The organism is Pseudomonas sp. GM55 (assembly GCF_000282395.1).
Classification (GTDB): Bacteria; Pseudomonadota; Gammaproteobacteria; order Pseudomonadales; family Pseudomonadaceae; genus Aquipseudomonas; species Aquipseudomonas fluorescens_CC.
Map to the genome: position 1 here is coordinate 1 of NZ_AKJJ01000046.1, position 51791 is coordinate 51791.

Genomic DNA, 51791 nt, shown 5'->3' on the forward strand with positions numbered 1-51791 from the left:
CGCCCAGCCGTATCGGCTCGGTTATGCGCTGGGTAACGAGTTCTCTGACCACGTCATGGAGCGGCGCAACTACCTGTACCTCGCCCATTCGAAGCTGCGCTGCTGCTCCTATGGCCCGGAGCTGCGCGTCGGTGAGCTGCCCAGGCATCTGGTCGGCACCAGCCGCATCAAACGCGACGGCCAGACGATCTGGGAAAAAGAGTTTCTCAGTGGCGAAGACAACATGTGCCACAGCCTGGCCAATCTCGAATTTCATCACTTCAAGTACGCGCAGTTTTTGCGTCCCGGCGATGTGCACGTGCATTACTTCGGCACCGCCACGCTGTCGTTTGCCGACGGGGTGAAAACCCAGCCGGGGGATCGCTTCCATCTCAGTCTCGATGAGTTTGGTGCGCCCCTGGTCAACGGCATCGGCGAAAGCGCCCAGCCGCTGGGCATCGGTCAGGTGCGCACGCTTTAAACCTTCAATCTCCGGCGTTGCTGGCCGGACAAGGAAACCTCAATGACGTTGCCACTAGGACACAACTACATCGGCGGTCGTCGCAGCGCCAACGGCACGCTGCAACTGCAAAGCCTCGACGCCACCACGGGTGAGCCGCTCCCCGGAATCTTCTTCCAGGCCAGCGAAGCCGAAGTGGACGCAGCCGCCAAAGCGGCGGCTGCGGCGTACCCGATCTACCGCAACCTGAGTGCGGAAAAACGTGCCCGGTTTCTCGATGCCATTGCCGATGAAATCGACGGGCTGGGCGATGAGTTCGTGGCCACCGTGTGTCGCGAAACGGCGTTGCCGGCCGGGCGTATCCAAGGTGAGCGTGCACGCACCAGCGGTCAGTTGCGCCTGTTCGCCAAGGTACTGCGTCGCGGCGATTTCCTTGGTGCGCGCATCGACCGCGCATTACCGGATCGTCAGCCGTTGCCACGCCCGGATCTGCGTCAGTACCGCATCGCCCTGGGGCCAGTCGCGGTGTTCGGTGCCAGCAACTTCCCCTTGGCATTCTCTACGGCCGGCGGCGATACCGCCTCGGCACTGGCCGCCGGTTGCCCGGTGGTGTTCAAGGCCCACAGCGGGCACATGGCAACCGCCGAGTGGGTGGCGGATGCGATCATCCGCGCCGCGGAAAAAACCGCGATGCCGGCCGGTGTATTCAACATGATCTATGGCGGTGGGGTCGGCGAATGGCTGGTCAAGCATCCGGCGATTCAGGCGGTGGGCTTCACCGGCTCGCTCAAGGGGGGCAATGCCCTGAGCCACATGGCCGCGAACCGACCGCAGCCGATCCCGGTGTTCGCCGAGATGTCGAGCATCAACCCGGTGTTCCTGCTGCCAGACGCGCTCAAGGTGCGCGGTGAGCAGATCGCAGCGCAACTAGCCGGTTCGGTGACCCAGGGTTGCGGGCAGTTCTGTACCAATCCCGGCCTGGTCATTGGTTTGCGCTCGCCGCAGTTCAGCCAGTTTCTGCAGCAGTTCTGCGCCAACATGAACGAGCAGCCGGCGCAAACCATGCTCAATGCCGGCACGCTGGCCAGTTACAGCCGGGGCCTTGACGAACTGTACGAACATCCGGGCCTGACCCATCTGGCAGGCCGGCCGCAACAGGGCAATCAGGCGCAGCCACAGGTGTTCAAGGCCGATTTCAGCCTGTTGCTCAAGGGCGATCAATTGCTGCAGGAGGAAGTGTTCGGGCCAACCACCATCGTCATCGAGGTCGAGGATCGGCCGCAGTTGGCGGCGGCGCTGCAGGGACTGCGCGGGCAACTGACGGCGACGCTGATTGGTGAGGCAGATGAACTGCTGGAGTACCGCTGGCTGGGTGAATTGCTGCAAGAAAAGGTCGGACGGATCTTGCTCAACGGCTATCCGACCGGGGTCGAAGTGTGCGAGGCCATGGTGCATGGCGGGCCGTATCCGGCGACATCCGACTCGCGGGGCACCTCGGTCGGCACCCTGGCGATCGATCGTTTCCTGCGGCCGGTGTGTTTTCAGAATTATCCGGATGCGCTGCTGCCCGAGGCGTTGCAGAACGCCAATCCGCTGGGGATTCGGCGGTTGGTGGATGGGGAGGTGAGCCAGTCAGCCTTGTAGTGCCAGAGCGATCGCCATCGCTGGCAAGCCAGCTCCCACAGGTTTTGGAGTCGTACACGGTTTTGTGTATGTCATCAATAACTGTGGGAGCTGGCTGGCCAGCGATGGCGTCATAAACAACACCCAATGACTACCGGGCATTCACCTCGGCAACCTTCACCGCCGCCGGCTTCAACACCAGCCACAACGCCACTGCAATCAACACCCCGCCATAAACATGCGCCATCGACAGTGGCTCATCGAGGAACAACCCTCCCCACAACACCCCGAACAGCGGAATCAGGAAGGTCGTGGTCATCGATTTCACCGGACCAATCGAGCTCAGCAGCCGGAAATAAATAATGTAGGCAAACGCCGTGCAGCCCAGCCCCAGGCCCAGCAACGACAGCCACACGTTCCAGCCGCCCCAGCTCGCCGGTGGCTGGCTGATCACGCTGTAACCGAACAGCGGCAGCAGGAACAACGTCGCGCCGAGCATGCTGCCCAGTGCCGACAAACGGCTGTCCAGGCCACCGGCCTGATCGAGCCAGCGCCGGGCCAGGAATCCGGCAAAACCGTAGCACGTGGTGGCGAGCAGGCAGGCGACGGCACCCATCAACAACCCGATATCGAACGCCACCGGGCCCGCGCGGGTCAGCACGCCGACCCCGAACAGCCCGAGAAAAACTCCGCCGAGCTTGGCGGCGGTGAGCCTTTCATGGAAAAACAGGCCACCGATCAGCACGCCCATCAGCGGTGTGGTGGCGTTGAAAATCGACGAGTAACCGGCAGGCAGCACCTGCGCTGCAACGGAGTACAGGGTCGCCGGGATGCCGGAGTTGATCACCCCGAGCAGCATCACCGTTTTGAGTTTGCCCTTGAAATCCCAACTGATGCGCATCAGCCCAAGAATCACCAGCAGTCCGGCAGCGGCTATCGATACACGGAAAAAAGCGGTAGGAATGCTGCCGATCACCGGGGCGATGATGCGCATGAACAGAAAACTCGCACCCCAAATGGCCGCCAGGGACAGTAAACGGAAAATATCGACGGGGTTCACAGTGCGTTCCTTCCTTGAGGGAGGGGCGAAAGTGTTGCTGAGTGCGGGATCGATGGCAACCGAAAACCGGACGTTGAACTCTTCAGGGCGTCGATGACGCGGCGGCGGGAAAATTACGCTTCTCCTGCACCCGGTTCACTGGCTAAGCTCAAGCCTTCCGAATTCCCGCAGAGGTCTCAACATGCCGCAGCAATGGCCAGCCGCCGACATCGCCCGCTTGATCCTCGATGGCTTTGACGATTACCGCGAGCATTTTCGCCAGATCACCGACGGCGCCCGGGCCCGTTTCGAGCAGGCCCTGTGGCAAGAGACGCAATCGGCGTCGGCGGCACGCATCAATCTGTACGAAGACAAAGTCGGTGAAACGGTGGAGCGACTGCGCACCGCGTTTGACGCCGACACGCTGGACGTCAGCTGCTGGCCGCTGGTCAAAAGCGCCTACATCAGCCTGATCGACCTGCGCTTCGACGATGAACTGTCCGAGACCTGGTACAACTCGATCTTCTGCGGGCTGTTCAGCCATGACCTGATCAGCGACGGCTGCATGTTCATCCACACCACCCGGCCGAGCCTGCGCCGTGCCCGGGCCGCGCAAACCCGCACCTACAAGCCGCAAGGCCAATTGTCGGCCATGCTCGCCAGCATTTTCGCCGACTACCGCTTCAGCGAAGAATACGCCGACCTGCCAGGGGACCTGCGCCGCCTCGAAGCGCAACTGCGCGAGAACCTGCCGGATTGGGTGTGCAAGGACCCGGAATTGAGCGTCGAGCTGTTTTCCTCGGTGCTGTACCGCAATAAAGGCGCGTACCTGGTGGGGCGCATCTACACCGCCGACGAGCAATGGCCGCTGGCAATTCCATTGCTGCACCTCGAAGGGCGCGGCATCCAGATCGATGCGCTGATCACCGACGAGGCGGACGTGTCGATCATTTTCTCCTTTACCCGCTCGTATTTCATGGTGGACGTGCCGGTGCCGGCGGAGTTTATCGGCTTCCTGCGGCGGATCCTGCCGGGCAAGCACATAGCCGAGCTGTACACCTCGATTGGCTTCTACAAGCATGGCAAGTCGGAGTTCTACCGGGCCCTGATCAATCACCTGGCCAACACCGACGACCAGTTCATCATGGCCCCCGGTGTGCGCGGCATGGTCATGAGCGTGTTCACCCTGCCGGGTTTCAACACCGTGTTCAAAATCATCAAGGACCGTTTCTCGCCGTCGAAAAACGTCGACCGCGCTACGGTGATCGAAAAGTACCGTTTGGTGAAGAGCGTCGACCGGGTCGGACGCATGGCCGATACCCAGGAGTTCGCCGACTTCCGTTTCCCGCTGAGCAAGTTCGACCCGGCGTGCCTGGAGGAGCTGCTGGAAGTCGCACCGTCCACGGTATCGGTGGAAGACGACACGGTGCTTATCCGTCACTGCTGGACCGAGCGCCGCATGACCCCGCTGAACCTCTACCTGGAAAACGCCAACGAGGCGCAGGTGCGCGAGGCCCTGGAAGACTACGGGCTGGCGATCAAGCAACTGGCGGCGGCGAACATCTTTCCCGGCGACATGCTGTTGAAGAACTTCGGGGTGACCCGTCACGGCCGGGTGGTGTTCTACGACTATGACGAGATCTGCTTCCTCACCGAGGCCAATTTTCGCCACATCCCGGCACCGCGCACCCCCGAGGACGAAATGGCCTCCGAGCCGTGGTATTCGATCGGGCCGCTGGACGTGTTTCCGGAAGAGTTTCCGCCGTTCCTGTTTGCCGATTCGGGGCAGCGCCGGTTGTTCGACCAGCTGCATGGCGAGTTGTACAACGCCGATTACTGGAAGAGCCTGCAAGAGGCGATTCGGGCGGGGAAGGTGATTGATGTGTTTCCGTATCGGCGCAAGGGCCTGGACAGCGAATAGCCCTCCATCCGATACGCCCCCTGTAGGAGCCGGCTTGCCGGCGAAGGCAATCTTGAGCGTTGCATCGCCAGCCCGGACGCCTTCGCCGGCAAGCCGGCTCCTACAAGGGATCTCGCTCAACCTTTAAATCTGCGACAATCCGCACCCTGCGCCACTAGACGACCGAATTGCGTACCCGATGACCGACGAATCGCCCTCCATCGACAAACTGCTGAAAAACCTCGATCACGCCATGCTCGCCGACCGCCACCGGCTGCGGCGGCAGTTGCTTGAGCTGCGCAAGAAACCCGACGAGGCCAAGCTGGCCCAGTGGGTGGCGCGCCTGCAGGCGTCCTCTGATCAGGTGCTGGCGCGCAAGGCCAGCCTGCCGGTGATTCGTTACGACGACAGCCTGCCGATCGCCGCCAAGCGCGACGAAATCAAGAAAGCGCTGGAAAAGCACCAGGTGCTGATCATCGCCGGCGAAACCGGTTCGGGTAAAACCACCCAGTTGCCGAAGATCTGCCTGGAAATCGGTCGCGGCCAGCACGGCTTGATCGGGCACACCCAGCCGCGCCGGATCGCTGCGCGCAGCGTCGCCAGCCGGGTGGCCGAAGAACTCGGCACGCCGCTGGGCGCACTGGTCGGCTATCAGGTGCGCTTCGAGGATCAGAGCGATTCCAACACCCTGATCAAGCTGATGACCGACGGCATCCTGCTGGCGGAAACCCAGAACGACCGCTATCTGGAACGCTACGACACGATCATCGTCGACGAAGCCCACGAACGCAGCCTCAACATCGACTTCCTGCTCGGCTACCTGAAAACCCTGCTGCCACGCCGTCCGGACCTGAAGGTCATCATCACTTCGGCGACCATCGACCTGGAACGGTTCTCCAAACATTTCGACGATGCGCCGATTGTCGAAGTGTCCGGCCGTACTTTCCCGGTGGACACCTGGTATCGACCGCTGACCCTGGAGCAGGACGAAGAGGGCAACCGCGTCGAGGACGACCTGACGGTGGACCAGGCGATCCTCGCCACCCTCGACGAAATCGCCGCTTATGAGCGCAGCGAGCGCCGCAGCCCCGGTGACGTGCTGGTGTTCCTGCCGGGGGAGCGCGAAATTCGCGACGCCGCCGACATGCTGCGCAAGGCCCAGCTCAAGCACACCGAAATCCTGCCGTTGTATGCACGGCTGTCGCCGGCCGAGCAACAGCGAATTTTCCAGTCGCACCCGGGGCGCCGTGTGGTGCTGGCGACCAACGTCGCGGAAACCTCGCTGACCGTGCCAGGTATCCGTTACGTGATCGACAGCGGCACCGCGCGCATCAGCCGTTACAGCTACCGGGCCAAGGTTCAGCGCCTGCCGATCGAGGCCATTTCCCAGGCCAGTGCCAACCAGCGCAAGGGCCGTTGCGGGCGGGTCGAGCCGGGCATTTGCGTGCGCCTGTACAGCGAAGAGGATTTCCTCGGTCGCCCGGAATTCACCGATCCGGAAATCCTGCGGACCAACCTCGCGGCGGTCATCCTGCAGATGTTGCATCTGCGCCTCGGCGAGATCACCGCGTTCCCGTTCATCGAGCCGCCGGATGGCAAGGCCATCAGCGACGGTTTCAACCTGCTGCAAGAACTCTCGGCGGTGGATCGCAACAGTCAATTGACGCCGCTCGGTCGTCAACTGGCACGGCTGCCGGTGGACCCGCGCATGGGCCGCATGTTGCTCGAAGCGGCGAAGCTCGGCAGCTTGCAGGAAGTGCTGATCGTCGCCAGCGCCATGTCGATCCAGGACCCGCGTGAGCGCCCGCCGGAGCGTCAGCAAGCGGCGGATCAGGCCCACGCCCAGTGGAAAGACGCCGACTCGGACTTTGCCGGACTGGTCAATCTGTGGCGCGGTTTCGAGGAGCAGCGCCAGGCACTGGGCGCCAACCCGCTGCGCAACTGGTGCCGCAAGAACTTCCTGAATTACCTGCGCCTGCGCGAATGGCGCGACTCCCATCGCCAGCTGAGCCTGATCTGCCGCGACATGCAGTTGAGCCTCAATAAAGAGCCGGCGGACTATCCGAAACTGCACAAAGCAGTGCTGGTGGGGTTGCTGAGCCAGATCGGCCAGAAAACCGAAGAGGGCGATTACCTCGGCGCACGTCAGCGGCGGTTCTGGATTCATCCGTCCTCGGGTATCGGCAAGAAGCGCCCTCAGTGGCTGATGACCGCCGAACTGGTGGAAACCACCAAGCTCTACGCGCGCATGGTGGCGAAGATCGACGCCGACTGGATCGAGCCGCTGGCCGGGCACCTGATCAAGAAAAACCACTTCGAACCCCACTGGGAGAAGAAGCGTGGCCAGGTCGTGGCGTTCGAGCAGATCACCCTGTTCGGGTTGATCGTGGTCGGCCGTCGGCCGGTGCACTACGGCCCGGTCGACCCGGTGGTGTCTCGCGAATTGTTCATCCGCGAAGCACTGGTGCGCGGCGAGATCCAGTCGAAAGCCAAGTGCCTGACCGCCAACAAACAGTTGCTGGAACAACTCGACGAACTGGAAGCCAAGGCCCGTCGTCGCGACATCCTCGCCGACGAAGAAACCCTGTTCGCCTTCTACGACGCGCGACTGCCGGCGGAGATCCATCAGACGGCGACCTTCGACAGCTGGTATCGGATCAACAGCCAGAAAGACCCGCAGCTGCTGATCATGCGCGAAGAGGACGTGCTGGCTCGCGAAGCCAGTGAAGTCACCGCCCAGCACTACCCGGATACGCTGCACATCGGCGATCTGGAATTGGCGCTCGGCTACCACTTCGAACCCAACCATCCAAGGGACGGCGTGACCCTGCGGGTGCCGGCACCGCTGTTGCCGATGCTGCCACCGGAACGCCTGGAATGGCTGGTGCCGGGTGTCATCGAAGCCAAGTGCATTGCGCTGGTGCGCAACTTGCCCAAGGCCTTGCGCAAGAACTTCGTGCCGGTGCCGGACTTCGTCAAGGCGGCCTTGCAGCGCATGACCTTTGCCGAGGGTTCGCTGCCCCAGGCCCTGGGGCGCGAGCTGCTGCGCATGACCGGAGCGCGGGTTAGTGATGAAGCCTGGACCGAGGCGGCGCAGCAGGTCGAAAGCCATCTGCGGATGAACCTGGAAATCGTCGACGGTCAGGGCAAGTTCCTCGGTGAAGGTCGCGATCTGGCTGAGCTGACTGCGCGTTTCGCCGAAGCCAGCCAGGCGGCGTTGGCCGTCCCGCAATCCGCGAAAAGCCAGCAACCGGTGGAGCCGAAAGTGTTCGCCGCCGTCGCCGAGAAAACCCAGCAGAAGATCGCCGGGCTGTCGATGACGGTGTATCCGGCGCTGGTGGAAGAGGCGGGCACGGTCAAGGAAGGACGTTTCTCGACGCCGGCCGAAGCCGAGTTCCAGCATCGCCGTGCGCTGCAGCGCCTGCTGATGCAGCAACTGGCCGAATCGGCGAAGTTCCTGCGCGGCAAGTTGCCGGGCCTGACCGAATTGGGTCTGTTGTATCGCGACATGGGGCGTGTCGATGCATTGGTGGAAGACATTCTGCTGGCCAGCCTCGACAGCTGCATTCTTGAGGGCGAAGACCCGCTGCCTCGTGACGGTGCGGGTCTGGCGTCCCTGGCAGAACGCAAGCGTGGCGCCTGGACCGAGCACGCCGAGCGTGTGGCGAAGCTGACCCTGGAAATCCTCAAGCTCTGGCACGGCTTGCAAAAGCGCTTCAAGGGCAAGATCGATCTGGCGCAAGCCGTGGCCCTGAACGATATCAAGCAGCAGCTCAGTCACCTGGTCTATCCGGGGTTTGTCCGGGAAACGCCGATGCAGTGGCTCAAGGAGTTGCCGCGTTACCTCAAGGCCATTGAGCAGCGCTTCGAAAAAATCGGTGCCCAGGTGCAGCGCGACCGGGTCTGGAGCGGCGAACTGAGCGGCCTGTGGACGCAATACCAGACCCGCGCCAGCAAACACGCCCAGGAAGGCAAGCGCGATCCGCAGCTGGAGTTGTATCGCTGGTGGCTGGAGGAATACCGGGTTTCGCTGTTTGCCCAGCAACTGGGGACCAAGGTGCCGATCTCCGACAAGCGGCTGAACAAGCAGTGGTCGCAAGTAGAGCCTTGACCCGCCCCCTGTAGGAGCGAGCTTGCTCGCGATGGTCGTCAACGATAATGCTGGGAGCCTGACAGCCCGCGGCGTTCTCTAGTTCATCGCGAGCGAGCTCGCTCCTACAAGGTATGTTGTCGCTCTTGCAAAAGGGGCGAAAACTCAAGGTTTATGGCAAACTTCGCGCCTATAAACGCCGGCCCCGCGGTTTTGAGCCTTCACGGTCGTCGGCAGGTCGGAATAAAGCGATGCCAGGTTTGCGTCCCCCGGATGGGAATTGACCCTTTGTGTATTGGTACGACGGTGCCAATACTTTCTGCCTGAACAGATTAGAGACACGACCATGCATAACGTCGTCATCAGTGGCACCGGCCTGTACACCCCGGCCAACAGCATTTCCAACGAAGAGCTGGTCCAGTCTTTCAACACTTATGTCGCGCAATTCAATGCCGACAACGCCGATGCCATCGCCCGCGGTGAAGTGCAAGCGTTGACTGAATCCAGCGCCGCATTCATCGAGAAAGCCTCCGGTATCAAGAGCCGCTTTGTCATGGACAAGGACGGAATCCTCGACCCGCAACGCATGGCCCCACGCCTGCCGGAGCGTTCCAACGACGAGTGGTCGGTGCTTTGCCAGATGGCCATCGGCGCGGCGGAACAAGCCTTGCAGCGCGCCGGCAAGACCGCAGCGGACATCGACGGCGTGATCGTTGCCTGCTCCAACCTGCAACGTGCTTACCCGGCCATTGCCATCGAAGTTCAGGAAGCGCTGGGCATCCAGGGTTTCGGTTTCGACATGAACGTGGCGTGCTCTTCGGCGACCTTCGGTATCCAGGCCGCCGCCAACAGCGTGCAACTGGGTCAGGCCCGGGCAATCCTGATGGTCAACCCGGAAGTCTGCACCGGCCACCTGAACTTCCGTGACCGTGACAGCCACTTCATCTTCGGCGATGCCGCCACCGCGGTGATCATCGAGCGTGCCGACCTGGCGACGTCCAAATACCAGTTCGACATTGTCAGCACCAAGCTGCTGACCAAGTTCTCCAATAACATCCGCAACAACTTCGGCTTCCTCAACCGCGCGGCGGAAGAGGGCATCGGCGCCAAGGACAAACTGTTCGTGCAGGAAGGCCGCAAGGTGTTCAAGGAAGTCTGCCCGATGGTGGCCGAGCTGATCAGTGAGCATCTGCAGGAGAACCAGCTCAACGTCAGCGATGTGAAGCGCTTCTGGCTGCACCAGGCCAACCTCAGCATGAACCACCTGATCGTCAAGAAACTGCTGGGCCGCGACGCCACCGAACAGGAAGCCCCGGTGATTCTCGACACCTACGCCAACACCAGTTCCGCAGGTTCCGTGATTGCGTTCCACAAGAATCAGGACGATCTGCCCGCCGGCTCGCTGGCCGTGCTCAGTTCGTTCGGTGCCGGTTATTCAATTGGTAGCGTGTTGCTGCGCAAGCGCTGAAATTGTTCGCGGTAAAAAAAATCGCAGCCAATGGCTGCGATTTTTTTTGCGCAAGTACAACGAGAAAATAGAAAAAGCCTGGCGTTGTTATATCGGAGGATGATGGGGACCGAGATAACAACGACAGGCTGTAAAGGCGTCCCGGGCTTCCTTGCCCGAGTCGTGTAGCGGGGTGAATCAGAACTTCGCTTCGGCATCCAGTTGCAGGGTGTTGATGTCCGAATCTTTCTTGTTGATGTTGGCGTTGGTCTGGTCCGAGGTCGCCATGAAGTAGGTCGCGCCCAGGGCGAAGTTCTTGTCCAGGTCGTAGCTCACTTTCAGCTTGCTGCCACGCGAACCGGTGAAGCCGTTGGCGAAGTCGGAGTCGGTGAAGGCACCCACTACAGCGTTACGCTGCACGTCGCGGTAGTTGTAGTCCAGGTTGAAGCCGTAGACCTTGGACTTCACACCGGCCAGCCAGCCAGTGTCCTGGTCGTTGCTGGCATCGGTGTTGTTGACGTACTGACCGTAGATCGACAACGGAACCGGCAGGTTGCTGAAGTCCAACTGGCCAAAGCCTTCGTACAGTTTGAAGGTTTCGCCCGGGCTGTTGCCGTTGACGGCCAAGGCGCACGGCGTGGTAACGGTGCCGGAAGTAGGGCAGGCACTGCTGCTGTCGTTGTCGTAGGAGTAGAGACTGCCACCCAGCGTCATTTTCATGCTGTCGGTGATGGCGAAGCGCGCGCCCAACTGGCCAGCGTACAGACGCAGGTCGTGCTTGAACTGCACGCCTTCACCGTCGACGTTGTCCTTGAGGGTGTAGTGACCCGCACTACCGAACAGCTCGGTGCTGCCGCTCAGCGGGTACTTGTAGGTGACGGCCAGACCTTCCGGGTTGATGTCGCTATCCCAGATGATGTCGCCCATGCTCACCCATTGTTGCGGCATTTTGCCGCCAACCAGGTGCAGGTTCTTGATCGCGTCCGGGTGGTAGTCGATGTAGCCCAGGTCCAGCCAGATCTGCTTCTTGTCGAAGTAGTTGTTCAGGTCCTGGTTGGTCGAGCGAGCGTCGTCGTTGCTGCCGGTAGCGATGCGGATACCGGTGTCGACTTGCGGGTTGATTTCGCTGTAGGCACCCAGGCGGGCACGAATGCGCTGACGGTCCTGGTCCTTGTTGTTTGGCACGCCATCGTTGTGCACGGTTTCTTCACGGAAACGTACGTCACCCTTGAACTGGGTCTTGGCGGCCCAGGCCAGTTTCTGGTCGAAGGCGCTCAGTGTGTCGGTTTTCTTCGCGGTGGCCGCGATTTGCTCGTTGGTCTCTTGCTGAGCCTGACGGGCGATCTGCTGGTCTTTCTGATCTCTGGCCAGCTCGGCTTGCAGTTCGCTGTACTGCGCGTTGGTGATCGAGCCGTTAGCCTTGAGCATGTCGAGCAGTTTGGCGTCGACTGCGGCACTGGCCGGAACACTCATGGCCAGCAACAGGCCACCGCACAAGGCCGCCGCAGTTTTCGTGGAAGCAAGACGCATATCAATCTCCGAAGATGAGAGGGGATGACAGAGCCATCCGGGACACAACCGACCGTAAGGGGCGGAAAACAGTGGCCGGGTATAACCCGGCGCTCTAAAAACAGGCGCCAGTATCGCGATGGTTTATGACAGAGCGGTGGCGATGTGATGTCATGTCGATGACGATACAAAGTCGCCGTGAACTATTGAGTTAGAGCACTGTCGTCGTTTTGCCCGTGTGCATTGCGCAGCGATGGGCGATACTCGCGGGGCTTTCACGCCATGAAGAGTGAGGACGGTGATGCCGTTGCAACGCCTGCAAAGACTGTCAGAAATCGCCCCGCAGACCTGGGACGCCCTGGTTCCGGAAAGTCAGCCTTTTCTGCGTCACGCTTTTTTGAGCGCGCTGGAGGACAGCGGCAGCGTCGGACCCCATTCCGGCTGGCAGCCCGAGCATTTGCTGCACATTGAAGGTGAGCGCCTGATCGCCGCGCTGCCCAGTTATCGCAAGTGGCATTCCTACGGCGAATACGTGTTCGATCACGCCTGGGCCGACGCCTGTGCACGCGCCGGCATCGATTACTACCCCAAACTGTTGAGCGCGGTGCCGTTCAGTCCTGTCAGCGGGCCGCGGCTGTTGGCGGCCACGGTAGAAGACGGCTTTGAATTATTGAACAGCCTGCCGGGCTACCTTGAGATAGAACAACTCTCCAGCGCCCACATCAACTTCACCGATCCGTTCACCGACGCGGCACTGAGCGAGCAGCCCGGCTGGTTGCAGCGCGTTGGCTGTCAGTACCACTGGCAGAATCGTGGCTATCGGGACTTTCAGGACTTTCTCGACGTGCTGAGTTCACGCAAGCGCAAACAGATGCGCAAGGAGCGCGAGCAGGTGGCCGGGCAGGGCTTTGAGTTCGAATGGCTGGAGGGGCGGGAGCTGAGTCAGGCGCAATGGGATTTCGTCTATGCCTGCTACGCCAATACGTACGCGGTGCGCCGACAAGCGCCGTATCTGACGCGGGCGTTTTTCAGCCTGTTGGCCGAACGCATGCCGGAGTCGATTCGCGTGGTGCTGGCCAAACAGGGTTCACGGCCGGTGGCGATGGCGTTCAGCCTGGTGGGGGGCGACAGCTTTTATGGGCGTTACTGGGGATGCCTGGCGGAGTTCGATCGCCTGCATTTCGAGACCTGTTTCTACCAGGGCATGGACTATGCCATCGCCAACGGTTTCCAGCGTTTCGATGCCGGGGCACAGGGCGAACACAAACTGATTCGTGGATTCGAGCCAGTCATTACGCATTCCTGGCACTACCTGCGGCATCCGGGGTTGAAAGCGGCGGTGAAAGACTTTCTGGAGCAGGAGCGGCTGGGGGTGATGGCTTATGCAGAGGATGCGAAGTCAGCCTTGCCATATCGACAAGGCTGATCTTCTCCTTATAGCGCGTCAGTTGTCTTCCTTACCCAGCCAGCGATACAGCACGCCGCCGACGACTGCACCGAGTAGCGGCGCGACCCAGAACATCCACAGTTGTTGAATCGCCCAGCCGCCGACGATCAGCGCCGGGCCGGTGCTGCGCGCCGGGTTGACCGAGGTGTTGGTGACCGGGATCGAGATCAGGTGGATGAGCGTCAGCCCCAGGCCGATGGCGATCGGTGCCAGTCCGGCCGGTGCACGTTTATCGGTGGCGCCGAGGATGATCAGGATGAACATCGCGGTCATCACCAGTTCACAGACGAAGCCTGCCGCCATCGAGTAGCCGCCAGGCGAGTGTTCGCCGTAGCCGTTGGACGCCAGGCCTCCCGCCAGTTCGAAACCGGGTTTGCCGCTGGCTATGAAGTACAGCAGGGCGGCTGCAATCACGCCGCCAATGACCTGGGCAACGATGTAGGCCGGCAATTCATTGGCCGGAAACCGTCCACCTACCACCAGGCCGAGGGACACCGCAGGGTTGAGATGACAGCCGGAAATATGGCCGATGGCGAAAGCCATGGTCAGCACTGTCAGGCCAAACGCAAAGGACACTCCGAGCAGGCCGATTCCCACCTGCGGAAAAGCCGCCGCCAATACCGCACTGCCGCAACCACCCAACACCAGCCAGAACGTACCTACCAACTCGGTCGCCGAACGTTTTAACAGAGACATGAGAGAGTTCCCTTTCGAGATTATGCTGCCTTGTGCATCCAGCCGATGGACAGCAGAACCACCTCCAGAAGGTTGAAGTGAGTACAGCACGGTTTTTTCAGAATTCCAGCAGGCATGAAAAACCGCCAGGGCCCGTTGTTGGCGGGCCCAGGCGGTTTTCTATAATCTTTCGGCTTCACTTGCCCCCCCTGTAGGAGCGAGCTTGCTCGCGATGGTCGTCAACGATAATGCCGGGAGCCTGACAGCCCGCGGCGTTCTCTGGTTCATCGCGAGCAAGCTCGCTCCTACAGGTACGGTGACCATCTTCAGGATCAATCGATCCCGACAAATCCACCGGTCTGGTGTTGCCACAACCGTGCATACAAACCGCCATGGGCGAGCAGCTCGGCGTGGGTTCCGGTTTCGGCGATCTTGCCGTTTTCCAGCACCACCAGCCGGTCCATCCGGGCGATGGTCGAGAGCCGGTGGGCGATGGCGATCACGGTCTTGCCCTGCATCAGGGTTTCGAGGCTTTCCTGGATCGCCGCCTCGACTTCCGAATCCAGTGCCGATGTGGCCTCGTCCATGATCAGGATCGGCGCGTCCTTGAGCAACACGCGGGCAATGGCGATGCGCTGGCGCTGGCCGCCGGAGAGTTTCACTCCGCGTTCACCGACGTGGGCATCGAAACCGCTGCGGCCTTCGGCGTCCGAGAGTGAAGGAATGAAACCGTCAGCCCGGGCCTTGTGCACCGCTTCCCAGAGTTGCGCGTCGGTGGCGTCGGGTTTGCCATACAGCAGGTTGTCACGGATCGAGCGGTGCAGCAGCGACGTGTCCTGGGTGATCATGCCGATGCGTTCGCGCAGGCTTTCCTGGCTGACGTCGGCGATGTTCTGGCCGTCGATCAGGATGCGTCCGCCTTCGACGTCGTACAGGCGCAGCAGCAGGTTCACCAAGGTCGATTTGCCGGCACCGGACGGGCCGATCAGGCCGATTTTTTCACCGGCCTTGATGGTCAGGCTGAGGTCGCCGATGATCCCGCTCTGCTTGCCGTAGTGGAAGTCCACCTGTTCGAAGCGCACTTCGCCACGGGCCACTGCCAAGGGTTTGGCCTGGTCGCGGTCGGTGACGGAAACCGGTTGCGAGATGGTCTGCAGACCGTCCTGCACCATGCCGATGTTTTCGAAGATGCCGGTCACCACCCACATGATCCAGCCGGACATGTTGACGATACGGATCACCAGACCGGTGGCCAAGGCAATCGCCCCCACGCTGATCAGCGACTGCGTCCACAACCACAGGGCCAGGCCGGTGGTGCAGACGATCAGCAAGCCGTTCATACTGGTGATGACCACGTCCATGCTGGTGACCACACGGCCAGCCAATTGCGCCTTTTCGGTTTGTTCCTTGATCGCTTCGCGGGCGTATTGCTGTTCGAAGTGGGTGTGGGCGAACAGCTTCAGGGTAGTGATGTTGGTGTAGCCGTCGACAATCCGCCCCATGAGTTTGGAGCGCGCATCAGACGCCACCACCGAGCGATCCTTGACCCGTGGCACGAAGTGATAGAGGGCACCGATGAAGGCGAAGATCCATGTCAGCAGCGGGATCATCAGGCGCCAGTCGGCTTCGGCGAACAGCACCAGTGAACTGATGGCGTAGATCAGCACATGCCACAACGCATCCACGGCTTGCACGGCGGAATCGCGCAGTGAGTTGCCGGTTTGCATGATGCGTTGGGCGATGCGCCCGGCGAAGTCGTTCTGGAAGAAATTCAGGCTCTGCTTGAGCACGTAGCTGTGGTTCTGCCAGCGGATCATGCTGGTCATGCTGGGGCTCAGGGTCTGGTGCACCAGCAGGTCATGCAAGCCCACGAATATAGGGCGCAGCACCAGCGCGACCACCACCATCCAGGTCAGTTCGAGGGCGTGTTCCCGGAACAGATTGGCGTTCGGCGTGCCTTGGGCCAGGTCGATGATGCGGCTCAGGTAGCTGAACAACGCTACCTCGATCAATGCGCCAATCAGGCCGACGATCAACAGGACGGCGAAGCTCGGCCAGACCTGCTTGAGGTAATAAGTGTAGAAAGGGAAGACCCGGTCCGGCGGAGACGCCGTCGGCGCTTCACGGAAAACATCGATCAGTTTTTCAAAACGGCGATAAAGCATCGGTTGTTCGCCCGCGAACGGGCTCTCCTTTTAACGGTTTGAGCGTTGCCGGCAAACACCGGCAACGGCTCGGACATCCTTGTCCAGCTTAGTCTCAGTCGATGCGCTTGGCCGACTTGATGAGCACCGGGTCGATAGGCACATTCTGCATGCCTTGCTTGGTGGTGGTTTGGGAGTTGACGATGATGTCCACTACATCCATGCCTTTGACCACTTTGGCGAATACGGCATAACCGGCGTCACGGCCCGGATCGAGGAAGTCGTTGTCCTTGACGTTGATGAAGAACTGGCTGGTGGCCGAATCCGGATCGGAAGTGCGCGCCATCGACAGCGTGCCACGCACGTTATGCAGGCCGTTGCTGGCTTCGTTCTTGATCGGATCCTTGGTCGGTTTTTGCTGCATTTGCTGGGTGAAACCACCGCCCTGGGCCATGAATCCCGGGATCACCCGGTGGAAAATCGTGTTGTTGTAGAAGCCGCTGTCGACGTACGCAAGAAAGTTCTTGGTACTGATCGGGGCCTTGACCGGGTCCAGTTCGATTTCGATCTGGCCGTTGGTGGTGTCCAGCAGCACATGCGGGGCTTTTTCCGGCGTCGCGGCCATCAGGTTGGCGGCAAACAGGACGGAGCCTGCGGCGAGGGCGATTTTTTTCAGCATGGGTCAGTGATCCTGAGTGGTGGTGTCGACTGCGGTCAGAAACTCCAGCAGCGTCTGGTTGAAGTGTTCCGGCTGGTCCAGCGGCGTGGCGTGGCGTGAATCGGCGATCACCACCAGCCGCGCGTCGGGCAGCAGTTTTACGTAGTTTTCCTTCAGTGCCACCGGTGTGTAGTCACGGTCGGCACTGACGATGAGGGTTGGACAGGTGACCTTCGAAAGTCGTTCCTGAACCCCCCAGCCCACAATGGCATTGAAGCTGGCGAGATAAGCATGTTTGTCGTTTTTTGCCCAGCGCTCGGCCATCTTTTGTCGCAAGTCGGCCTGCCCGGGCTTCGGGAACAACTTGTCGCCCAGCGCCTTGCCGATGGTGCCAAGGCTGAGTGCGCGCATCAGGCTCCAGCGCTTGAACCACTGCCAGTAGTCATCGCGGCTGCGCAGTTTGACCTCGGGCGCGCTGTTGACGATGCACAGGCTCTTGAGCAGTTGCGGCTGATCCACAGCCAGCTGGAAGCCGATCATGCCACCCATCGACAGGCCGACATAGTGTGTCGGCCCGAGATTGAGGTGTTCGACCAGTGCAATCAGGTCAGCGCTGAACCCGGCAATGCTGTAGCGCTCCCGGGGTTTGTCCGAACGGCCGTGACCGCGCACATCCGGGACGATCACCCGGTAGCGGGTGGCCAGTGCCGGGATCTGCTTTTCCCAGTCCAGCGTGCTGGAGCCCAGACCGTGGACCAGCAGCAGCGGCGTGCCGTGACCATATTCCTCATAGTGCAGGTTGCAACCTTCGTGTTCGAAATAGGCCATGCATACACTCCGTGTCAGGCTTGTTCGGGGGCGGCGAACGGTGCGTCCAGTGGTGCGGTGTCAAACGTACGCAGCAGTTCGATCAGAATCTGCGTGGCCGGCCCGAGCGGTTTGTCCTTGTTCGAATACAGGTAAAAACTCGGGTTACGACTGCCGCCCTGGTCCAACGGTAGCAGCTTGAGCGTACCTTCCTTGAGTTCCCGTTCGATCATGTGCCGGGGCAGCCAGGCAAACCCCAAACCACTGCTGACAAACGTTGCGGCGGTGGCCAGGCTGCCGACGGTCCAGCGCTGTTCGGCACCGAGCCAGCCGACGTCCCGTGGTTGCTGGCGGCCCGAGTCGCGGATCACCACTTGCATCTGGCTTTCCAGGTCCTGGAAGCTCAGTTCGCGGTTGAGGCGGTGCAGGGGATGCTCCGGGTGGGCGACCGCGACGAACTCGACGTCGCTCAGTTCCGCGCCCAGGTAACCGGGAATGCTGAACCCGGTGATGGCCAGGTCGGCCACGCCTTCGAGCAGCACTTCCTCCACACCCGACAGCACTTCCTCACGCAGGCGCACCCGGCAGCCGCGGCTTTGCGGCATGAACGCGGTCAAGGCGCGGACGAGGCGGGCACTCGGGTAAGCGGCATCGACCACCAGGCGCACTTCGGCTTCCCAGCCCTGCTCCATGTGATGGGCCAGGTCTTCGAGTTGACTGGCCTGTTTCACCAGTTGCCGGGAGCGGCGCAACAGCACGCCGCCGGCTTCGGTCAGCACGGCTTTGCGTCCGTCGATGCGCAGCAAGGGTACGCCGAGCTGATCCTGCATGCGTGCCACGGTATAGCTGACTGACGATTGCGAGCGATGCAGCGCCTCGGCGGCCTGGGCGAAACCACCGTGATCGACCACGGCTTGCAGTGTTCGCCATTGATCAAGGGTCACGCGGGGCGCTTTCATGTTGAGCTCCTCTTGTCCTAAGCTGGCAGCCCTTATTGGAGGCTGCTGAATGAAAAAATTCTGTTGTGTGCTGCTGGCGCTGCTACCGCTGACAGCGATGGCTTACCCGATCGATGTGAAAAAAGACCTCAATGGCATGAAGATCGATTACCAGACCTACGACACGGATAACGACATCGGCTCCATTCAGGTGGCCAACTACGGCGACGTCGATGCGAGCTGCAAGGCCGTTTTCATCAATGGCCCGGAAGCGCCGCGTTCCCGCAAGATCGACGTACCAGCCGGCAAGCACAAAAATGCCACGGCCAAATTCACCCGCAGCATCATCAAGCTGCGCATCGAGCTGACCTGCACCCCGAAATGACAGCAATCTCCTGTGGGAGCGGGCTTGCCCGCGAAGGCGGTGTGTCATTCAACGTTGATGTCGACTGACACGACCTATTCGTCGGAACGCCGCCCGGAGCAAGCCCGCTCCCACAGAGTATGTTGAGCTTATAAACGAATTTATTGATGGGTTATAGCAGTTATTTGCGCTTTTTCATCGATATGACTCTGTTTAACCTTCACTCCATCGACTTACAGCATTCCCAGATGGAGGCTACATCCCATGTCCCGCGTTCTGATCATCGAAAGCAGTGCCCGTCAGCAAGACTCGGTTTCCCGCCAGTTGACCCAGACATTCATCAGCCAGTGGAAAACCGCTCACCCGAATGACCAGATCACCGTCCGGGACCTGGCCGTCAACCCGGTGCCGCACCTGGATATCAATCTGCTGGGTGGCTGGATGAAACCCGCCGAGCAGCGCAGCGACATCGAACAGGCGTCCCTGGAGCGCTCCAACCAGTTGACCGATGAATTGCTCGCCGCCGATGTGCTGGTCATGGCCGCACCCATGTACAACTTTGCGATCCCCAGCACCCTGAAAGCCTGGCTCGACCATGTACTGCGTGCCGGTGTGACCTTCAAGTACACCGAAACCGGTCCGCAGGGCCTGCTCAGCGGCAAGCGCGCCTTTGTGTTGACGGCTCGCGGCGGCATCTATGCCGGCAGCACTGCCGATCACCAGGAACCGTACCTGCGTCAGGTCATGGGCTTCATCGGCATCCACGACGTGACGTTCATCCACGCCGAAGGCATGAACCTGGGCGGTGACTTCCAGGAGAAAGGCCTGAATCAGGCGAACGCCAGGCTGTCGCAAGTGGCCTGACCCGTTAATCGCCAGATAATCGCTGGATGGTCTAGTGACCTGGCGCAACCCCTTAAGCCTGTACGCGCATCGAACCTCCCTTCGCACTTGTTGCTCCTGAGTGCTCTGGCCCGACTGAACGCTTTAGCGAGATCGGGCTTTTTTTTGCCTGCGATTTGACGAACACCTACAAAACCCTGTAGGAGCGGGCTTGCTCGCGAAGGGGGACTGTCAGTCGACATAAATGTTGGATGACATACCGCTTTCGCGAGCAAGTCGAATCGCCGCACCGCCGCTCCCACAAGGTTTTGCGTCATGGCTACTGTCGCGATTCAAAGCAAAACCCGCTATCGTCGCCGCCATTCGAAATGAGGCGAGCATGGGCTATCTACTTATTGTCACGCTGATCCAGGCGTTTTCCTTCAGTTTGATCGGCGAATACCTGGCCGGTCATGTCGACAGTTACTTCGCCGTGCTGGTGCGCGTGCTGCTGGCCGGGCTGGTGTTCCTGCCACTGACCCGCTGGCGCTCGGTGGAACCGGCGTTCATGCGTGGCATGCTGTTGATCGGCGCGTTGCAGTTCGGCGTGACGTACGTCTGCCTGTACTTGAGCTTTCGCGTACTGACGGTGCCGGAGGTGCTGCTGTTCACCATCCTCACGCCGCTGCACGTGACCCTGATCGAAGATGCTCTGAATCGTCGCTTCAATCCCTGGGCCTTGATCGCGGCACTGGTGGCGGTGGCGGGGGCGGCGGTGATCCGCTTTGACCGGATCAACCCGGACTTCTTCATGGGGTTCCTGTTGCTGCAACTGGCCAACTTCACCTACGCCGCCGGGCAGGTGCTGTACAAACACCTGGTCGCGCGCCATCCGAGCGATCTGCCGCATTACCGACGTTTCGGCTTCTTCTACCTCGGCGCACTGGCGGTGGCGTTGCCGGCGTTTCTGTTGTTCGGCAAACAGAACTTCCTGCCCGAAGCGCCGTTGCAATGGGGCGTGCTGCTGTTCCTCGGCCTGGTCTCGACCGCTTTGGGGCTGTACTGGTGGAACAAAGGCGCGTGCCTGGTCAACGGCGGGACCCTGGCGGTGATGAACAACCTGCATGTGCCGGTGGGGTTGCTGATCAACCTGCTGATCTGGAACCAGCACGAAGAACTGGGGCGGTTGTTGCTCGGTGGTTCGGTGATTTTGCTGGCGGTGTGGATCAGTCGGTTGGGTATACGCAAACCTTTGACCGTTCACTAAACCCTGTGGGGCGCCCAAAAAATCATTTGGGCGCCAACTGATCCACCAGAAACCCGATAAACGCCCGGGTCTTCTGCGGCACCCGCCGTGCCGACGAATACACCGCGTTGATGGTGATCGCCGGGGCCTGCCATTCGCACAGCACCGGCACCAGCCGCCCTGCAGCCAATGCATCCTCGACGATGAAGTCGGGCAGCAGGGCGATGCCCATGCCGGCTTCGGCGGCCTGGGCGAGCAAGTCGCCGTTGTTGGCGTGCAACGGGCCGGTGACGTTCACTCGCTGGGTTTCCTTGCCATTGCACAGTTGCAGGCTGACACCGCTCTGCAGATACCCGTAGTTCAGGCATTGATGGGCGCGCAGATCCTGCGGAGTCTGCGGAACGCCCGCGCGCTCGAGATAAGCAGGAGATGCCACCATGATGCGCGGTGCAGGCGCCAGTTGCCGGGCGATCATCGTCGAGTCCGGCATGCTGGCGATGCGGATGGTTACGTCAAACCCACCTCGAACCGGGTCGACTTGCTGGTCGCTGAGCACCAGTTGCAGCTCGATGTTCGGGTGCAATTCATGAAACAGCGGAATCAACGGCCCCAATCGCCGAAGACCGAACGACATCGGCGCATTGACCCGCAACACACCGCGTAACTCGCCGATGCCGTCACGGGCGCGTTGCTCGGCCTCGTCCAGCGCCGCCAACACTTCCCGTGCCGCTTCGAAATACTCGGCTCCGGCTTCCGTCAGGTGCAGGCTGCGGGTGGTGCGTTGCAGCAATTGCACGCCGATGGCTTCTTCCAGTGCCTGAATCTGTTTACTGACTTTCGAGCGCGGCACATCCATGGCCCTGGCGGCTGCGGCGAAGCCGTTCTCGCCGACCGTGACGACGAAGGCACGCATGCATTCGATGCGATCCATATTGTCCCTATTTTGGAATCAATGATTCTCGATTTTAGGTAATTGTCCCTTTTATAGCTAGCCCCTAAAGTGACATCCAAGCCGACAGCAAAGCCTCTTGCGGCAACGTCGACCAACCCTGAATTCATTCGAAAGCATCGACATCAAAAGGAACGCGCCATGTCTATTCGTGAACTGCTCAACCCAACCAACTCCGCCTTGATCCTGATCGACCACCAGCCGCAAATGGCATTCGGCGTTCAGTCCATCGACCGTCAGACCTTGAAGAACAACACCGTCGGCCTGGCCAAGGCGGCGAAGATCTTCAACGTACCGACCATCTACACCTCGGTCGAAACCGAAAGTTTCAGCGGTTACATCTGGCCCGAATTGTTGGCTGTGCACCCGGATCAAAAACCGATCGAACGCACTTCGATGAACTCCTGGGAAGACAAGGCACTGGTTGACGCGGTGAAAGCCACGGGGCGCAAAAAACTGATCATCGCGGCGCTGTGGACTGAGGTCTGCCTGACGTTCCCGGCATTGGAAGCCCTGGCTGAAGGCTACGAGGTCTACATCGTCACCGACGCTTCCGGTGGCACCAGCAAAGAGGCCCACGACATGTCGGTGCAACGGATGATTCAGGCCGGCGCGGTACCGGTGACCTGGCAGCAAGTGTTGCTCGAATACCAGCGTGACTGGGCGCACAAGGACACTTACGAGGCGGTCATGGAACTGGTGCTGGAACACAGCGGCGCGTATGGCATGGGTGTGGATTACGCCTACACCATGGTGCACAAGGCACCGCAGCGGCAGGTCAAGTGACCCGCAAACGCTGAAATGGATGTACCCCTGCCCCTGTAGGAGCGAGCTTGCTCGCGAAAAACGTCTGAACAGCGCGATCAATCAGACAGCACGCGTTATCGTTGACGTCCATCGTCGGAACGCCGCCCGGAGCAAGCTCGCTCCTACAGGTTTTTTGTGGTGTTACATCCTGCGTTTTTCGGCTTCGGGAATGTGGCCTGCACCCAGCACTGCCGGCAGCAGCCCGGCCCGTAAATCCGTACCGCTCGGCTGCTGGTACAGGCTCAAGCCAAACTCCGGCAGCACCGCCAGCAGGTAGTCGAAAATATCCCCCTGGATCCGCTCGTAATCGGCCCACGCCGTGGTGCGGGTAAAACAGTAGATTTCCAGCGGAATACCCTGGGCCGTGGTCTGCATCTGGCGGACCATGCAGGTCATGTTCGGCTGGATCTCCGGGTGACTCTTCAGATAGGCCAGCGCATAGGCGCGCAAAGTGCCGATATTGGTCATCCGCCGGCGGTTGGCCGACATGGCCGCGACGTTGCCCTGGGCTTCGTTCCAGGCCTTGAGTTCAGCCTGTTTGCGGGTCATGTAGTCGGTGAGCAAGTGCACCTGGGACAGCTTCAGCTCTTCGTCGTCACGCAGAAAGCGTACGCCGCTGGCGTCGATGAACAGGCTGCGTTTGATTCGGCGGCCACCGGAAGCCTGCATGCCGCGCCAGTTCTTGAACGACTCGGACATCAGGCGCCAGGTCGGGATCGAGACGATGGTCTTGTCAAAATTCTGCACCTTGACCGTGTGCAAGGTGATGTCCACCACATCGCCGTCGGCGCCCACCTGGGGCATCTCGATCCAGTCGCCGACCCGCAGCATGTCGTTGCTGGTCAACTGCACGCTGGCGACGAACGACAGCAGCGTGTCCTTGTAGACCAAAAGAATCACCGCCGACATGGCACCCAGACCCGACAGCAGCAACAGCGGCGAGCGGTCGATCAGCGTGGCGACGATGATGATCGCGCCAAACACGTACAAGACCATTTTCGCCAGTTGCACATAGCCTTTGATCGAGCGGGTGCGGGCGTGCTCGGTGCGGGCGTAGATGTCCAGCAGGGCATTGAGCAGGGCGCTGACCGCCAGCAGCAGAAACAGCAAGGTGAAGGAAAGCGCGACGTTGCCGAGGAATTTCAGACTGGTTTTGCTCAGGTCCGGCACCAGATTGAGCCCGAACTGGATCACCAGCGAAGGCGTGATCTGCGCCAGGCGATGGAACACCTTGTTCTGCAGGAAATCATTGACCCAGTGCAAGGCCGGCTGGCGGCCGAGCATTTTGGTCGCGTGCAAAATGAGGTAACGCGCCACCCGTCCGAGGAACAGCGCCAGCGCCAAAAGCAACAGCAGCGACAGGCTGGAGTGCACGAGCGGGTGCTGGTCGAGGGCACCCCAAAGGTCTTGGACGTTGATCCAGAGCTGTTTGATATCCATGGTTGAAACGATTCTTCTGTAGAGCGCGAGGGGGCGATTAGAGCATTTAAGACGCTTTGTATTACGTTTGGGGCAAAATAAGGCAACAAAAAACCAACTGTTTACCGCCATTTGTATAAAGAAACTCGGCCTGAGCGCTCGAAACCGTTACCCTATGCAGCTGTTTTTTTGCATTTCTTCGAGGTAGCACCCGTGTTTTCCCAATTCGCCCTGCACGAACGCCTGCTCAAAGCCGTGGCCGAGCTGAAATTTGTCGAGCCAACGCCTGTGCAAGCCGCGGCCATTCCGCTGGCGCTCCAGGGGCGTGACCTGCGGGTGACGGCGCAAACCGGTAGCGGCAAAACCGCTGCATTCGTTTTGCCCATCCTCAACCGTCTGATCGGCCCGGCGAAAATCCGCGTCAGCATCAAGACCCTGATCCTGCTGCCGACCCGCGAACTGGCCCAGCAGACGCTGAAGGAAGTTGAGCGCTTCTCGCAGTTCACCTTCATCAAGTCCGGCCTGATCACTGGCGGCGAAGACTTCAAGGTCCAAGCCGCGATGCTGCGCAAGGTGCCGGACATCCTGATCGGTACGCCGGGCCGGATGATCGAGCAACTGAACGCCGGCAACCTCGACCTCAAGGAAGTCGAAGTCCTGGTGCTCGACGAAGCCGACCGCATGCTCGACATGGGCTTTGCCGAAGACGTGCAGCGTCTGGTGGACGAATGCCCGAATCGTCAGCAGACCATGCTGTTCTCCGCCACCACTGGCGGTTCCGGCCTGCGCGAGATGATTGCCAAGGTCCTGAACAACCCTGAGCACCTGCAACTCAACGCGGTCAGCCAGCTGAACGACACCACTCGCCAGCAAATCATCACCGCTGACCACAACCAGCACAAAGAACAGATCGTCAATTGGCTGCTGGCCAATGAGACCTACCAGAAGGCCATCGTCTTCACCAACACCCGGGCCATGGCCGACCGCATCTACGGCCGCCTGGTGGCGCAGGAATACAAAGCGTTCGTGCTGCACGGCGAGAAGGACCAGAAGGATCGCAAACTGGCGATCGACCGCCTGAAGCAGGGCGGCGTGAAAATCCTCGTGGCCACCGACGTCGCCGCTCGCGGCCTGGACGTGGACGGTCTGGACCTGGTGATCAACTTCGACATGCCACGCAGCGGCGACGAATACGTGCACCGCATCGGTCGTACCGGCCGCGCCGGTAACGATGGCCTGGCGATCTCGTTGATCTGCCACGGCGACTGGAACCTGATGTCGAGCATCGAGCGCTACCTCAAGCAGAGCTTCGAGCGTCGTACCATCAAGGAAGTCAAAGGCACCTACGGCGGACCGAAAAAGGTCAAGGCTTCGGGTAAAGCCGTCGGCGTGAAGAAGAAAAAGACCGACGCCAAGGGCGACAAGAAGAAAACTGCCGCCAAGACCCCGACCAAGCGCAAGAGCGCCAACCGGCCCAAGAGCGACTCCCTGGTCAGCAAGGACGGCATGGCCCCGCTCAAGCGCCGCAAGCCGGAAGCGCCAGCGGCTGAGTAAGTCGTTGCAGGTGACTTAAGAAAAACCCGGACAGTGTCCGGGTTTTTTGTGTCTGATGATTATCCGCCGTGGCAGCAGCTCGACTTCTCGTGTTCCTCATATTTGTCATGATGCCGCACCCACTCCATGATTTCGTCCTCGTTGCGGCCCTTGGGCGTCAGGTCGAGGTAGTTGTAGGCGCCGACCAGCAAGTCCAGGCCCCGGGCATAGGTGGAGTAGGTATGGAATATTTCTCCGGCGTCATTGCGATAAAACACGCTGAGGCCGGGGAGTTCTTCCTCGGAGCCGTCGGTTTTTTCGTAGTTGTATGTAGCCTTTCCGGCGGCGACCTCTTCGGCTCGGGCACAGACGCCAAAGTCGTAGTTGAAGTCGCATCCTGCTGACGACACCCAATCGAACCTCCAGCCCATGCGCCGTTTGAACGCCTGGAATTCAGCGAACGGTGCGTGGGAAACCGCCACCACTGCAATATCGTGGTGGGCCAAATGCTGGTTGGCGCCGTCGATGTGGTCGCTAAGGAATGAGCAACCGGGGCAGCCCTCGTCCCAGCCCTCGGCGAACATGAAGTGATAGATGACCAACTGACTGCGGCCGCCAAACAGGTCCGCCAGTTTCAGTTCGCCGTTGGGCCCCTGGAAGCGGTAGTCCTTGTCGATTTTCACCCAGGGCAGGGCGCGACGTTCGGCGCTGAGTCTGTCCCTTTCCTTGGTGAAGGCTTTTTCGTGGGCAAGGTGCTGTTTGCGGGCGACGAGCCATTCTTCCCGCGACACGACGGGATGATTCTGAGTGTTCATGTTGTTTTCTCCTGCGTGGAGCGGGGAGGGGACTTACACAGCCTAGTCGTTTGGATGGCGTGGAATTCGACATACCGCCGGTCGGTCTTCAGCAAAAGCTCGGCTGATCGACAGCGGTGTTTCCGGTAATGATCACCCGCGGGCAGGGGCTGGACGAGCAGGACGATGCATCCTGTGGGGTTTGGTGGCGCTTAGCTTTGTTTAACCGCTTTCAAGCACTTCAGATCACTGAAGTCCTTCCTCACACCCTCGATTTTCTTCAGCAAACGTTCGCGCTGGTTTGGCGTGCTTTCAGCCATCAGATCCACGAACAGCGAACGCGCCTGGGCCTCGGTGTTGGCAAAGGCCTGACGATAGGCGGGTGTCCACAAACTCTCACGATTGACCAGAAGTATCTCGATGCGTTGTGGGAATTGTGGACTCTGGCGTTGGGCAACAGCTGCACTGAATTGCTTCTGCCAATGGACCCGGTTGGCAAGCCACTGGGTGTTCTGCTCGCCCAGGGCGCTGGACCATGTGGCTACCCGCTGTTGCTGGGTGGTGCTCAGTGGCCCGAGCCAGTCGTTCAGGCGCTTTTCCATGCGTTCGCCACGCTCCTTGATCTGCTGCTCGAGGGAGGGCTTGAGGTATTCCTCCTGGCGCTTTCGCTGGTCCTTGGCGAAGGCTTCATTCATCTCGGCGACTTGCTTGTCATCCAGCCCCTGCAGCAACTCGATGGCCGACGGGGTGATTTCCCGCGCGGTCTCGGCGATCGCCTGTTCGGCTTCGTGGGCGCGGGCCTGCAAGGCGGCATCGGTGACCTGGTTGGTCGCGATCATGGTTTGCAGGCGGTCCAGCCAGTCGAGGTAGCCGGGCAATTGGGTGGTGCAGTGCCAGCTCAGGTGTTCCTTCAGGCGTACGTTCAGCCAGCTTTTTTGCTCGCCGTTCATGTCCAGATAATCGCTGAGCGTCCACGGGATGATCACGTCGAGGTTGCGGTAGGCCAGGCCTATGCGGCTGCACGCGCAGAGGGCGAGGGTCAGCACGATGGCGATGTGTTTGAACCAGCGGGACATGGGCGAATCCTTGCGATAGCCAGTCTTCGGGGTCTGATTCTCATGTGAACCCAGAATGGGCCTGGCAGTTCAGCCGGGCAACTGCTGTCGCTCGTGGATTTTCACAGGATTTGGTGGAGTGTCGGCGGGGAGAAACGAGGTTCCAGTCCAAGCGCTTCGAAGCTCAAAGCGCTTTGGGACCAGGTGAAGCAGGGGGGATTACTTTTTGCCCAGGGTGATCTGCTTGGACGGGCCGAATGTCTGGCCGCTGACGCCTTTGGCTATTTGCTGGATTTCACCGCCGGACTTGAGGAACGCAGCGATCTGGCTGTTGATCGATTCGCTGGTTTCGACGGCTGGAGCTGGCTTTGCTTTGCTGGTGGATGCTTTTACGCGCATGGCGGCCATTAACCTGTAGAAAATTAACTTGGCCAGGCATCGTACAGGAATCACCTGGTAATTGCTTGGCAAATATCCCCTCGCAATAATCATGAGATCGGGGTAATCAATCATCGGCCAATATTCGAAATAGGCGTCTAAGCCGCTGTTTTAACTAAGAACATTGCCTGGAAAAATACCGCGTTACGCTTGCCTGGGCATGGCGTAAATGCCCGGATCGGTCTGACGAGCGGCCAGGTGTGCGATGAAAACCCGGGAAAATCAGGGCCTCCAGAGGATTTTCGCGTGCCACCGGGCCGGCTGCCGAACGCAGTGCTCAAAACCGGGTAGAATGCCGCCCACGCAAAGAGGGTATTGGACATGGCTTTAGTCGGGCGTTACAACAGTTTGCAAGTGGTTAAACACACTAACTTCGGTTTATATCTGGACGGTGGCGCGGATGGCGAAATTCTTCTGCCTAATCGTTATATTCCAAAAGATATTCCTACCGAAGATGAAGACTGGCTCAACGTTTTTGTTTATCTGGACAGTGATGACAAACTCATCGCAACTACTGAAAAGCCGAAAGTTCAAGTCGGTGAATTCGCCAGTTTGAAAGTTGTTGAAGTCAACAGCATCGGCGTATTCCTGGACTGGGGTTTGCCGAAAGACCTGTTGCTGCCGTTCTCCGAAGAGAAGCGTCAGATGACGGCGGGCGAGTATGTGGTGGTGCACGTCTACCTCGACAAGCACACCCGTCGCATCACCGCGACCGCGCGTCTGGACCGCTACCTGGACAAGACCCCGGCCAACTACACAGCGGGTCAGGAAGTGGATTTGCTGGTGGCCGAAGCCACGGACATGGGCTTCAAGGCCATCATCAACAACAAGCATTGGGGCCTGATCCACAAGAACGAAATCTTCAAGTTCATGCGCGCCGGTAAAGAGGAAAAGGGTTTCATCAAGGAAGTGCGCGCCGACGGCAAGATCAGCCTGAGCCTGCAGCCGGTCGGCCAGGAAGCGGCCACCAGCCTGAACTCGAAGATCCTCGCAAAACTGCGCGAAAACAACGGCTCCCTGGCGGTCAGCGACAAGAGCGATCCGGCGTTGATCAGCAGCCTGTTTGGCGTCAGCAAGGGCAACTTCAAGAAGGCCATTGGTGCGTTGTACAAGAATGGCCAGATTGTCATTCATGCCGATCGCATCGAACTCAGTTGATGTTCTGACAATACAGAGAGCCAGGGTGGCGCAGGCAGAGAAGTAGAGGTCTCTGACAGGCGGCATTTTCTGGCCTTCTGGTTAATAATCGACAACATGATTTTTCGCCCCGGTGTTTTCTTTTCCAACGAGAAGGCCGGGGTTTTGCTTTTACTGCCGAGTCTTTGCCATGGATTGTGTCTTCGAGGTGTTCCGGTGAGCGCCACCCGGCGCAGCGCCGACGGGTTTGCCCTGCAAGTGATGGTCGGGTTGTGCCTGGTCTGGGGCGTTCAACAGGTGATGATCAAGTGGGCGGCGGCCGATATCGCGCCGGTGATGCAGGCGGCCGGGCGTTCCGGTATGTCGGCGTTGCTGGTCGGGTTGCTGATCTGCTGGAAGGGCGGCTGGAATCAGGTGGGTACAACCTGGCGCGGTGGCCTGTTGGCCGGTGCCTTGTTCGGCCTGGAGTTCTTCTTCATTTCCGAAGGTCTGCAACTGACTACGGCGGCGCACATGTCAGTGTTTCTCTACACCGCGCCGATCTTCACCGCATTGGGTGTGCACTGGTTGCTGCCCAGTGAGCGTCTGCGACCCTTGCAATGGCTGGGGATTGTCCTGGCCTTTATCGGGATTGCCATCGCGTTTGCTGGCGGAGTGTCCTGGGACAACCTTGATTACCGCATGTTGATGGGCGATGCCTTGGGTGTGCTGGCGGGCGCGGCCTGGGGCGCGACCACTGTGGTGGTGCGCGCCTCGCGCCTGTCGGAAGCGCCGGTGACCCTGACGCTGTTCTATCAGTTGATCGTCGGTTTCTTCGGGTTGTTGTTGATCGCGCTGCTCAGCGGCCAGGTCACCCACGTCAGCCTGACCACCGTTGCAGTCACCAGTGTGCTGTTTCAGGGCGTGGTCGTGTCGTTCTTCAGTTACCTGGTCTGGTTCTGGCTGCTGCGTCGTTACCTGGCAGCGAACCTCGCGGTGTTTTCGTTCATGACGCCGTTGTTCGGCGTCACGTTCGGTGTGGTGCTGCTGGGCGAGGCGCTGAGCCTGAACTTCATCATCGGTGCAGTGCTTGTATTGGCGGGCATCACGTTTGTCAGCGCTGAGCAGTGGTTGCGCCGTCGTTTGCGCAAAGCCCTGGGGCAGAACTGACCGGCGCGAGCGACAGACCGCCGGCGATCAGCAAGCCGCAGCCGGCGACCACCAGTGCCGGCTGCAAACCGCCACTGAAATGACTGCTCAGCGCCGCCAGCAATGGCCCGCTGAGCTGGCCCAAGGCAAAGCAGGCCGTCAGCAGGCCGGCATTGCGCTGGGTGGCGTGGGGCGCCAGCTCCCGGGACCGTTGCATCACCAGTTGCATGCAGGCCAGGAACGGCGTGCCGCACAGGATCACACCCAACGCCAGGCCGGGCCCGTTGCCCAGCAGGCAGGCGAACACGCCAGCGGCTTGCAGGCATAACGTCGCCATCAACCAGTGACGCGTGGCGTCGGGCTTCTGCCGACGCAAACTCACCAGCACCACACCGGTTGCCGCCGCCAGGCCAAAGCACGGCCAGAACAGGTCGGCCTGCCATTGGCCATGGAACTGCGCGTTGGCCATTTGCGACAAAAAGGTCGCCGGGATGATGTAACCCAATCCGTACAAGGCATAGATCAAGCCCAGGCGACCGATGCCTTGAGTGGGCGACGGGCTGGCGCTAGGTGCAGCAGTCGCGGTGGCGGCCGGTTGTGGCAGGAACGGCAGGATCCCCAGCAGCATGGCCAGCCCCACAGCGGCGTACACCAGCCACAAGGTGGCGGATGTCTGGCCCAGCAGATTCGAGCCCAGGGCCAACAAACCGGTCAGAAAAATCCCCAGGCCCGGTCCGGCGAAGACCAGGGCGCCGAGCCGAGGACGACCGGCCGCTGCCGCGAGCGGTTGGCTCAGGGCGGTGATCATCACCAGCACCCAGGCGCTGGCTACACCGGTGCCGAAGCGCAGCAGCAGGTGCGGCCAGAAACCATTGGCCCAGAACGAAGCCAGGGTCAGCAGCACGCACAGCCACAGTCCGCCGAGCAAGCGCCGGCGCACTTGCGCGGGACGCCGGGAAAACATGGCATCCACCGCGCCGATGAAATAACCGAGGTAGTTGGCGGCGGCAATCAGTCCGGCGGCGGTCAGGTCGATCTGACCTTCGCTGAGCAGATGCGGCAGTTGCGGTGTCAGGGCAAAACGGCCGATGCCCATGGCCATCATCAGGGCAACGAAACAGGCGGATAAGCGAATCAGGGGGGACATGGTCGGGATTCCGTTCAGAGGATCAATGACCGTCAGGCTAGGACTGATTGACTTTCTTTAAAAATGAATAATATTGAGTAACTTGTTCTGTTTTGGAGAGTGTCGTGGAGTTCAGCCAATTGCGCATCTTCCAGGCGGTGGCGGAAGAGGGGTCGATAACCCGAGCCGCCGAACGGCTGCATCGAGTACCGTCGAACCTGTCGACCCGGCTCAAACAGCTGGAAGAGCAACTCGGCGTCGAACTGTTCCTGCGCGAGCGTCAGCGTTTGCAGCTATCACCTGCGGGAAAAGTCTTGCTGGACTACACCGCCAAGCTGTTTGCCTTGCACGATGAGGCCAGCGCTGCGGTGCAGGGCGGGCAACCGGCGGGGGACTTCGTGCTCGGCACCATGTACAGCACCGCCGCGATTCACCTTCCAGGGCTATTGGCGCGCTACCACCGTTTGTATCCGGCGGTGAACCTGCAAGTGCAATCCGGCCCCAGCGGGGAATTGCTCGAAGGCCTGCTTACCGGCCGACTCGATGCGGCGCTGGTGGATGGCCCTCTGGAACTGGCCGGGCTCGACGGTGTGCCCTTGTGCGACGAGCGTCTGGTGCTGATCAGCGAGGCTGATCATCCGCCGGTGCGCAGTGCGCTGGATGTGGAAGGGCGCGCGGTGTTTACCTTTCGCCAGGGCTGTTCCTACCGCATGCGCCTGGAAGCCTGGTTCGCCCATGACCACGCGGCCATGGGGCGGGCGATGGAGATCGAATCCTATCCGGGGATGCTGGCGTGTGTGATTGCCGGTTCCGGCGTGGCGCTGATGTCGGAGTCGATGCTCGCCAGTTTGCCGGGCCGTGAGAGTGTGGCGGTGCATCCGTTGGCCGAGCCGTTCGCCAGCGCTACCACCTGGCTGATGTGGCGCAAGGGCATGGTCGGGGCCAACCTTAATGCCTGGATCGAGCAGCAACAGGAGGTTTTTCCACCGGCACCGGCACTGGTGCAGGAAATTGCCTGAACACAGGCTGATTGTGATGGATTCAGTAACAGATCATTGCGACTTTGCACGAGCATTGCGTAGGACTTCGGACTATTATCAGTGCGAACGGGCTTCAGAATTTTGGCCGCTCGGCACTACCCTGAAGGGGGCACCATGAAAGAGAAAATCCAAAACTGGCTGCATGACCTGGGCGTCGCTCTCGGGTTGATCGAGCCGCCACTGCAACCCGTGCCTATTCGTACTGATGACGAACAGCGCCGACGCCAGCAACGTCGCCGGTAAAGCAGACTCCCGATCGCTAGTGAGGGTGGGCTTGTTCCAACAAGCCCCCTCGCACAGAACAGCGTGCTGCCATTCAATCCTGATGGTCAGAGACTGCGCATTTGGCAACCCATCTCAATACCGCCCGATCTCCAGCAAAAACCGGCTCAAATCATTCGCCGTCCTGGCGGATTTCAGCATCCGGTCTTCCTCGGCGGTAAATGCCGTTACACCCAGCTCATCTTCCAGATGGAAGATCAGTTCTTCGATATCTTCCTTATCCAGCCCCAACTGCGTCAGGCTGGCATTGTCGTCGAAGTCATCCCGGCTTTCCAGCAGGCGGCTGATGTAGCGATGCACGACAGAGCGAACGGCAGCTTTTTTCATGGGCGTTTCTCCAAGGGAGGGGGCTCTCGGTGCCGGTGCAATTCCTGCCGTTGAGTACAGCAGGCTTCAGCCGTGTGAGCGCTGCCATTCGTCAATCATGCTGCGCAAATATGCCCCGGAAAAACTGCCGAAATGTCCACCATGCACCGTTCGGATCGGTAGCGCGTGCAAGCGTTGCAGGCTGTGGGCGTAGTCGTCGAGATTGGAGTGGTAGGCGTCTTCGATCAGTGGGCCGTCGTAGATGATGTCGCCGCTGAACAAGGTCTCGGTGGCGGCTTCGTACAGGCAGATGCCCCCCGGCGAGTGTCCCGGCGTGTGCACGACCTGCAACACCCGGTTGCCAAGGTCCAGCACATCTCCATCTTCGATAAACCCCGTGGCCGGTGCGGCTTTGACCCGGTATTCGGCGTAGCACAGCGGGCAATCCGGGTGCGCCTCGAACATGTCGTCGCCGACAAAGGCCTTGCTCAAGTCGTTGTCGCCATCCGGTGCGGCCAGAATGTCCGCTTCGGCCGGATGCACCAGACGTTCAGCGAATTCGTGATGACCGGCGATGTGATCGAAATGGCAGTGGCTGGCCACCGCTACCAGCGGCCGCTCGGTGATCCACGGCAATTGCTCGCGCAGGCTGACCAGGCCCGAGCCGCTGTCCAGCAGCAGGTCTTTGTCGCGGCCCTGGATGTGCCAGAGGTTGCAGCGGTAGAAGGGGCGGATGTACGGCTCGTGGATCAGGCGGATGCCGTCACTGAGATGTTTGACTTCAAACCACTGATCGCGGCTGACGATCTTCATAAGCAGTTTCCTTCAGACGAAAAAAAACGGGTGTGGCAACCGACGCCACACCCGTCGAAGAAAGCATCAAGTCGTTATGTTCAGCTTAGGCCGCGCTGGCCACTGCTACCGGGCGACGGGACATCAAACTTACCACCACGAAACTCACCAGGCCTACAGCGAGGCTGTAGTAGATCGGGGTGTTGGCGTCCAGACCGTCCTTGAACATGAACAGCAGCGCAGTGGCGAAGCCCATGCCCATGCTGGCGATGGCGCCGGCGGTGGTGGCGCGTTTCCAGAAGATGGCGCCCATCAGCGGGATCAGCATGCCGCCCACCAACAGGTTGTAGGCCAGGGTCAGGGCACTGATCACGTCGTTCACGACCAGGGCAATGGCCAGCACCACACAGCCGGTCAACAGGGTGAACAGGCGGTTGATCGCCAGGCTCGACTGTTTACCGCCACGCAGTTTCGGCAGCAGGTCTTCGGTCAGGGTGGTGGCAGCGGCCAGCAGGCCGGCGCTGGCGGTGGACATCATGGCGGCCAGTGCGGCAGCGATCACCAGGCCACGGATACCGTCCGGCAGGGACAGTTTGACGATGGCGGCGAAGGCGTTGTTGACGTTGTCCAGATCCGGGATCAGTACATGTGCAGCCATGCCGATCAGGGCGCAGGCCAGGCCGTAGAGAATGCAGTAGATACCAGCAGCGGTACCGGCAACCTGAGCCACTTTGGCGGTCTTGACGGTGAACACCCGTTGCCAGATGTCCTGACCGATCAGGATGCCGAAGAAGTAGATCATGAAGTAGGTGATGATGGTGTCCCAGCCGATGGTGGTGAAGCTGAAGCTCGCCGCCGGCAGTTTCATCACCAACTCATCCCAGCCGCCGACGCGGTACATGCAGATTGGCAACAGGATGAACATCAGGCCTACGGTCTTGATGATGAACTGGACGATGTCGGTCAGGGTCAGGGACCACATGCCGCCAATGGCCGAGTAGATCACCACGACGCCGCCGCCAAGCAGTACCGAGATCCAGAACGGCAGGCCGAACAGCACTTGCAGAACGGTGCCGATTGCCAGGATCGAGGTCACGCCGATCATCAGCGCGTAGGCCAGCATGATCACCGCGCTCGCGGAGCGGGCCATCGGGTTGTAGCGTTTTTCCAGCACCTGGGTAACGGTGTAGATCTTCAGTTTCAGCAGCGGTTTGGCGAGGAACAGGTTCAGCGCGACGATCCCGCAACCCAGTGCGGCACACAGCCAGAAACCGGAGATGCCATGTACGTAGCCCAGACGCACGGTGCCCACGGTGGACGCGCCGCCCAGAACGGTGGCAGCCATGGTGCCCATGTACAGGCTTGGGCCGAGGTTGCGACCGGCGACCAAAAAGTCTTCGTTGGTCTTGGCCTTGCGCATGCCGTAGTAGCCGAGAAGCAGCATCGCAGCGGCATAGATGAGTACAACGAATAAATCCAAAGCCATTATGGCGTGTCTCCGATTGTCTTTTTTATGTGAGGCTGAAAATCAATCCCTGTGGGAGCGTGGCTTGCCCGCGATGGGGACACCGCGGTCTGTCAGGCTGACCGCGTCATCGTTCATCGCGGGCAAGCCCGCTCCCACAGGTAGTGCATTTAATGCGTTTATCAGGCGACTTGTCGCATCGCCGGATTAGCGAGCGAATCCGTGCGCTTGTTGCGAAGGTCGTTCGGGCCGTACACAGCGCTGGCTTCCGGGAACACCTTGAGCAGGACCAGGTAAACCACCGAGGCCAGGCCCAGGGTCACCGGCAGGCTGATGTCGATACCACCGGCCATTTCGCCCAGGGGGCCGACAAATTGCCCCGGCAGGTTCACAAAGCACAGGCCGACCGCGGCACTCGGGATCCAGGCCCCCATGCCACGCCAGTTCCAGCCGTGGGTGAACCAGTAGCGGCCACCTTTCTCGCCACGGGTGAACACTTGCAGGTCATCCGGGCAGTAGAAGCCGCGACGGGCCAGCAGGCCGATGATCATGATCACCATCCAGGGGGTGGTGCAGGTGATGATCAGTACGGCGAAGGTCGACACGCTCTGCACCAGGTTCGCCGCGAAGCGCCCGATGAAGATGAAGGCAATCGACATCACACCGATCAGCAGCGTGGCCTTGACCCGCGACAGCACCCGTGGGAACACGCTGGACATGTCCAGGCCGGTGCCGTAGAGCGAGGTGGTGCCGGTGGACATGCCGCCGATCACCGCGATCAGGCAAACCGGCAGGAAAAACCAGGTCGGGGATACTGCCAGCAGGCCGCCCACATAGTTGTTGGCCGCGATGTAGTCCGGTGCCTTGATCGCCACGATGGTCGCGGTGGTCAGGCCGAACAGGAACGGGATGAACGTTGCGATCTGCGAAATCACCACCGCCGCCATGATGCGACGCTTGGAAGTGTCACGCGGAATGTAACGCGACCAGTCGCCGAGGAACGCACCGAAGGAAATCGGGTTGCTCATGGCCACCAGTGCAGCACCGATGAACGCGGCCCAGAAGCCTGGTTGGCCCAGGTTGACGCTACCGGCGTAGTTCACATCGAAAGGACCGGCGAAAGCGAAGACGCCCAGCAGGAACAGCAGGCTGGCACTCCACACCGCGATCTTGTTGACCCACAGCAGGAAGCGGAAACCATAGATGCACACGGTCAGCACCAGAATCGCGAACAGACCGTAGGCCAGGCCCAGGGTCAGGTCGGTTTCCGGCAGGCCGATCAGGCGTTTGGCGCCACCGATCAGCGCATCACCCGAACTCCACACCGAGAGCGAGAAGAAGGCGATGGCGGTCAACAGCGACAGGAACGAACCGACGATCCGTCCGTGCACGCCGAAGTGCGCACCGGAAGACACGGCGTTGTTCGTGCCGTTGATCGGGCCGAACAGGCCCATTGGCGCGAGGATCAGCGAACCCAGCAACACGCCCAGCACAATCGCCCAGACACCCGCCTGGAAAGACAGGCCGAACAGCACCGGGAAACTGCCGAGCACGGCGGTGGCAAAGGTGTTGGAACCACCGAAGATCATCCGGAACAAGTCCGTCGGGCCTGCGGTGCGTTCGTTGTCCGGGATCTGTTCGACCCCGTGGGTTTCAATTTGCGTAAGGCTTTGGTCTTTGTTGTTGTTATTCATGATCAGCTCCGATCATAAAGGCGCGCTCATCGTGCGTGAGCGTCACCTGTGTTGGCTAAGGGGTTGGCAGCCCTTCCGGCATCGCGGACAAATGTTCGTGACAGGCCAGCCAAAGGCCTTGTTGTTCTTGGCCAGACGCTTGTTTCCTGAAAACAATCGTCTCGCGCTCCTGGCTAAAGTGCTGCTCCCCTTGCATGCGCAGCTCGGTGGCTACGTCATGGATGAAAATCGCCACGTCACCCTGCAGGCTGACGAAAGCGTTGCTTGAGGTGCACGAGAGCACCTCGAAGCCATCCTCGGCGCGCCAGCTGTCCCACATCGCCTGATAGGCGTCGCGCGACAGCAGGGGCTGTTCGAGGGTGTAGAAGACGAAGCTGGCATCGGCGCTGAACGCGCCGAAGTAGGCTTCGCGATCGTTACGGGCAAAAGCGGACACCAGATCGGCGGCGGCTTTCAGAACCTGATCACGTTCGTTCATGGTCCATCCTCAGCGGTGGACTACGCCAGGCAGTACGCAGAGCATTTCGTACAGCAGGTTGGCGGCCAACAGCGAGGTGTTACCCGTGGTGTCGTAAGCGGGCGAGACTTCTACCAGATCGCAACCGACCAGGTCGAGGCCTTGGCAGCCACGAACGATCTCGATCGCCTGAATGGTCGTCAGACCGCCGATTTCCGGGGTGCCGGTGCCAGGCGCCCAGGCCGGGTCGATGCCGTCGATGTCAAAGCTCAGGTAGACAGGACCGCCACCGACTTTCTCGCGGACTTCAGCCATCAATGGCTCCAGCGATTTGTGCCAGCATTCTTCGGCCTGAACCACACGGAAGCCCTGGTTGCGGCTCCAGTTGAAGTCATCGGCGGTGTAGCCCTGGGCGCGGAGGCCAATCTGCACGACACGGTCAGGGTCCAGAAGGCCTTCTTCAACGGCGCGACGGAAGGTTGTGCCGTGGGCGATTTTCTCGCCGAACATGTGATCGTTCACATCGGCGTGAGCGTCGATGTGCACCAGGCCGACCTTGCCGTGCTTTTTATGGATGGCCCGCAGGATCGGCAGGGTGATGGTGTGGTCGCCGCCCAGGGTCAGGGGGATCACGTTGTGTTCGAGGATGTCGTCGTAGGCTTCTTCGATGATGCGAACGGCGTCCAGCAGGTTGAAGGTGTTGATCGCCACATCGCCGATGTCGGCAACCGACAGCGAGTCGAACGGTGCAGCACCGGTGGCCATGTTGTAAGGGCGGATCATCACCGATTCGGTGCGGATATCGCGAGGCCCGAAACGGGTGCCAGGGCGCAGGGAAGTACCGATGTCCAGTGGCACGCCTACGAAGGCAGCGTCCAGACCGGCAGCGGTATTCAAGTGGGGGAGTCGCATCATGGTGGCGATGCCGCCGAAGCGCGGCATTTCGTTGCCGCCCAGTGGTTGGTGAAGAATCTTGTCCACGGGTAGGGCCTCATCGTCGTTGTTTTATTTATTGGGTTGCACCGTTCACGGGAGTACGGGCGAACCTTGTGGCGCCGATTCTGCGAAATGTAGTGGCCGGGAAGAATCGCTACGGGCAAATACTTAGTTCAGATTTTTCTAAACTAATGGTCCGTGGAGGATTAGACTTCACTCCGCGGTTGATGTGGTGTGTCGAGCGGCCTTTTCGCTGGCAAGCCAGCTCCTACAGGTTTTGGGTCGTGCACAGCCTCATCTGTAGGAGCTGGCTTGTGTAGGAGCTGGCTTGCCAGCGAAGGCGGCCGAATGCTTGCCACCAGCCTGACCTTGCATCGAGCGGAGTTTGCAGATCCCATGGCCAACGCTTTACCCGACCTGAAACTATTGCGCATCTTCGTCAGCGTGGTGCGACACCAGGGCTTTGCCAACGCCCAGCAGGAGCTCAATCTCTCGACGTCGGCCATCAGCACCTACATGAGCCAGCTCGAAGCGGCCCTCGGCCTGGTGCTCTGCCATCGCGGTCGTGGCGGTTTCAGCCTGACCAGCAAGGGCGAACTGTTCCATCAGGAAACCCTGCGCCTATTGGGCGAGCTCGAAGGCTTCGAGCAATACGCAGCCGCCCTCAAGGGTGAGTTGCGCGGTACCTTGAACCTTGGGGTCATCGACTCCACCGTCAGCGACAAGGCCCTGCCGTTTGCCGAAGCCATCGGTGCCTACAGCCAGGAACACCCGGCCGTGCACTTGCACCTGTCGGTGATGAGCCCTTACGAATTGCAACTTGGCGTGCAGGACAACCGCCTCGACCTGGCCATCGGCGCGTTTTCCACGCGCATGAGCGGCCTGGTGTACATGCCGCTGTACCGTGAACAACACTGGTTGTATTGCAGCACGCGGCATCCGCTGTTCAACGAACGGCGCATTCCCGAACAAGTCATCACCCAACAGCGCATGGTCGGTCGTGGCTACTGGAGCCAGGCCGAACTGGCGCGTCACGGTTTCAAGCACAGTGCCGCGACCGTGGAAAGTATGGAAGCCCAGTTGATTCTGGTGCTGTCCGGCGCCTACATCGGCTACCTGCCGGAGCACTACGCCCAGGCTTGGGCCGACAAGGGTGACTTGCGAGTGTTGCTGCCGGCGACCTTCGGTTATCAGGCGCCATTCTCGATGATCGTGCGTCGGGGCCGTAGTCGCGAGCCGTTGATCCAGACGTTCCGCGACTTGCTGAAAGCCCAACTGAATCAGGCCTGAGAAGATGTCCAGAATCCAATGCCCGCGCTGCCTGCGACCGCAAAGCCACTGTCTGTGCCCATTGATCCCGAGCCTCGACAGCCGCACCCGCGTGTTGCTGTTGCAGCATCTGAGCGAAGTGAACCATGCACTGAATACGGCACGGTTGGCGGCGTTGGGCCTGAACAATGCCGAGTTGATCGTTGGGGAAGTGTTCGAGGATCTACCGACATTGTTGAGCCGGCCGGGGTATCGGGCGCGCTTGTTGTTTCCCGGCGAAGAGGCGCAGCCGATGCAGGCCTGTGCCGCGACAGACGAACCGTTGTTGCTGGTCGTCCCGGACGGCACCTGGCGCAAGGCGCGCAAGATGCTGCACCTCAACCCGCTGCTGGCGGCGTTGCCGAGGGTGACGCTGGCCGAGGGCGGTGTGTCCCGTTATCGGCTGCGCAAGGCGCCGGGACCGGGCGCTTTGTCGACGGTGGAGGCGATTGTGCAGGCGCTTGAAACCCTTGAGGCACCGACCTCTTTTGCGCCATTGCTCAGGCCGTTCGAAGCGTTGATCGAGGGGCAGATTGCGGCGATGGGGGGGGAGACTTACCGGCGTAATCATGCCGACAGTTGATCGTTGTATGTGCCGGCCTCTTCGCGGGCAAGCCCGCTCCCACAGGTTCAATGGCGTTCGCAGATTTTGTGTACACAACGGACACTGTGGGAGCGGGCTTGCCCGCGAAGACGCCGGTTCGATCACCGCAATCTCAGTAGAATGACTACCTCTCCCGCATCGCCTCGGTCCGCGCCTTCAACACTGGCTTGAGCAGATAATCCAGCACCGTTTTCTCCCCGGTAATAATGTCCACCGTCGCCACCATCCCCGGGATGATCAGCAGCGGTTTCACGTCCCCGCCCAAATGGTTTTTGTCCGTACGCACATGAATCAGATAGAAACTGTTGCCCTTGTCGTCGGTGATGGTGTCGGCGCCGATCAACTCCAGTTTGGCGCTCAGACCGCCGTAAATGGTGTAGTCGTAGGCACTGAACTTGACCATGGCTTTCTGGCCCGGATGCAGGAATGCAACGTCCTGTGGCCGTACCTTGGCTTCGATCAACAGGTTGTCTTCCAGCGGCACGATTTCCACCATGTCACTGCCGGGCTGGACCACACCACCGATGGTGTTGACCTTCAATACCTTGATGATGCCGTGAACCGGGGAGACCACGGTGGTGCGGGTCACGCGGTCGTCGATGGCGATGCTCGAGGCCGTGATTTTCGACAGGTCGGTGCGTTTCTCATTCAGCTCTTTGGCGGCTTCCGAACGGAAGGTCTGTTCCGACTCGTCGATCTTGCTTTTGATCTCGTTGATTGCCGATTCCGCCCGGGGAATCGCCAGGGTGGTGGCGTTCAATGAGCCACGAATCTCCACTGCGCTACGTTTGAGGCGCAGGATCTCCACCGGTGACACCGCGCCGGTGCCCACCAGTGGTGCGGACATGTTCATCTCTTGCTGCAACAACGCCAGGCTTGAACTGAATTGACCCTGTTTCGAGCGGAACTCCGCCAATTCCTGGGTTTTTTGCCGAAGTTGCTCGGTCAGGGTGCGCTGTTCGCTGGCCAGTCGGCGTTGCCGCTGTTCGTACAGAGAACGCTCGTCTTCGGCCACTTGCGGAGCCTTGGCGATCACTTCTTCTGACAGCTTGAACGGCCGGCCTTCGGCTTCGGCTGAAAGCCGTTCGACCTGTGCGGTCAAGGCGTAACGATCGGCCTCGCTTTCGCCCTTGTTCGACAGGTAGCGCGTGTCATCCAGGCGCAGCAAGGTGTCGCCCTTGTTCACCATTTGTCCTTCACGAATGAAAATTTCAGTGACGATGCCGCCCTCCAGATTCTGGATCACCTGGACTTTGCTCGACGGAATCGCCTTGCCTTCGCCCATGGTCACTTCCTGCAACACGGCGAACCTGGCCCAGACCAGTGCGCTGACCAGCAGCGCGGCGGCCAGCCACACGGTGATTCGCGACCAGCGCGGTGAGTCCTGCAACGAGGCGCCGGCGGTTTCCGGCATGAACTCGGTTTCGGCACTTTTGTTGAAACTGTCGAAGTAGCCACGGGACCCTTGATCGGCAGACATGGACGACTCCTAGACCGCCGCAGAGCCGACACGGCCCTTGCGCAGTGCATCGATGACCGCTTCTTTCGGACCGTCGGCGACGATCCGTCCGTTGTCCAGCACCACCAGGCGATCCACCAGACTCAACATCGAGGTGCGGTGGGTCACCAGCAGGAGGGTTTTGCCCTGGACCCAGCCGTGGAGTTTTTGCCTCAGGACATCTTCGCTGCTGTTGTCCATGGCGCTGGTGGGCTCGTCGAGCAGCATGATGGGCGGGTCGAGCAACATGGCCCGGGCCAGCAATACCGCCTGGCGCTGGCCACCGGACAGCAGTTGCCCGCGTTCGCCCACGGGCCGGTCGAAGCCTTGCGGGTGTTGCCGGGCCAGTTCGGTGACGCCGGTCATTTCCGCCACTTCGAGCATGCGTGAGTCGCTGATATAGCGCGCGCCGAGGGTCAGGTTGTCGCGCAGGCTGCCGGCCAAAAGCGGCAGGTCGTGGGCGACGTAACCGATTTGATGGCGCAGGTCGGCGACGTCCAGTTGCCGCAGGTCCAGGCCATCGAGCAGCAACTGGCCTTCATCCGGTTCATAGAACCCCATCACCAGTCGCGCCAGGGTGCTTTTGCCTGAGCCGCTGCGGCCGATGATGCCGACGCGCTCACCGGGTTTCATACTGAAGCCGACATTGGCCAGGGCGGGAGCGCTCTGGCCGTTGTAGTGGAAGGTCACGCCGACAACATCCAGCGCGCCTTGCAGTTGGGTGCGCTCCAGCGGCCGCTGTCTGGCGTCGCGCTCCTGGGGCAGGCCCATCAGCGCATCGGTGCTTTTCATGGTCAGTTGCGCTTGCTGGTAGCGCGTGATCAGGCCGGCGATTTGCCCCAGTGGCGCCAATACCCGGCTGCCGAGCATGTAGCTGGCCACCAGGGCGCCGACGCTGAGGTTGCCGGCGATGATGCTGTAGACCCCGGCGACGATGGTCGCCATGCCGGACAACTGCTGGATGAACAAGGTGCCGTTGGTGGCCAGGGCCGACAGGTTGCGCGCGTGGCTGTCGAGGCGGGTGAGGGCGCCGTGGGTGCTTTCCCATTTGTGCTGGCGTTCGCTTTCGGCGCTGCAGGCCTTGAGGGTTTCCAGGCCGCTGAGGGTTTCGATCAGCAACGCCTGGCGTTCGGCGCCGAGGCTGAGGCTTTTCTGCACGGTGTCGCGCAGGCGGACCTGGATCACCATGGCGAAGAGGATGGTGATGGGAAACGCCAGGATCGGGATCACCACCAGCCAGCCTCCGAGCAGGCCGATCACCAGCAGCATCAGCAGGCAGAAGGGCAGGTCGATCAGGCTGGTAAGGGTCACGGCGGTGAGAAATTCCCGCAAGCCCTGGAAGTCATGAATGCTTTGGGCAAAACCCCCGATGGTCGCCGGCCGCGCTTTCATTGCCATGCCGGTGATGCGCTCAAACAGGGTGGCCGACAGGATCACGTCGGTTTTCTTGCCGGCGGTATCCAGCAAGTGCGCGCGCACGACCCGCAGCACCAGTTCGAAAGCGGTGCCAATCAGTAGACCGATCGCCAGCACCCACAAGGTCGAAGTAGCCTGGTTCGGCACCACGCGGTCGTAGGTCTGCATCACGAACAGCGGCACCATCAGTCCCAGCAGGTTGATCAGGAAACTCGCCAGAATCGCGTCGCTGTACAGCCATTTCGACAGCTTCAGCGTATCGCGAAACCAGGCCTGGACCCGAGGCACCAGCGGCGAGCGCAGGTCTTCGAGTTCGTGGCGTGGACGGGCAAACAGCGCCTGGCCACTGTAGTGTCTGGCCAGCTCCTCAGGGCTGAGCCATTGTTCGCCGCCGTCGGCTTCGCTGGGCAGGATCAGCACCTTGCCATCCTCGCCATAACGGCGCAGGACGGCCGTGCGACCGTTGTTGAGCAACAGCAGCACGGGCAGGTTGAGCGGGGAGATGTCCTTGAGGTCACGGCGCAGCAAGCGCGCCTGCAAACCGGCCCGGGCCGCTGCACGGGGCAGCAGGTCCAGGCTCAGGCGTTGGTGTGCCATGGGCAGCCCGGCACTCAGGCTGGCGCGGCTGACCGTCGCGCCGTGGAGTTTGCAGAGGATCACCAGACCGTCCAGAAGCGGGTCATCGAAGCTCAGGCGCGGATCGACACCGGTGTTGCCGGTCTCCATGCTGGTCATTGAACCCTCCCGTGCACTACTTCATTTCAGGCAGACGCGCTTCGTTTTTCACTTCGGTCTGGGCGATCGCGTCGGCGGGCAGTACGACCCGTTGTTTGCTCAACAACTGGCCCATGTTCGCCAAAACTCGGTACATCGAAAATTCTTCGGTGTAGCGCACTTCGGTGTAGCGACGATTGGCGTTGTAGAGTTCGTTTTCACTGTCGAGCAGGTCAAGCAGGGTCCGTTGACCGAGGCCGAACTGATCCTGGTAGGCCATGCGTACGCGCTTGCTGGTGTCGGCGTATTCACGGGCGGTCGGGGTCTGTTTCTTGGCATTGACCATGGCGTTCCAGGCCAGGTGAATGTTCTCGTTGAGCTGGCGCAGGGCATTGTTACGGATGTCCATGGCCTGGTTGATCTTGTGCGAGTCGGAGGCCAGGCGCGCCTTGTCGCTGCCGCCGCGGAACAGGTTGTAGTTCATGAGCACGCCGACCCGCCATTCGTTGTCGTGGCCTTCGTCACCCTGCACGTTGTTGTTGGCGCCCACTGCCGCCTCGGCGTCGAAGCGCGGGTAGAACGGCGACTTGGCGACTTCGTACTGGCTTTCGGCCGATTGCACGTCGGCCTGGGCGGATTTCAGGTAAGGGTTGTTTTCCACCATGCTCTGCTGGGCTTCGGGCAGGGAGGCAGGGACTTCGCCGCGAATCGATGGCGGGGTTTCGAGTTCATCGGGCATACGCCCTACAACGGCGTAAAAGTTCGACTCGGCATCAGCCAGATCCACTTCGGCGGTGTCGAGGTTGTTTTCTGCCAATGCCCGGCGAGCGCTGGACTGGTCGGCATCGGCGTTGCTGCCCACGCCGCGCTGGGTGCGCAGACCGATCTGGTCGTTGACCCGCAAGTGCGCTTGCAGGTTGTTTTTGGCCAGTGTCACCAGCTCGCGGCGCTTGAGTACTTCGAGGTAAACCTCGGTGGTGCGCAGGGCCAGATCCTGAGCCGTACCCTGAGCGTAATAGGCTCGCGAGTTGACCACGCCTTTGGTGCGTTCGACCTCATTGGAAGTGTTGAACCCGTCGAAGAGCATTTGCCGCAGGCGCAATTCCGACTGGGTGTAGTTCAGGGTTTCAGTGTTGTGCCCGCTGGGGGTGAGCGCCCGGGTATTGGTGTTATCGCTATACGCGCGCCCGTAGGCGGCGTTCAGATCGACCGATGGATAAAAGCCCCCTTTGGCGACCTTCACGTCCTCATCCGCCGACAGGCGGCTGTCCACCCGAGATGCCAGCTCCGGGTGGGTCGCGATGGTGCTCTGGATCGCTTCGGTCAGCGTCATGGCCTGAGCCTGGGACGAGCAGGCCATGGCCAAAAGAACCGCGCTGCAGAGGGGGGTTAATAGGCGCATGTACATCTCCCTGATTGCTGATGGTGCTTATCGATCGCCAATTATTTGACGGAATTTATAGGTAAAGTTGTTTCACGTCTTTAACAAAAGAGCTAAGAACATTCTGGAGCGTAGCTAAGAAATTTTTTTCATAACGACTATGCAAAAAAAAACTTATGCGCTCTGTGAAATCCAGCACATTGTTCAATGCGAAAGCCCTTGTTTTATGGGCGCTAGGGCGCTTGTCGGGGTTTGAAGAAAATTCCAATCCACTTATCGACATAGAGCGGAGAAGTGCTGGAGGGGAGGGACGCGAGCGATCTTGTGGCGACGGTTTTTTGTCACTTGAGTGATTCAAGATCGCTACGCATCGCTCACAGGCAAGGTTGTTGCGCACAGGGATCCGATGCCATTGATTGCAGAGGGTTTTTCCCAAAATCGTAAACAGCGCCGTGAGCGACTGGCTGGGCGAGATCGTTGCCAGGGCCACGGCTTACTCAAGTAAACCGGTACCTGGAACACGATCCGCCAGACAACCCGCTTGAGCCATGAGCACGTTCTTCGCACAAACAAGTTGCCGACAGCGGTTGGCAGCGGAGGAAGTGCACATGGCTACGCTCATCGGTATCGTCAGTAAGGTCATCGGTCAGGTGTTCGCGGTCGCGAGCGACGGCACCCGGCGTACTTTGGTCGAGGGGGATCGGCTGTTCGCCGGCGACCAACTGAGCACCGGCGCTGAAGGCGCGGTGGCGGTGCATCTGCAAAATGGCCAGGAGCTGACCCTCGGGCGCGACAGCAGCATGCAGATGACACCGCAGCTGCTCGCCAATCAGATTCCCCATGTGGACCCGCATGAAGCGGTGACGCCGAGCGAAACGCAGCTAACGGATGTCGAACAACTGCAAAAAGCCATTGCAGCGGGCGACGACCCGACCCAATCCGCTGAAGCCACCGCTGCCGGACCTGCCACGACTGCCGGTGTACCGGGCGGCATCCAGGGCAGTGGTCATAGTTTCGTCATGCTCGAGGAAGTGGGCGGGCGAGTCGACCCAACCATTGGCTTCCCCACTGCCGGTTTCAATGGCATTCCTGAACTTCCCGAAGAACGCCTGAACGCTAATCCGGACAACAACGTTGTAGCGGACGAAGCCCCTGTGGTGCCGCCGGTGGTTGTGCAGGTGCCGAACAATCCGGTCACCTTCGAAGGCCTGTCGGAGCAGAACGGCGAGCGGAGCGTCAATGAAGCCAACCTGGCCGATGGTTCGGCGAGGAACGAAGGCTCGCTGACGCGAAGCGGAACCTTCACCATCAATGCGCCAGACGGGCTGACCAGCCTCAGCATCGGCGCAATCAACGTGATCAGCGGCGGTGTGGCGGCAGGTTTTGCGCAGTCGATCACCACCCCTCTGGGCAGTACCTTGACCTTCACTGGTTACAACCCGGCCACGGGCGTGGTCAGTTACAGCTACACCCTCAACCGTGCCGAAACCCATGCCAGCGGCGAGGGGGCCAATAGTCTTACCGAGCACGTCACCGTGGTGGCCATCGACAGCAATGGCGACAGCGCTACCGGTACGCTGGATATCAGCATCATCGACGACGTGCCCAAAGCAGTAGATGACAACAATGGCATCGCCTCGGAGACCCTGCTGACCCTCAATGGCAATGTACTGAGCAACGACGTACAAGGCGCCGACCGGGTGCCGGTCAGTGAAAACAGCGGACCGATTACTCCCGGCACCTTCACCGGCACTTACGGCACCCTGGTGCTGAATGCCAACGGCACCTACACCTACACGCTGAACACCAGCGATGCCGACTTCAAAGCCCTGCATGGCGGCGGTAACGGCATCGAAACCTTCACCTATACGCTGACAGACGCCGATGGCGACAGCAGCACGGCCAACCTGGTGCTGCAGATCCACAACAACGATGACCCGATCACGATTGGCGGTTTGAATGCCGGGGGCGGCGAGTTGACCGTCTTCGAGAGAAACCTCAGCGACGGCAGCGCACCGGATGCCACTGCGCTGACCCAGAACGGCACCTTCACCGTCGCCGCGCTGGACGGTGTGACGACTCTGAACGTGGGCGGCATCGCGGTGGTCACCGGCGGCGTGGCGGCGGGCTTCCCGCAATCGATCACCACGCCATTGGGCAGCACGTTGACCATCACCGGGTTCAACGCCGCGACCGGCGTGGTCAGTTTCAGCTACACCCTCAACGATAACGAAGCCCATCCAACGGCCAACGGCGCCAACACCCTGCCTGAGCAGTTCGCCGTGACCGTGGTCGACGACAACGGCACCACGACCACCGGCTCACTTGACGTCAACATCGTCGATGACCTGCCAAAAGGCGTGGACGACAGCAACGCTTCGACCGCTTCGGAAAACCTGCTGACCCTCAACGGCAACGTACTGAGCAACGACGTGCAAGGCGCGGACCGGGTGACAGTGGGCGAAAACACCGGCCCGATCACCCCCGGCACTTTCACCGGCACCTACGGCACCCTGGTGCTGAATGCCAATGGCACCTACACCTACACGCTGAATATAAGCGATGCCGACTTCAAGGCCTTGCACGGCGGCGGCAGTGCGACGGAGACCTTTACCTATACGTTGACGGATGCGGACGGCGACAGCAGCACGGCCAACCTGGTGCTGCAGATCCACAACAACGATGACCCGGTGACGATTGGCGGATTGAACGCTGAGGGCGGCGAGTTGACCGTCTTCGAGAGAAACCTCAGCGACGGCAGCGCACCGGATGCCACTGCGCTGACCCAGAACGGCACCTTCACCGTCGCCGCGCTGGACGGCGTCACGACTCTGACCGTCGGTGGCATCGCCGTAGTCACCGCAGGTGTGGCCGCCGGCTTCCCGCAATCGATCACCACGCCATTGGGCAGCACCCTGACCATCACCGGGTTCAATGCCGCGACCGGCGTGGTGAGCTACAGCTACACGCTGGTCGATAACGAAGCCCATCCAACTGCCAACGGCGCCAACAGCCTGCCTGAGCAGTTCGCCGTGACCGTGGTTGATGACAACGGCACCACCGCCACCGGTTCACTGGACGTGAACATCGTCGACGACCTGCCGAAGGGCATGGACGACAGCAACGCTTCGACCGCCTCGGAAACCCTGCTGACCCTCAACGGCAACGTGTTGAGCAACGACGTGCAAGGCGCCGACCGGGTGACGGTAGGCGAAAACGCCGGCCCCATTACCCCCGGCACTTTCACCGGCACTTACGGCACCCTGGTGCTGAATGCCAACGGCACTTACACCTACACCCTCAACACCAGCGATGCCGACTTCAAGGCCCTGCACGGCGGTGGCAACGGCAGCGAAACCTTCAGCTACACCATCACCGATGCGGACGGCGACAGCAGCACGGCCAACCTGGTGCTGCAAATCCACAACAACGACGACCCGGTGACAATTGGTGGATTGAACGTCGAGGGCAGCGAACTGACGGTCTACGAGAAAAACCTCAGCGACGGCAGCGCACCGGATGCCACTGCGCTGACCCAGAGCGGCACCTTCACCGTGACCGCCCTCGACGGCGTCACGACCCTGAGCGTCGGCGGCATCGCCGTGGTCAGCGGCGGTGTGGCCGCCGGCTTCCCGCAATCGATCACCACGCCATTGGGCAGCACCCTGACCATCACCGGGTTCAATGCCGCGACCGGTGTCGTGAGCTACAGCTACACCCTCAACGATAACGAAACGCACCCGACCGCCAACGGCGCCAACACTTTGCCTGAGCAGTTCGCCGTGACCGTGGTCGATGACAACGGCACCACGACCACCGGTTCACTGGACGTCAACATTGTCGACGACCTGCCAAAAGGTGTGTACGACAGCAATGCTTCGACCGCCTCGGAAACCCTGCTGACCCTCAACGGCAACGTGTTGAGCAACGACGTGCAAGGCGCGGACCGCGTGACGCTTGGCGAAAATGCGGGCCCGATCACCCCCGGCACCTTCACCGGCACTTACGGCACTCTGGTGCTGAATGCCAACGGCACCTACACCTACACATTGAACACCAGCGATGCCGATTTCAAAGCGTTGCACGGCGGTGGCAACGGCAGCGAAACCTTCACCTACACCCTCACCGATGCCGACGGCGACAGCAGCACCGCGAATCTGGTGCTGAACGTCTACAACAACGACGATCCGGTGGTCCTCAACGGCCTCAACGTATATGGCGGTGAGCTGACGGTTTACGAAAAAAACCTCAGCGACGGCAGCAGCCCGGACGCACCGGCCCTGACCCAGAGCAGCACCTTCACGGTGACCGCCCTCGATGGCCTGCAAACCCTGACCGTCGGCGGCATCGCCGTGGTCAGCGGTGGCGTGGCCGCCGGCTTCCCGCAATCGATCACCACGCCATTGGGCAGCACCCTGACCATCACCGGGTTCAACGCGGCGACCGGTGTCATCAGCTACAGCTACACCCTCAACGATAACGAAGCCCATCCAATGGCCAACGGTGCCAATAGCCTGACCGAGAACTTCAACGTCGTGGCCACCGATACGGACGGCGACAGTGCGACCGGGCAGATCAACGTCAACATCGTCGACGATCTGCCAAAAGGCGTGTACGACAGCAATGCTTCGACGGCTTCGGAAACCTTGCTGACCCTCAACGGCAACGTGCTGAGCAACGACGTACAAGGCGCCGACCGGGTAACGCTCGGCGAAAATGCCGGCCCGATCACCCCCGGCACTTTCACCGGCATCTACGGCACACTGGTACTGAATGCCAATGGCACCTACACCTATACGCTGAACCCCAGCGATGCCGATTTCAAAGCCCTGCACGGCGGCGGTAACGGCACCGAAACCTTCACCTACACCCTCACCGATGCCGACGGCGATAGCAGCACGGCCAACCTCGTGCTGCAGATCCACAACAATGATGACTCGATCACGATTGACGGTTTGAACGTCGAGGGCGGCGAACTCACCGTCTTCGAAAAAAACCTCAGCGACGGCAGCAACCCGGACGCACCGGCCCTGACGCAGAGCAGCACCTTCACCGTCACGGCCCTGGACGGTGTAACGACCCTGACCGTCGGCGGCATCGCCGTGGTCAGCGACGGCGTGGCCGCCGGCTTCCCGCAATCGATCACCACACCATTGGGCAGCACCCTGACCATCACCGGGTTCAATGCCGCGACCGGTGTCGTGAGCTACAGCTACACCCTCAACGATAACGAAGCGCACCCGACGGCCAATGGCGCCAACACCCTGCCTGAGCAGTTCGCCGTGACCGCGGTCGACAACAACGGCACCACGGCCACCGGATCACTCGACGTGAACATCGTCGACGACCTGCCGAAGGGCGTGTACGACAGCAATGCTTCAACGGCCTCAGAAACCCTGCTGACCCTCAACGGCAACGTGCTGAGCAACGACGTGCAAGGCGCCGACCGGGTGACGATCGGCGAAAATGCTGGTCCGATCACTCCCGGGACCTTCACCGGCCTCTACGGCACCTTGGTGCTGAATGCCAACGGCACTTACACCTATACGCTCAACACCAGCGATGCGGATTTCAAGGCATTGCACGGCGGTGGCGATGGCATCGAAACCTTCACCTACACCCTCACCGACTCGGACGGCGACAGCCGTACCGCCGACCTGGTCCTGAATGTCTACAACAACGACGATCCAGTGACCCTCAACGGCCTCAACGTGTATGGCGGTGAGCTGACGGTCTACGAAAAAAACCTCAGCGACGGCAGCAGTCCCAACACACCAGCCCTGACCCAGAATGGCACCTTTACCGTCACCGCGCTGGACGGCGTCACCACCCTGAGCGTCGGCGGCATCGCCGTGGTCAGCGGCGGCGTGGCCGCCGGCTTCCCGCAATCGATCACCACGCCATTGGGCAGCACGCTGACCATCACCGGCTTCAACGCGGCGACCGGCGTGGTCAGCTACAGCTACACCCTCAACGATAACGAAACGCACCCGACCGGCAACAACGCCAACACCCTGCCTGAGCAGTTCGCCGTGACCGTGGTCGACGACAACGGCACCACCGCCACCGGCTCGCTGGACGTGAATATCGTCGACGACCTGCCCAACGCCGTGGACGACAGCAATGGCACCGCCTCGGAAACCTTGCTGACGCTGAGCGGCAACGTGCTGAGCAACGACGTGCAAGGCGCCGACCGGGTAACGATCGGCGAAAACACCGGCCCGATCACCCCCGGCACTTTCACCGGCCTCTACGGCACCCTGGTGCTGAATGCCAACGGCACTTACACCTACACCCTCAACACCAGCGACGTGGACTTCAAAGCCCTGCACGGCGGTGGCGACGGCATCGAAACCTTCACCTA

The 51791-nt window shown here is 60.7% G+C and carries 40 protein-coding genes and 1 pseudogene; 18 read left to right on the top strand and 23 right to left on the bottom strand.

All coding sequences use genetic code 11. The features are described from left to right. Both PMI31_RS11665 and PMI31_RS11670 read left to right on the top strand, forming a co-directional pair. A pseudogene (locus PMI31_RS11665) lies at positions 1-460 on the top strand (AraD1 family protein); the annotation flags it as partial. Between the two features lie 42 nt (positions 461-502). Next, a complete protein-coding gene (locus tag PMI31_RS11670) occupies positions 503-2083 on the top strand; it encodes an aldehyde dehydrogenase (NADP(+)) (RefSeq protein WP_008018208.1) in 1581 nt (526 codons plus the stop codon). A 130-nt stretch (positions 2084-2213) separates the two neighbouring features. Here the strand turns inward: PMI31_RS11670 and PMI31_RS11675 are convergent, their stop codons facing one another. Next, positions 2214-3122 carry a DMT family transporter gene (locus tag PMI31_RS11675; protein ID WP_008018209.1) on the bottom strand — a complete coding sequence of 303 codons (909 nt, stop codon included), beginning with the start codon at positions 3120-3122 and terminating at the stop codon, positions 2214-2216. Positions 3123-3303: 181 nt separating this feature from the next. Here PMI31_RS11675 and aceK point away from each other — a divergent pair, with 181 nt between their 5' ends. The 3 genes from aceK to PMI31_RS11690 all read left to right on the top strand — a co-directional run bounded on the left by aceK (position 3304) and on the right by PMI31_RS11690 (position 10559). Next, entirely contained in the window at positions 3304-5022 is a 1719-nt protein-coding gene (gene aceK / locus PMI31_RS11680; RefSeq protein ID WP_008018211.1) for a bifunctional isocitrate dehydrogenase kinase/phosphatase, read from the top strand. A 178-nt stretch (positions 5023-5200) separates the two neighbouring features. Then, positions 5201-9112, top strand: coding sequence for an ATP-dependent RNA helicase HrpA (gene hrpA / locus PMI31_RS11685; protein WP_008018212.1), 3912 nt, complete (start codon positions 5201-5203; stop codon positions 9110-9112). A gap of 325 nt (positions 9113-9437) precedes the next feature. Next, the gene (locus PMI31_RS11690) at positions 9438-10559 is read left to right on the top strand and encodes a beta-ketoacyl-ACP synthase III (protein ID WP_008018214.1); all 1122 of its coding nucleotides are present in this window, start codon (positions 9438-9440) and stop codon (positions 10557-10559) included. Positions 10560-10736: 177 nt separating this feature from the next. Here PMI31_RS11690 and PMI31_RS11695 read toward each other — a convergent pair whose 3' ends face one another. After that, positions 10737-12068 carry a putative porin gene (locus PMI31_RS11695; protein WP_008018216.1) on the bottom strand — a complete coding sequence of 444 codons (1332 nt, stop codon included), beginning with the start codon at positions 12066-12068 and terminating at the stop codon, positions 10737-10739. 280 nt (positions 12069-12348) lie between these two features. Between PMI31_RS11695 and PMI31_RS11700 the strand changes: the two genes are divergently transcribed. After that, entirely contained in the window at positions 12349-13473 is a 1125-nt protein-coding gene (locus PMI31_RS11700) for a GNAT family N-acetyltransferase (RefSeq protein WP_008018217.1), read from the top strand. An 18-nt stretch (positions 13474-13491) separates the two neighbouring features. On the opposite strand, the gene aqpZ is transcribed toward PMI31_RS11700, so the two are convergent. The 5 genes from aqpZ to PMI31_RS11725 all read right to left on the bottom strand — a co-directional run bounded on the left by aqpZ (position 13492) and on the right by PMI31_RS11725 (position 18737). Next, positions 13492-14190, bottom strand: coding sequence for an aquaporin Z (aqpZ, locus tag PMI31_RS11705; RefSeq protein ID WP_008018218.1), 699 nt, complete (start codon positions 14188-14190; stop codon positions 13492-13494). Between the two features lie 311 nt (positions 14191-14501). Continuing rightward, positions 14502-16334 (bottom strand): ABC transporter ATP-binding protein, encoded by a 1833-nt coding sequence (locus tag PMI31_RS11710; RefSeq protein WP_008018219.1) that lies wholly within the window; start codon positions 16332-16334, stop codon positions 14502-14504. 94 nt (positions 16335-16428) lie between these two features. After that, entirely contained in the window at positions 16429-16992 is a 564-nt protein-coding gene (locus PMI31_RS11715) for a peptidylprolyl isomerase A (RefSeq protein WP_008018220.1), read from the bottom strand. Between the two features lie 3 nt (positions 16993-16995). Continuing rightward, positions 16996-17799: an alpha/beta fold hydrolase gene (locus PMI31_RS11720; protein ID WP_008018222.1), complete on the bottom strand. Its 804-nt coding sequence runs from the start codon at positions 17797-17799 to the stop codon at positions 16996-16998. 14 nt (positions 17800-17813) lie between these two features. Further along, positions 17814-18737, bottom strand: a complete 924-nt coding sequence (locus tag PMI31_RS11725) for a LysR family transcriptional regulator (RefSeq protein ID WP_008018223.1) — start codon at positions 18735-18737, stop codon at positions 17814-17816. A 49-nt stretch (positions 18738-18786) separates the two neighbouring features. On the opposite strand from PMI31_RS11725, the gene PMI31_RS11730 reads away from it, so the two are divergent. The 3 genes from PMI31_RS11730 (at position 18787) to PMI31_RS11740 (ending at position 21169) form a co-directional block, all read left to right on the top strand. Continuing rightward, positions 18787-19101 carry a hypothetical protein gene (locus tag PMI31_RS11730; protein ID WP_008018224.1) on the top strand — a complete coding sequence of 105 codons (315 nt, stop codon included), beginning with the start codon at positions 18787-18789 and terminating at the stop codon, positions 19099-19101. 243 nt (positions 19102-19344) lie between these two features. Next, complete coding sequence (locus PMI31_RS11735) at positions 19345-19944, top strand: FMN-dependent NADH-azoreductase (protein WP_008018225.1); 600 nt, start codon at positions 19345-19347, stop codon at positions 19942-19944. A 358-nt stretch (positions 19945-20302) separates the two neighbouring features. Continuing rightward, positions 20303-21169, top strand: a complete 867-nt coding sequence (locus PMI31_RS11740) for a carboxylate/amino acid/amine transporter (protein WP_008018226.1) — start codon at positions 20303-20305, stop codon at positions 21167-21169. Between the two features lie 22 nt (positions 21170-21191). Here the strand turns inward: PMI31_RS11740 and PMI31_RS11745 are convergent, their stop codons facing one another. Beyond that, on the bottom strand, positions 21192-22079 hold the full coding sequence (locus PMI31_RS11745) for a LysR family transcriptional regulator (RefSeq protein WP_008018227.1): 888 nt from the start codon (positions 22077-22079) through the stop codon (positions 21192-21194). A 159-nt stretch (positions 22080-22238) separates the two neighbouring features. Here PMI31_RS11745 and PMI31_RS11750 point away from each other — a divergent pair, with 159 nt between their 5' ends. Then, positions 22239-22883 carry a hydrolase gene (locus PMI31_RS11750; RefSeq protein WP_008018228.1) on the top strand — a complete coding sequence of 215 codons (645 nt, stop codon included), beginning with the start codon at positions 22239-22241 and terminating at the stop codon, positions 22881-22883. Positions 22884-23045: 162 nt separating this feature from the next. On the opposite strand, the gene PMI31_RS11755 is transcribed toward PMI31_RS11750, so the two are convergent. After that, positions 23046-24344, bottom strand: coding sequence for a mechanosensitive ion channel family protein (locus tag PMI31_RS11755; RefSeq protein ID WP_008018230.1), 1299 nt, complete (start codon positions 24342-24344; stop codon positions 23046-23048). A gap of 192 nt (positions 24345-24536) precedes the next feature. Between PMI31_RS11755 and PMI31_RS11760 the strand changes: the two genes are divergently transcribed. After that, positions 24537-25877 (top strand): DEAD/DEAH box helicase, encoded by a 1341-nt coding sequence (locus tag PMI31_RS11760; RefSeq protein WP_008018231.1) that lies wholly within the window; start codon positions 24537-24539, stop codon positions 25875-25877. A 59-nt stretch (positions 25878-25936) separates the two neighbouring features. On the opposite strand, the gene PMI31_RS11765 is transcribed toward PMI31_RS11760, so the two are convergent. The 3 genes from PMI31_RS11765 to PMI31_RS11775 all read right to left on the bottom strand — a co-directional run bounded on the left by PMI31_RS11765 (position 25937) and on the right by PMI31_RS11775 (position 28113). Next, positions 25937-26671, bottom strand: a complete 735-nt coding sequence (locus PMI31_RS11765; protein ID WP_008018232.1) for a DUF899 domain-containing protein — start codon at positions 26669-26671, stop codon at positions 25937-25939. A 191-nt stretch (positions 26672-26862) separates the two neighbouring features. Beyond that, on the bottom strand, positions 26863-27726 hold the full coding sequence (locus tag PMI31_RS11770) for a DUF6279 family lipoprotein (RefSeq protein ID WP_008018233.1): 864 nt from the start codon (positions 27724-27726) through the stop codon (positions 26863-26865). Between the two features lie 198 nt (positions 27727-27924). Next, complete coding sequence (locus PMI31_RS11775; protein ID WP_015096330.1) at positions 27925-28113, bottom strand: hypothetical protein; 189 nt, start codon at positions 28111-28113, stop codon at positions 27925-27927. A 351-nt stretch (positions 28114-28464) separates the two neighbouring features. On the opposite strand from PMI31_RS11775, the gene PMI31_RS11780 reads away from it, so the two are divergent. Beyond that, a complete protein-coding gene (locus PMI31_RS11780; RefSeq protein ID WP_008018234.1) occupies positions 28465-29301 on the top strand; it encodes a CvfB family protein in 837 nt (278 codons plus the stop codon). Between the two features lie 195 nt (positions 29302-29496). Beyond that, the gene (locus PMI31_RS11785; RefSeq protein ID WP_008018235.1) at positions 29497-30429 is read left to right on the top strand and encodes a DMT family transporter; all 933 of its coding nucleotides are present in this window, start codon (positions 29497-29499) and stop codon (positions 30427-30429) included. Here PMI31_RS11785 and PMI31_RS11790 read toward each other — a convergent pair. Then, positions 30374-31555 (bottom strand): MFS transporter, encoded by a 1182-nt coding sequence (locus PMI31_RS11790; protein WP_008018236.1) that lies wholly within the window; start codon positions 31553-31555, stop codon positions 30374-30376. The two genes, PMI31_RS11785 and PMI31_RS11790, sit on opposite strands and share 56 nt — an antisense overlap. 104 nt (positions 31556-31659) lie before the next feature. Between PMI31_RS11790 and ptrR the strand changes: the two genes are divergently transcribed. Both ptrR and PMI31_RS31630 read left to right on the top strand, forming a co-directional pair. After that, complete coding sequence (gene ptrR / locus PMI31_RS11795; RefSeq protein WP_008018237.1) at positions 31660-32553, top strand: putrescine utilization regulator PtrR; 894 nt, start codon at positions 31660-31662, stop codon at positions 32551-32553. A 135-nt stretch (positions 32554-32688) separates the two neighbouring features. Continuing rightward, entirely contained in the window at positions 32689-32817 is a 129-nt protein-coding gene (locus PMI31_RS31630; protein ID WP_007914492.1) for a PA1414 family protein, read from the top strand. A gap of 114 nt (positions 32818-32931) precedes the next feature. Here PMI31_RS31630 and PMI31_RS11800 read toward each other — a convergent pair whose 3' ends face one another. From PMI31_RS11800 to speB, 6 genes are all read right to left on the bottom strand, one after another. Next, on the bottom strand, positions 32932-33183 hold the full coding sequence (locus PMI31_RS11800; RefSeq protein WP_008018238.1) for a hypothetical protein: 252 nt from the start codon (positions 33181-33183) through the stop codon (positions 32932-32934). A 66-nt stretch (positions 33184-33249) separates the two neighbouring features. After that, complete coding sequence (locus PMI31_RS11805) at positions 33250-33975, bottom strand: MBL fold metallo-hydrolase (RefSeq protein WP_008018239.1); 726 nt, start codon at positions 33973-33975, stop codon at positions 33250-33252. 85 nt (positions 33976-34060) lie between these two features. After that, on the bottom strand, positions 34061-35440 hold the full coding sequence (locus tag PMI31_RS11810; RefSeq protein WP_008018241.1) for a sodium:solute symporter: 1380 nt from the start codon (positions 35438-35440) through the stop codon (positions 34061-34063). 161 nt (positions 35441-35601) lie between these two features. After that, positions 35602-37113: a purine-cytosine permease family protein gene (locus tag PMI31_RS11815; RefSeq protein ID WP_008018243.1), complete on the bottom strand. Its 1512-nt coding sequence runs from the start codon at positions 37111-37113 to the stop codon at positions 35602-35604. 55 nt (positions 37114-37168) lie between these two features. Next, positions 37169-37591, bottom strand: a complete 423-nt coding sequence (locus tag PMI31_RS11820) for a YybH family protein (protein WP_008018245.1) — start codon at positions 37589-37591, stop codon at positions 37169-37171. A 9-nt stretch (positions 37592-37600) separates the two neighbouring features. Then, positions 37601-38551, bottom strand: a complete 951-nt coding sequence (gene speB, locus PMI31_RS11825; protein WP_008018246.1) for an agmatinase — start codon at positions 38549-38551, stop codon at positions 37601-37603. 351 nt (positions 38552-38902) lie between these two features. On the opposite strand from speB, the gene PMI31_RS11830 reads away from it, so the two are divergent. Both PMI31_RS11830 and PMI31_RS11835 read left to right on the top strand, forming a co-directional pair. Further along, on the top strand, positions 38903-39796 hold the full coding sequence (locus tag PMI31_RS11830) for a LysR family transcriptional regulator (RefSeq protein WP_007972518.1): 894 nt from the start codon (positions 38903-38905) through the stop codon (positions 39794-39796). 4 nt (positions 39797-39800) lie between these two features. Next, positions 39801-40397 carry a tRNA-uridine aminocarboxypropyltransferase gene (locus PMI31_RS11835; RefSeq protein ID WP_008018248.1) on the top strand — a complete coding sequence of 199 codons (597 nt, stop codon included), beginning with the start codon at positions 39801-39803 and terminating at the stop codon, positions 40395-40397. A gap of 145 nt (positions 40398-40542) precedes the next feature. Here the strand turns inward: PMI31_RS11835 and PMI31_RS11840 are convergent, their stop codons facing one another. The 4 genes from PMI31_RS11840 to PMI31_RS30765 are packed head-to-tail and all read right to left on the bottom strand — an operon-like array spanning position 40543 to position 45917. Continuing rightward, positions 40543-41898, bottom strand: a complete 1356-nt coding sequence (locus PMI31_RS11840; RefSeq protein ID WP_008018250.1) for an HlyD family type I secretion periplasmic adaptor subunit — start codon at positions 41896-41898, stop codon at positions 40543-40545. A gap of 9 nt (positions 41899-41907) precedes the next feature. Continuing rightward, complete coding sequence (locus PMI31_RS11845) at positions 41908-44067, bottom strand: type I secretion system permease/ATPase (RefSeq protein ID WP_008018251.1); 2160 nt, start codon at positions 44065-44067, stop codon at positions 41908-41910. 16 nt (positions 44068-44083) lie between these two features. Beyond that, positions 44084-45448, bottom strand: a complete 1365-nt coding sequence (locus PMI31_RS11850) for a TolC family outer membrane protein (protein ID WP_008018252.1) — start codon at positions 45446-45448, stop codon at positions 44084-44086. Between the two features lie 55 nt (positions 45449-45503). Further along, positions 45504-45917, bottom strand: coding sequence for a hypothetical protein (locus PMI31_RS30765; RefSeq protein WP_157213273.1), 414 nt, complete (start codon positions 45915-45917; stop codon positions 45504-45506). A gap of 118 nt (positions 45918-46035) precedes the next feature. Here PMI31_RS30765 and PMI31_RS11855 point away from each other — a divergent pair. Continuing rightward, on the top strand, positions 46036-51791 hold a 5756-nt coding region (locus PMI31_RS11855), incomplete at its 3' end, for a retention module-containing protein (RefSeq protein WP_008018253.1).

What these genes read in the sequence shown, in the direction of transcription:
- PMI31_RS11670 (WP_008018208.1), top strand. Translation starts at nt 503, where the DNA reads ATGACGTTGCCACTAGGACACAACTACATCGGCGGTCGTCGCAGCGCC.
- aceK (WP_008018211.1), top strand. Translation starts at nt 3,304, where the DNA reads ATGCCGCAGCAATGGCCAGCCGCCGACATCGCCCGCTTGATCCTCGAT.
- hrpA (WP_008018212.1), top strand. Translation starts at nt 5,201, where the DNA reads ATGACCGACGAATCGCCCTCCATCGACAAACTGCTGAAAAACCTCGAT.
- PMI31_RS11690 (WP_008018214.1), top strand. Translation starts at nt 9,438, where the DNA reads ATGCATAACGTCGTCATCAGTGGCACCGGCCTGTACACCCCGGCCAAC.
- PMI31_RS11695 (WP_008018216.1), bottom strand. Translation starts at nt 12,068, where the DNA reads ATGCGTCTTGCTTCCACGAAAACTGCGGCGGCCTTGTGCGGTGGCCTG.
- PMI31_RS11700 (WP_008018217.1), top strand. Translation starts at nt 12,349, where the DNA reads ATGCCGTTGCAACGCCTGCAAAGACTGTCAGAAATCGCCCCGCAGACC.
- aqpZ (WP_008018218.1), bottom strand. Translation starts at nt 14,190, where the DNA reads ATGTCTCTGTTAAAACGTTCGGCGACCGAGTTGGTAGGTACGTTCTGG.
- PMI31_RS11710 (WP_008018219.1), bottom strand. Translation starts at nt 16,334, where the DNA reads ATGCTTTATCGCCGTTTTGAAAAACTGATCGATGTTTTCCGTGAAGCG.
- PMI31_RS11715 (WP_008018220.1), bottom strand. Translation starts at nt 16,992, where the DNA reads ATGCTGAAAAAAATCGCCCTCGCCGCAGGCTCCGTCCTGTTTGCCGCC.
- PMI31_RS11720 (WP_008018222.1), bottom strand. Translation starts at nt 17,799, where the DNA reads ATGGCCTATTTCGAACACGAAGGTTGCAACCTGCACTATGAGGAATAT.
- PMI31_RS11725 (WP_008018223.1), bottom strand. Translation starts at nt 18,737, where the DNA reads ATGAAAGCGCCCCGCGTGACCCTTGATCAATGGCGAACACTGCAAGCC.
- PMI31_RS11730 (WP_008018224.1), top strand. Translation starts at nt 18,787, where the DNA reads ATGAAAAAATTCTGTTGTGTGCTGCTGGCGCTGCTACCGCTGACAGCG.
- PMI31_RS11735 (WP_008018225.1), top strand. Translation starts at nt 19,345, where the DNA reads ATGTCCCGCGTTCTGATCATCGAAAGCAGTGCCCGTCAGCAAGACTCG.
- PMI31_RS11740 (WP_008018226.1), top strand. Translation starts at nt 20,303, where the DNA reads ATGGGCTATCTACTTATTGTCACGCTGATCCAGGCGTTTTCCTTCAGT.
- PMI31_RS11745 (WP_008018227.1), bottom strand. Translation starts at nt 22,079, where the DNA reads ATGGATCGCATCGAATGCATGCGTGCCTTCGTCGTCACGGTCGGCGAG.
- PMI31_RS11750 (WP_008018228.1), top strand. Translation starts at nt 22,239, where the DNA reads ATGTCTATTCGTGAACTGCTCAACCCAACCAACTCCGCCTTGATCCTG.
- PMI31_RS11755 (WP_008018230.1), bottom strand. Translation starts at nt 24,344, where the DNA reads ATGGATATCAAACAGCTCTGGATCAACGTCCAAGACCTTTGGGGTGCC.
- PMI31_RS11765 (WP_008018232.1), bottom strand. Translation starts at nt 26,671, where the DNA reads ATGAACACTCAGAATCATCCCGTCGTGTCGCGGGAAGAATGGCTCGTC.
- PMI31_RS11770 (WP_008018233.1), bottom strand. Translation starts at nt 27,726, where the DNA reads ATGTCCCGCTGGTTCAAACACATCGCCATCGTGCTGACCCTCGCCCTC.
- PMI31_RS11775 (WP_015096330.1), bottom strand. Translation starts at nt 28,113, where the DNA reads ATGGCCGCCATGCGCGTAAAAGCATCCACCAGCAAAGCAAAGCCAGCT.
- PMI31_RS11780 (WP_008018234.1), top strand. Translation starts at nt 28,465, where the DNA reads ATGGCTTTAGTCGGGCGTTACAACAGTTTGCAAGTGGTTAAACACACT.
- PMI31_RS11790 (WP_008018236.1), bottom strand. Translation starts at nt 31,555, where the DNA reads ATGTCCCCCCTGATTCGCTTATCCGCCTGTTTCGTTGCCCTGATGATG.
- PMI31_RS31630 (WP_007914492.1), top strand. Translation starts at nt 32,689, where the DNA reads ATGAAAGAGAAAATCCAAAACTGGCTGCATGACCTGGGCGTCGCTCTC.
- PMI31_RS11800 (WP_008018238.1), bottom strand. Translation starts at nt 33,183, where the DNA reads ATGAAAAAAGCTGCCGTTCGCTCTGTCGTGCATCGCTACATCAGCCGC.
- PMI31_RS11805 (WP_008018239.1), bottom strand. Translation starts at nt 33,975, where the DNA reads ATGAAGATCGTCAGCCGCGATCAGTGGTTTGAAGTCAAACATCTCAGT.
- PMI31_RS11810 (WP_008018241.1), bottom strand. Translation starts at nt 35,440, where the DNA reads ATGGCTTTGGATTTATTCGTTGTACTCATCTATGCCGCTGCGATGCTG.
- PMI31_RS11815 (WP_008018243.1), bottom strand. Translation starts at nt 37,113, where the DNA reads ATGAATAACAACAACAAAGACCAAAGCCTTACGCAAATTGAAACCCAC.
- PMI31_RS11820 (WP_008018245.1), bottom strand. Translation starts at nt 37,591, where the DNA reads ATGAACGAACGTGATCAGGTTCTGAAAGCCGCCGCCGATCTGGTGTCC.
- PMI31_RS11830 (WP_007972518.1), top strand. Translation starts at nt 38,903, where the DNA reads ATGGCCAACGCTTTACCCGACCTGAAACTATTGCGCATCTTCGTCAGC.
- PMI31_RS11835 (WP_008018248.1), top strand. Translation starts at nt 39,801, where the DNA reads ATGTCCAGAATCCAATGCCCGCGCTGCCTGCGACCGCAAAGCCACTGT.
- PMI31_RS11840 (WP_008018250.1), bottom strand. Translation starts at nt 41,898, where the DNA reads ATGTCTGCCGATCAAGGGTCCCGTGGCTACTTCGACAGTTTCAACAAA.
- PMI31_RS11845 (WP_008018251.1), bottom strand. Translation starts at nt 44,067, where the DNA reads ATGACCAGCATGGAGACCGGCAACACCGGTGTCGATCCGCGCCTGAGC.
- PMI31_RS11850 (WP_008018252.1), bottom strand. Translation starts at nt 45,448, where the DNA reads ATGCGCCTATTAACCCCCCTCTGCAGCGCGGTTCTTTTGGCCATGGCC.